At 38.8% G+C, this 42,870-nt stretch carries 33 protein-coding genes and 12 tRNA genes; 22 read left to right on the top strand and 23 right to left on the bottom strand.

Going from position 1 to position 42,870, the window contains the following annotated elements:
• Positions 1-238 precede the first annotated feature (238 nt).
• The gene (locus QMA12_RS19900; protein ID WP_290211204.1) at positions 239-2,899 is read right to left on the bottom strand and encodes a TonB-dependent receptor; all 2,661 of its coding nucleotides are present in this window, start codon (positions 2,897-2,899) and stop codon (positions 239-241) included.
• A gap of 276 nt (positions 2,900-3,175) precedes the next feature.
• On the bottom strand, positions 3,176-5,533 hold the full coding sequence (locus QMA12_RS19895) for a DNA polymerase II (protein ID WP_290211203.1): 2,358 nt from the start codon (positions 5,531-5,533) through the stop codon (positions 3,176-3,178).
• A 60-nt stretch (positions 5,534-5,593) separates the two neighbouring features.
• On the opposite strand from QMA12_RS19895, the gene dinG reads away from it, so the two are divergent.
• The 5 genes from dinG to QMA12_RS19870 all read left to right on the top strand — a co-directional run bounded on the left by dinG (position 5,594) and on the right by QMA12_RS19870 (position 9,557).
• Positions 5,594-7,669: an ATP-dependent DNA helicase DinG gene (dinG, locus tag QMA12_RS19890; RefSeq protein ID WP_290211202.1), complete on the top strand. Its 2,076-nt coding sequence runs from the start codon at positions 5,594-5,596 to the stop codon at positions 7,667-7,669.
• Positions 7,669-8,445 (top strand): TSUP family transporter, encoded by a 777-nt coding sequence (locus QMA12_RS19885; protein WP_087534275.1) that lies wholly within the window; start codon positions 7,669-7,671, stop codon positions 8,443-8,445. Before dinG ends, QMA12_RS19885 begins: the two co-directional genes overlap by 1 nt.
• 1 nt (position 8,446) lies before the next feature.
• Complete coding sequence (locus QMA12_RS19880; protein ID WP_290211201.1) at positions 8,447-9,055, top strand: primosomal replication protein; 609 nt, start codon at positions 8,447-8,449, stop codon at positions 9,053-9,055.
• A gap of 78 nt (positions 9,056-9,133) precedes the next feature.
• Entirely contained in the window at positions 9,134-9,406 is a 273-nt protein-coding gene (locus tag QMA12_RS19875; protein WP_087534277.1) for a late competence development ComFB family protein, read from the top strand.
• Positions 9,399-9,557 carry a DUF2496 domain-containing protein gene (locus QMA12_RS19870; protein WP_087534278.1) on the top strand — a complete coding sequence of 53 codons (159 nt, stop codon included), beginning with the start codon at positions 9,399-9,401 and terminating at the stop codon, positions 9,555-9,557. Before QMA12_RS19875 ends, QMA12_RS19870 begins: the two co-directional genes overlap by 8 nt.
• Before the next feature lie 16 nt (positions 9,558-9,573).
• Here QMA12_RS19870 and QMA12_RS19865 read toward each other — a convergent pair whose 3' ends face one another.
• On the bottom strand, positions 9,574-10,608 hold the full coding sequence (locus tag QMA12_RS19865; protein WP_087534279.1) for an isoaspartyl peptidase/L-asparaginase: 1,035 nt from the start codon (positions 10,606-10,608) through the stop codon (positions 9,574-9,576).
• Between the two features lie 126 nt (positions 10,609-10,734).
• Positions 10,735-11,439: a SapC family protein gene (locus QMA12_RS19860; protein ID WP_087534280.1), complete on the bottom strand. Its 705-nt coding sequence runs from the start codon at positions 11,437-11,439 to the stop codon at positions 10,735-10,737.
• Between the two features lie 353 nt (positions 11,440-11,792).
• On the opposite strand from QMA12_RS19860, the gene QMA12_RS19855 reads away from it, so the two are divergent.
• Entirely contained in the window at positions 11,793-12,473 is a 681-nt protein-coding gene (locus QMA12_RS19855; protein ID WP_290211200.1) for a DUF6445 family protein, read from the top strand.
• Here QMA12_RS19855 and QMA12_RS19850 read toward each other — a convergent pair.
• The 5 genes from QMA12_RS19850 to pgi all read right to left on the bottom strand — a co-directional run bounded on the left by QMA12_RS19850 (position 12,470) and on the right by pgi (position 21,664).
• Complete coding sequence (locus QMA12_RS19850) at positions 12,470-14,026, bottom strand: tryptophan halogenase family protein (RefSeq protein ID WP_290211199.1); 1,557 nt, start codon at positions 14,024-14,026, stop codon at positions 12,470-12,472. The two genes, QMA12_RS19855 and QMA12_RS19850, sit on opposite strands and share 4 nt — an antisense overlap.
• Before the next feature lie 58 nt (positions 14,027-14,084).
• The gene (locus tag QMA12_RS19845; protein ID WP_290211198.1) at positions 14,085-16,706 is read right to left on the bottom strand and encodes a TonB-dependent receptor; all 2,622 of its coding nucleotides are present in this window, start codon (positions 16,704-16,706) and stop codon (positions 14,085-14,087) included.
• A gap of 866 nt (positions 16,707-17,572) precedes the next feature.
• Complete coding sequence (pgl, locus tag QMA12_RS19840) at positions 17,573-18,283, bottom strand: 6-phosphogluconolactonase (protein ID WP_290211197.1); 711 nt, start codon at positions 18,281-18,283, stop codon at positions 17,573-17,575.
• A 2-nt stretch (positions 18,284-18,285) separates the two neighbouring features.
• The gene (gene zwf, locus QMA12_RS19835; RefSeq protein WP_087534285.1) at positions 18,286-19,758 is read right to left on the bottom strand and encodes a glucose-6-phosphate dehydrogenase; all 1,473 of its coding nucleotides are present in this window, start codon (positions 19,756-19,758) and stop codon (positions 18,286-18,288) included.
• A gap of 262 nt (positions 19,759-20,020) precedes the next feature.
• Entirely contained in the window at positions 20,021-21,664 is a 1,644-nt protein-coding gene (pgi, locus tag QMA12_RS19830) for a glucose-6-phosphate isomerase (protein WP_290211196.1), read from the bottom strand.
• 349 nt (positions 21,665-22,013) lie between these two features.
• On the opposite strand from pgi, the gene QMA12_RS19825 reads away from it, so the two are divergent.
• Entirely contained in the window at positions 22,014-23,042 is a 1,029-nt protein-coding gene (locus QMA12_RS19825) for a LacI family DNA-binding transcriptional regulator (protein ID WP_290211195.1), read from the top strand.
• 57 nt (positions 23,043-23,099) lie between these two features.
• Here QMA12_RS19825 and QMA12_RS19820 read toward each other — a convergent pair whose 3' ends face one another.
• From QMA12_RS19820 to QMA12_RS19810, 3 genes are all read right to left on the bottom strand, one after another.
• The gene (locus QMA12_RS19820) at positions 23,100-25,355 is read right to left on the bottom strand and encodes an aminotransferase class V-fold PLP-dependent enzyme (RefSeq protein ID WP_290211194.1); all 2,256 of its coding nucleotides are present in this window, start codon (positions 25,353-25,355) and stop codon (positions 23,100-23,102) included.
• Between the two features lie 114 nt (positions 25,356-25,469).
• Positions 25,470-26,552: an AI-2E family transporter gene (locus QMA12_RS19815; protein ID WP_087534289.1), complete on the bottom strand. Its 1,083-nt coding sequence runs from the start codon at positions 26,550-26,552 to the stop codon at positions 25,470-25,472.
• Complete coding sequence (locus QMA12_RS19810) at positions 26,545-26,763, bottom strand: hypothetical protein (protein ID WP_087534290.1); 219 nt, start codon at positions 26,761-26,763, stop codon at positions 26,545-26,547. The genes QMA12_RS19815 and QMA12_RS19810 overlap by 8 nt, the downstream gene beginning before the upstream one ends.
• A 137-nt stretch (positions 26,764-26,900) precedes the next feature.
• Here QMA12_RS19810 and QMA12_RS19805 point away from each other — a divergent pair, with 137 nt between their 5' ends.
• The 5 genes from QMA12_RS19805 to QMA12_RS19785 are packed head-to-tail and all read left to right on the top strand — an operon-like array spanning position 26,901 to position 30,432.
• Positions 26,901-27,566, top strand: coding sequence for a hypothetical protein (locus QMA12_RS19805; protein ID WP_087534291.1), 666 nt, complete (start codon positions 26,901-26,903; stop codon positions 27,564-27,566).
• Between the two features lies 1 nt (position 27,567).
• Positions 27,568-29,028, top strand: a complete 1,461-nt coding sequence (locus QMA12_RS19800) for a M48 family metalloprotease (protein WP_290211193.1) — start codon at positions 27,568-27,570, stop codon at positions 29,026-29,028.
• A 53-nt stretch (positions 29,029-29,081) separates the two neighbouring features.
• Positions 29,082-29,429 carry an arsenate reductase (glutaredoxin) gene (gene arsC / locus QMA12_RS19795; protein ID WP_087534293.1) on the top strand — a complete coding sequence of 116 codons (348 nt, stop codon included), beginning with the start codon at positions 29,082-29,084 and terminating at the stop codon, positions 29,427-29,429.
• On the top strand, positions 29,429-29,983 hold the full coding sequence (wrbA, locus tag QMA12_RS19790) for an NAD(P)H:quinone oxidoreductase (protein WP_087534294.1): 555 nt from the start codon (positions 29,429-29,431) through the stop codon (positions 29,981-29,983). The genes arsC and wrbA overlap by 1 nt, the downstream gene beginning before the upstream one ends.
• Positions 29,980-30,432 carry a DUF2069 domain-containing protein gene (locus QMA12_RS19785; RefSeq protein WP_290211191.1) on the top strand — a complete coding sequence of 151 codons (453 nt, stop codon included), beginning with the start codon at positions 29,980-29,982 and terminating at the stop codon, positions 30,430-30,432. Before wrbA ends, QMA12_RS19785 begins: the two co-directional genes overlap by 4 nt.
• A 58-nt stretch (positions 30,433-30,490) precedes the next feature.
• Here the strand turns inward: QMA12_RS19785 and QMA12_RS19780 are convergent, their stop codons facing one another.
• Both QMA12_RS19780 and QMA12_RS19775 read right to left on the bottom strand, forming a co-directional pair.
• Positions 30,491-31,828 carry an ankyrin repeat domain-containing protein gene (locus QMA12_RS19780; protein ID WP_290211190.1) on the bottom strand — a complete coding sequence of 446 codons (1,338 nt, stop codon included), beginning with the start codon at positions 31,826-31,828 and terminating at the stop codon, positions 30,491-30,493.
• A gap of 256 nt (positions 31,829-32,084) precedes the next feature.
• Positions 32,085-32,672, bottom strand: coding sequence for an ABC transporter substrate-binding protein (locus QMA12_RS19775; RefSeq protein WP_290211205.1), 588 nt, complete (start codon positions 32,670-32,672; stop codon positions 32,085-32,087).
• 243 nt (positions 32,673-32,915) lie between these two features.
• Between QMA12_RS19775 and QMA12_RS19770 the strand changes: the two genes are divergently transcribed.
• On the top strand, positions 32,916-33,449 hold the full coding sequence (locus QMA12_RS19770) for an acyloxyacyl hydrolase (protein ID WP_087534297.1): 534 nt from the start codon (positions 32,916-32,918) through the stop codon (positions 33,447-33,449).
• 51 nt (positions 33,450-33,500) lie between these two features.
• Positions 33,501-33,650: a DUF2897 family protein gene (locus tag QMA12_RS19765; protein ID WP_087534303.1), complete on the top strand. Its 150-nt coding sequence runs from the start codon at positions 33,501-33,503 to the stop codon at positions 33,648-33,650.
• A 51-nt stretch (positions 33,651-33,701) separates the two neighbouring features.
• On the opposite strand, the gene metE is transcribed toward QMA12_RS19765, so the two are convergent.
• Entirely contained in the window at positions 33,702-35,975 is a 2,274-nt protein-coding gene (gene metE, locus QMA12_RS19760; protein WP_356948034.1) for a 5-methyltetrahydropteroyltriglutamate--homocysteine S-methyltransferase, read from the bottom strand.
• Positions 35,976-36,265: 290 nt separating this feature from the next.
• Between metE and QMA12_RS19755 the strand changes: the two genes are divergently transcribed.
• The 4 genes from QMA12_RS19755 (at position 36,266) to QMA12_RS19740 (ending at position 39,401) form a co-directional block, all read left to right on the top strand.
• The gene (locus QMA12_RS19755; protein ID WP_058558405.1) at positions 36,266-37,153 is read left to right on the top strand and encodes a LysR substrate-binding domain-containing protein; all 888 of its coding nucleotides are present in this window, start codon (positions 36,266-36,268) and stop codon (positions 37,151-37,153) included.
• A gap of 53 nt (positions 37,154-37,206) precedes the next feature.
• Positions 37,207-37,971 carry an ElyC/SanA/YdcF family protein gene (locus QMA12_RS19750; protein ID WP_290211186.1) on the top strand — a complete coding sequence of 255 codons (765 nt, stop codon included), beginning with the start codon at positions 37,207-37,209 and terminating at the stop codon, positions 37,969-37,971.
• Between the two features lie 100 nt (positions 37,972-38,071).
• Positions 38,072-39,100, top strand: a complete 1,029-nt coding sequence (locus tag QMA12_RS19745; RefSeq protein WP_290211185.1) for a DUF3549 family protein — start codon at positions 38,072-38,074, stop codon at positions 39,098-39,100.
• 1 nt (position 39,101) lies between these two features.
• Positions 39,102-39,401, top strand: coding sequence for a DUF3301 domain-containing protein (locus tag QMA12_RS19740; RefSeq protein WP_087534300.1), 300 nt, complete (start codon positions 39,102-39,104; stop codon positions 39,399-39,401).
• Positions 39,402-40,359: 958 nt separating this feature from the next.
• On the opposite strand, the gene QMA12_RS19735 is transcribed toward QMA12_RS19740, so the two are convergent.
• The 8 genes from QMA12_RS19735 to QMA12_RS19700 all read right to left on the bottom strand — a co-directional run bounded on the left by QMA12_RS19735 (position 40,360) and on the right by QMA12_RS19700 (position 41,356).
• A tRNA-OTHER gene (locus QMA12_RS19735) sits at positions 40,360-40,451 on the bottom strand.
• Positions 40,452-40,516: 65 nt separating this feature from the next.
• Positions 40,517-40,592, bottom strand: a tRNA-Val gene (locus QMA12_RS19730).
• Positions 40,593-40,611: 19 nt separating this feature from the next.
• Positions 40,612-40,687, bottom strand: a tRNA-Val gene (locus tag QMA12_RS19725).
• A gap of 38 nt (positions 40,688-40,725) precedes the next feature.
• Positions 40,726-40,801: transfer RNA gene (locus tag QMA12_RS19720), tRNA-Val, on the bottom strand.
• A 16-nt stretch (positions 40,802-40,817) separates the two neighbouring features.
• A tRNA-Val gene (locus QMA12_RS19715) sits at positions 40,818-40,893 on the bottom strand.
• A 34-nt stretch (positions 40,894-40,927) separates the two neighbouring features.
• A tRNA-Val gene (locus QMA12_RS19710) sits at positions 40,928-41,003 on the bottom strand.
• A gap of 50 nt (positions 41,004-41,053) precedes the next feature.
• Positions 41,054-41,129 (bottom strand) — tRNA-Val (locus QMA12_RS19705).
• Positions 41,130-41,280: 151 nt separating this feature from the next.
• Positions 41,281-41,356, bottom strand: a tRNA-Val gene (locus tag QMA12_RS19700).
• Positions 41,357-42,168: 812 nt separating this feature from the next.
• Here QMA12_RS19700 and QMA12_RS19695 point away from each other — a divergent pair.
• The 4 genes from QMA12_RS19695 to QMA12_RS19680 all read left to right on the top strand — a co-directional run bounded on the left by QMA12_RS19695 (position 42,169) and on the right by QMA12_RS19680 (position 42,729).
• Positions 42,169-42,244: transfer RNA gene (locus QMA12_RS19695), tRNA-Ala, on the top strand.
• 40 nt (positions 42,245-42,284) lie between these two features.
• Positions 42,285-42,360: transfer RNA gene (locus tag QMA12_RS19690), tRNA-Glu, on the top strand.
• A gap of 137 nt (positions 42,361-42,497) precedes the next feature.
• Positions 42,498-42,573: transfer RNA gene (locus QMA12_RS19685), tRNA-Glu, on the top strand.
• An 80-nt stretch (positions 42,574-42,653) separates the two neighbouring features.
• A tRNA-Glu gene (locus QMA12_RS19680) sits at positions 42,654-42,729 on the top strand.
• Positions 42,730-42,870 lie beyond the last annotated feature (141 nt).

Below are 42,870 nucleotides of genomic sequence, written 5' to 3'. Positions count from 1 at the left end.
AGTTATGACGATATTGTTGAACAAGTAAGTAGGGCGTGGAATGTATTTCGCTCAGACATTGATAACGTTAAGCGTATCTGTTCGAGAAAATGGATAAATTTGATCACTTAAGAAATAGTATTGGTATAAACACGGGGTGGTTCAATTAGAAAAAGAATAAATATAGATTTTAACAGAGGTATTTGTATGGATATAACTACGGCTAATTACTAGCCGTAGTTATTAGATAAATTAAATATTAGAACTTAAATTTAAATCCTGCAAAATATAGTCTACCTACTTGGCTGTATAAGTTAGCATCATAACTTAGATCAGGCTTTAAGATAGGGTCTTTATCTGCAACATTATTAACACCAGCTGTAAGCTCTAAATTCCAAGGAGTTACATAAGTGTAGTTAATATCAACGATGTTATATGAACTTAACTCACCTACAGCAGTAAATACCGTACCCGTAGCATCAGCTTCAGTTTTTTCTGCAGTTGAAGCAATATGGTTAAAGTTAACATTAACCATATGAGATTCTATATCCCAAGTTAAACCTAAGCTAACACGACGCTCAGGCAGGCTTGCACGGCCAATTTTATCAACATTTGCATAACCAATGATATCAGGCTCTTCATAACTTAGTACTTCAGACCATGCAAAATTTGAACGAAGCTGTCCTGCACCACCCAAATCAAAAACACCATTTAATTTAAAATCTAAACCATCGGTAGAGAAACCTGGAATATTTGCCATTGGCGCTGTTACTAATAATGAACGACCTGCAGGGTTGCCACCACGGTCCACTGAAACTTGATCATAACCAGCTGCATTATCATTAGGATCTTCAGGGTCACCGAGAAGACCTGCTAACTCTAGGTCAAAAACGTCTTGAGCTGATAGAGAGCTAATTTGGTTTGTTATTTCAATGTTATAGTAATCTAAAGACATATCGATATTGTCAGTAATATTATACACAACACCTAAGTTAACACTTTCAGACTCTTCTGGTTGTAAAGAATCAGTACCGATATAGTATGTTGTATGCTGTTCTTCTCGACAATCACCGCGAGAAGTACCCGCAGCATCACAAAGCACTACATCTTTTGCGTAAGCTGCTGACTCTGATGGTGCTTTATACAAGTCTTCAAGTGTTGGAGCTCTGAAACCTTTACCCCATGAAGCACGAAGTACTAGCTCATCAATAGGCTGAAACTTAATTGAAGCTTTAGGTACAAATGAAGAACCAACATCACTAAAATCATCATAACGAGCCGCAAAGTTAAGCTCAACAGTATCTGTTACTGGAACCAAAACTTCTGCGAAAATAGCACTTTCAGTCCGATCACCTGAAGCTGACCCACCCGCAGTACCGATGATGTTTTTAGCTTCATTTTGTGCTTCAGCTTGGTCGTAATAATCAGTTTCACGATAGCTTGTACCAACGTATAGACCTAAATCACCACCTGGTAAAGTTGCTAGTTCATTGAAGCTCACACCTGCAGTAAGTTCACGTAAAGTACTGCCTGAACGGCGGTTGCTGTTTGCGGCGAAACTGCCTAATTGTTCAGAATAAGCAGACTGATCTGGGTCTCGAGGATCCCAACCATCTAAAATTGCATTTTCAACACTTGGACGATGAACATAACCTTGTCCCCACTCGTTCATATCATAACGATTGTAGTGTGCATCAACATGCCAATCGAAAGAGTCGTGCATACCGTTTAAAGAAGCGCTCCAATCAGCCATATTACTTACTTGCCAAGTGTCACGAGCACCTATAGAGTCGAAACGATAGTAACCACGGTCACCAGCATTTACAGCTGTAAGACCTTTTTCTGTATCTTCGGCCATATCAATAGGAAATGCGAACCAACCTGCAGCAGGTGCAAAACGACCAAAGCTTTCATTTCGAGAGTTTAGTGAGCGAAAATTAAAAACAAGATCATCATTTACATCATAATCGAAATTAACAAACACTGAGTCACGCTTAGTTGAAGCTGCATCAGCCGCTAGTGCTGTGTAGTCATAATGACAACCGTCATCTGCTGGGTAGTCTGGTGCATCATTATGATATTTAAAAGCTTCACCATAGGCAGAACAGTCGCCTGTTGTTGTCATTGGATTAAACTCAAATGTTGTCATATCTAAAATATTACGGCCATACCAGCTTTGACCTGTAGTTCCAGCATAAGTGCCAGAACCATCATCTGTTGAGGTCGAAAACCAACGGTCACGTTGAAAAATTATATCTCTTTCATCGTGCTCATAACTAAACACTAAGTTAGAATTTTCTGATTTAATACCTGTAATAATTGAAAAAGAGCTTTCATCACCACCGCCATCTCTGCTAGGTGATCCCATACGCCCTTGAACCTGAACACCTTCAAAGTCTTTTCTAAGAATAATATTAACTACACCAGCAATGGCGTCTGAACCATATACAGCAGATGCGCCATCCCCCATAACCTCGATTCTTTCAACAGCTGCAAAAGGTATAGTGTTTAAATCGGCAGCTCCGCCACCCATTACTGGTGAACCTGGCATTTTTTTACCATTTATAAGAACTAAAGTACGAGACGATCCCAAACCTCTCAAGTTCACTGTCGCTTGGCTTTGAGCTGTATTACCTGAAGATGGTTGAATAGAACCAAAAGAGTTAAAGGTAGAACGATTTAAAACATCAGCAACACTTAACTGCCCTGAATTATCTAATGTCATTCTATCTAAAACAACAACCGGATTAGCCCCTTCCATATCTGTACGTTTTATGCGCGAACCTGTTACTTCAATTCTCTCAACTTTCTCAACACCTTCTTCTTCCGCAGCGATTGTGCTCGCTGAGAATGCAGCTGTTGATGCTGCACCAAAAGCAATCGCTAAGCGAACAGCTTTTGAAACTTTATTATTTAACATTTGATTCTCCCTGGACCACTATATTGTGGTTATTTTTATTTAGCTTTTGTGAACATTTGCAACCTAATAATTGCAAACACACAAAGATACTAAACAAAAAAATCACGACTGCCAACATCTGTTCACGAAAATTTAAACTAATTTGATTAATTTACACTTATTATACATATAAAGGGAACAAAACATGGCTTTTTAGGGACAGTTCAATGTGTTAAAAATGACTATTTGATCACCGCAGACTAATTAATAGGTACTTAGTACCAATTATATCAACAATCAAAACAGGTTAAGCTGATTCTTTTTTGTACTTTCAAAGTCTAATTTTAGTGGTAGAAGTATCATCTGTGCGATGGGCTTTATTTGTTTTTCAACATAAACGGCATAATCTAGTTTATTACCAGATTGGTGCAACCGTGCACCATTAGGAGTATATACATACTCAATGGTTTGGCCTTTATGGACTTCAAAATCGGGGTTTTGCGATTGGTATAATTTTACAGCTTGAACATGTGGGGGGATATTTTTTTGATAATCAGCTAAATGTTGCCCTAGTCGTTTACGGTAAACCAATTTGTTATCAAACTCACCCGCATGTAAACGTTCTATATAACTTTCGATGATGGGTGTTAACATATCAGTTTTAAAGTTTTCATCGAATAACGTTTCAAATAACTCTACTTGAAATTGCTGTGCAAGCTCAGTCCAATCACTGCGCACGGTTTCCATACCTTTGAACACCAGCTTTTTATCGCCATCATTATTAGTTTGACCCGCATAGCGCTTTTTAGAGCCTGTTGCTTTTCCGCGTATGGTGGGCATAAAAAAAGGACTGTAGTGAGTTTCAAACTCAATTTCCAAGTAGCTTGGTAAGTCAAACCGCTCTTTTAAGTTTTGCTCCCATTTGGTATTAATTGTTAATGCCAGTTGATGACCTATGGCATTACATGCTTTTGCTGGCATTTTTTCATCAAGACTCACGAATGTAGAATCAGTATCACCATATATAACGGTATACCCGAGTTCTTCAATCCATTTTCGTGTCGTTTGCATTATTTCGTGGCCACGTAGCGTAATAGAGCTTGATAACCGTGGATCGTAAAAACGACACCCTTTAGAGCCTAAAACACCATAAAGACTGTTCATAATAATTTTTATGGCTTGAGATAGCATTGGCTGATTAGTCTCTTTAGCTACTTGCCTTGATGAAGATAACTCTTTAATTAGTTGTGGTAGGTGGTGTTGACTGCGAGAAAATAATGCCTCATGAAAGCCTGGTATTGCATCGTTTGTATTATCTAACCCTTTGATTAAACCCAATGGGTCAATACAAAAAGTTCGCATTATAGATGGATAGAGACTCTTAAAATCCAGTACGATTACATTTTTATAAAGCCCTGGAGTGGACTCCATAACATACCCGCCGGGGCTTTCAAAGGTTAAGCCATGCTCTCCTAAATTAGGTGCCACATAACCACTTCGATGCAATAAAGGTAAGTACAAATTGGTAAATGCTGCAACTGAGCCCCCCATTCGCTCCAACTCAAGCCCAGTTAACTCCGTTCGTACAACTGCGAACTCTAATAAATTTAACTTTTCAAAAATACGATTAACCAGCACACAATCCTGCCGGTTGTAGGCCGCTAACGCTAGTTTGTCTTCATTATATAGGCGGATAATTTCAGCTAAACGATTATCGCTTTGAATTAATTTTTCTTCGCCTAGTACTTTATGACTGACGTTGGCCAAGGAGAAGCTATCAAAATGGTAGGTGGCATTTTTTAAAGTGTCTATCCCATCGACTACACAACGCCCAGGTATGGTTAATCGAGTAAAGTTACCTTGTTTAACATATAGCGGACTATTCCCACGGCCGATATGAAGTTTAATATTTAATTCTTCAGCCCTTCTAAACAGCACAGTAAAATCAAATTCAATAACATTCCAGCCTATGATGATATCAGGGTCAACATGTTTGATTAGTGTTTGAAATTGTTTTAATAAATCGAGCTCATCATGACACCAGCGAATATTTTGCTCACAATCTGTAGGCTCTCCGATCATGAGTACACAATCAATCTCATCACCTACTAGGCCAATTGAGAACAATACCCCTTCACCACTGCATTCAATATCTAAAGAGAGCGTTTTAAATGAAGGAGTATAATTATTTGCAGCTTTAAGTTGCGCATTATCAATTTGTAAGTAGCCATCTTGCTGAGTCACGTCCCCTGTTACATAGACACTGCCTCGAATAAAACGCTCCATTAAAAAGCGATCAGTATGGCGTATATCAGCTTCATAGATATCTACCAATTGCTCTAGTACTGAACGAGCTTGATATAATGCTTGTGTCGATAGAAAATAACAGCCAGTGCATTGAGCTGAGTCGAAGTGACGCAATGCCACCTTGTTAAAATACGCTAAAATTTGTTGTTCTTGTAATAATGTTTGCGCTTTTTGTACATCAGCAGAGCGAATAAAAAACACGGCTTGCTGATCAGGGATCATTACTTTAATAGGCCCAACATCACTACTAAGCCAATAACACAGGGTGATCCCTTGTTCAGCATTATATTTATTAGGCCCATATTGTTGCCTAGAAAGTATAAAGCCTTGATAGATAGCTTGTGTCAATGTTCGATCCCAATTAATATACAGCACTGTAATTATATACATACTTTAGGTTATTCACCCATGCTTTCTGATCCTTTAAAAGCCACAATTCGAAAAATTCATAAGCATGTGGCTGATAACCTCAATGATTATCGCCCTCGCAGCAGCCAAAACTACTTGGTCGCTGAAATTGCGAAAACCCTTGCAGGTGAATACCATAAAAAACAACGTATTTGTGTGATTGAAGCAGGTACTGGTACAGGTAAGTCCCTCGCCTATTGCTTAGGCGCATTGCCTTTAGCGCTTGCCCAAAAAAAGAAACTTGTTATTTCAACAGCAACCGTTGCATTGCAAGAACAACTGATCAGTAAAGAGCTGCCTTTTTTTAAAACGCATTCAGGCCTCGATTTTAAGTTTGATTTAGTAAAAGGGCGCCAACGCTATATATGTGCGCATAAGCTTCATAATGCTGTAAACGGCGATAGTCAAACACAAATGGAGTTTATGCCCACTCTTACATCGCCATTGAGTACCATGGAAGCAAAGTGTTTGAAACAACTCTATGATGCCTATACAAATAAAAAGTGGCTAGGAGACAGAGATAGTTGGGCTGATACAATTCCCGACCGAGTCTGGGGGTTAATTGCTTGCGATAAACACGCTTGTCAGCGACAAATGAAAGCACACCAAACCTGCCCTTTTCAACTTGCTCGCCAACGTTTAATGCAAATGGATGTATTAGTTATTAATCACTCATTACTGCTAGCAGATTTAGATTTAGGCGGTGGTAAAATCTTACCCGAGCCTGACAATACAATATATGTCATAGATGAAGCACATCACCTTGCCCATATAACCCGTGATTTTTCATCGGCTGCAGCCACAATAAAGGGCACGATTGACTGGCTTGATAAATTAGTAAAATTTAGCGGTAAAATGGCTAAAGTCATAGTAGGCCAAAAAGCGATTGGGCAAAATTTTAAACTGTGTGACAGTGTTAATGACGCCAATAAAGACTTAAAGGTCGTGCGAGATATCTTAGACAACGCCGATTTCAGCTACTCTAAAGATGATACCTACCGTTTTGAACATGGTGAAATACCGGAATCACTACACAATAAAGCAAAAGATATCAGCGAAGCCACTTTAGATGCTCTGCGCTGCTTAAATAAAATGCACGACACAATAGTACAAGATGTCAGTGATGGTGATATTAAACCCTATATTGCAGATCCAATTTTGGCTGAAAGTGGGCACTATATAAATCGCTTAGAACAATTAAATAAATTGTGGTTTAGTTATGCCTCCAAAGGCGAAGGCATTCCGCATGCTCGTTGGATAAAACGGTTAGAGTACAAAAATCATCATGACCACTTACTAAGTGATTGTCCTATTGAAGTGGGGTATTACTTAAAAGACAAACTGTGGCGACAATGCGCAGGCGCCGTTTTATGCTCTGCTACATTGACTGCACTAGGTTCATTTGATCATTTTGCCTATGAGAGTGGTCTTGCTAAAGAGGAAGGCGTTAAGTATTTAAAAGTCCCTTCTCCTTTTGACTACCCGAATCAAGCAACATTGCATATTCCACAATCTGCAATTGAACCAACCCATAAAGATTTTAGCGATCATTTAGCTAAAATCCTTCCTGAGCATTTGAATAAAGAGAAAGCTAACTTAGTGCTATTCGCCTCTTATTGGCAAATGGATCATGTTGTAAAAGCATTACGCACTAAAAGCATCGATATTTTAGTACAGGGTGAAATGTCACGTGAAGCACTGTTAAAACAGCACACAAAAAACATAGATGCGGGTAAAGGTAGTATTTTATTTGGCACTCAAAGTTTATCTGAAGGGCTTGATTTACCCGGAAAATACCTTGAAAATTTAGTGATCACGAAAATCCCTTTTGCTGTACCTACCTCTCCAATTGAAGAAGCTCAAGCTGAGTTTGTGCAAAGTAAAGGCGGTAATCCTTTTTTATCTATTACCGTCCCTGATGCGGCGAAGAAATTAGTACAAAGCTGTGGTAGACTGCTGCGCAAAGAGAATGATCAAGGCCGTATTACAGTGCTTGATCGTCGTTTAGTAACCAAGCGATACGGTAAAGCTATGCTTGATACACTGCCACCCTTTAAAAGACAAATAGATTATTAATGTTTGAACTTGCACTTGATCCAACAACATGGGCGCTCTTATGTGCTGTGGCACTTGCTGCGGGCTTTATTGACGCGATAGCCGGAGGCGGCGGAATGCTGACTGTACCGGCGCTGTTAACTGCGGGCTTACCGCCTCATTTAACATTGGGTACCAATAAACTTGCTGCTAGTTTTGGCTCACTCACCGCCAGTGTTACTTATTTTCGTAAGCAATTATTTAATCCACGATTTTGGGCAGCCTCTATAATTGCAACAGCATTAGGCGCACTTATAGGCACCTTAATAGTTGATTATTTAAGCATAGCGTTTTTAAATAAACTTTTACCCATAGTGATTATTCTCGTCGCTTGCTATAGCCTTTTTGGCAATCTGAGTACTGTAGAAGATGATGCGTTGCCACCAATGAACCGTGCTACAAAAATTAAGCAATGGCTACAGGGTTTTAGTTTAGGTTTTTTTGATGGTTTAGCAGGTCCAGGGACGGGGACATTTTGGACAGCATCAAATAGCTTACTTTATAAAATGAGTTTGCTGCTTAATTGCGGTTTAGCCCGTTCAATGAACTTTGTTTCTAACTTTGTTTCTCTTATCACGTTTGTAGCCCTTGGCCATGTCAATTTTTTACTTGGTATTACTATGGGGTTATTTTTAATGCTTGGTGCTTGGCTGGGCGCTCATTCAGCCATTCGCTTTGGCAGTAAATTTATTCGGCCTGTGTTTAATACTGTCGTTATAATTTTAGCACTTAAGCTAATTTATGAGGCGTATTTGTAATATGCAATCAGCGGCGTTTGATAAACTTTGCCAGCAAGTGGCGACCTTAAAACAACAAGCAATACAGTTCGATAACGCCAAGTTACTCACCAAGAACCGTTATATGCAAGCACAACCAAGCTTGTTTGACAGACGGGTATTTTCTACTAAAAGTATGAGTTTAGCAGACTATGTCACTGAGATTGAAGAAGAGGTAAGCAACCTTCCTCCTGCAGATCACCGTCATGCTTATAATTACGCACTAGAGCGCATTGGCAACCAAGTACAAGCTGTGTTTAATGTTATAAAGTCCACACCGATTTGGGCGAAAGAAAATAAAAACACCTTTAAACCTCGCAACAAACCAAAAGTTTACCAACAAGCCGTTAAAAAAATTATGCAGCCTGTGCATGAGCTCTATGACGAGTTAAAACAAAATCATGAGTTTGAACGCCGTTTAGTGCTTATGATTGAAGAACGTAAATTACAGATGCAAAATGCAGGTCCCGCAAAAGCAAAAGAACTCAATTTAGAAATATTATCTATACACGGGCGATTAGGTCGATGCCGTAAAGCAATTTCAGCCACAGAAGAGAAAATTCAAACCGTCGAAAAACAACAATTGCGCTAGCAAGCTACTCAATCTCGATTTATTTTCATTCCTAGTATAAACTGAAACCATGCGAACATTTCAACAGCAGGTAAGTTTGTGCAATTACATGATGATATACATAACTATTATGAAAAAATAGTTATTGAAGAAATAATAAAACGCCAACTAGACAAACAATATAACGATGACGTAATGGCCGATTTTTGCTGTATTGTACTAAACCAACTGCCACCTCGTTATATACGCTTTGATGTTGATATGGCGTTTTATTTACCTCAACAAGAACGCGAGCATATGGAAGAAAAAGTAAATACTGCAATTGATGTTGCCATAAGTCAAATAGCCAAAAAACAGGTCATTAATGAATAACGATTTAAACCAAGCTCCAACCTATGTAAAGCTCGCAGTTGATTTGATCATGGTATTAGAACAAAGCGATGTAAGTCCAGAAGAAGTACTGCAAGCATTAGAAATTGTGAAAAGTGATTATACTAATAAGCTTGCAGTAGAACGAAAATAGCCCGGCTATTTTTTAATTACTCACCTTTAAATATACCCACATAAGTTGCTTGGTTATTCGACTTACTTGCCCTATACATACCTGATGTATTAAACGGCAGGCTTATATTTCCTGACTTATCAACAATAATAACGCCGCCTGTGCCACCAATTGGTTTGAGTACACCATTAATAACTTCGTCACCAGCTTGCACTATCGTTTTATTTTGATATTTAACACGTGCGCAAATATCTGCGGCAACATTGTATCGAATAAAATACTCACCGTGACCTGTTGCAGACACTGCACACGATTCATTCTCAGCAAATGTACCAGCGCCGATAACAGGTGCATCACCAATGCGACCAAAGCGTTTTGCCGTCATTCCTCCCGTTGAAGTACCTGCTGCTAAATTGCCGTTTTTATCAAGTGCTACAGCACCAACCGTTCCCATTTTGTAATTATTGGGTAAAGCATTATGTGCTGCTTGATAATCTTTACCGGCTGTATTTGCTTTATCTAATTTTTCTTTGGCTTTTAACAACGATTTATAACGGTTATCAGTATCAAACAAGTTATTTTCAACCAGCGGCACACCTTGTTGTTTTGCAAACTCTTCAGCACCTTGGCCACTAAGCATCACATGCACTGATTCTTCCATTACTAAACGAGCTAGATTAATTGGGTTTTCTATATGCTTAACGCCTGCAACCGCCCCTGCTTGACGATCTCGCCCATCCATTATTGACGCATCAAGCTCATGGGAGCCATCATAGGTATAAACAGCACCACGGCCCGCATTAAAATATGGTGAGTTTTCTAAAACATTAATAGCCGCGGTGACGGCATCAAGACTTTCGCCTCCGCCCTCAAGAACCTTATAACCGGTTTCAACAGCTTCTTTTAATTTAGCCCGATAAGCTTTCTCTTGCTCTGGTGTAAACCGGCTTTTCTCTATTGTCCCTGCACCACCATGAATAGCGATAGCAAAAGGTGTTTCAGCACTAAGTGCATAGGGGCTCATAATTACAGTCGATATACTAAACAATGCCGTTAAAAGTAACTTTTTCATAATGCTGGTTTGCCTTGAGTTTTGATTATTCTAATGTGAATAAACTTATCTTTAATTTCAAGCTTTAGCAGATAAAACGCACAAAAAAAGCGCCAAAAGGCGCTTTTTAAATTTTAACTTGCTTAATTACGCTTGTTGCGCTTTTAAACGAGCTAAACGTGCTACTTGGTGAGTAGACGTTAGGAATGAGTAAATTGGCGCTAAATAACCACGTTTACGAAGATCTAAAAACTCTTCATCGCTTAGCTCATTAAGCTTCTTCTCATCAATAAGGTAGATACCATTAATATCTTTTTTCTCACCTTTGATATCTACTGTAAGCGTTTGTGCTACTAGTAGTTCTTTATCTGCTAAGAACTTAGTGAACGCTTCTGTTACTTGAGAAAACTCGATAAATGATACTAAAGCTTCTTTACGGCGCTTTAAATAATCTGTTTCTTCACCGTTTTCAAATAACGCATTACCTTCAGACTCACCAACAAGTGGGCTTGCTTCATCAATCACGATACCGTATTGATCTTCTTGAGGGTGCTTAACAAGGCCAAGTGGGTAGCGAGTTGTTGCCATAGGTGCAAATGCCGCTGTCCATTTACCATCTTGTACAAAAAGGTTTTCGCCTGGCTCTAAGCCAAACATTGCTACTGCTTGAAATTGACCCGTTTCGTTGTTTTTAACGAAAGACATTGGAAATTCATTTGCTACACGGGCAAACTCATGTGCAACAACTGGCACTAGATGCTGAGTTTTTAAAAATTCTACGTTAATGCCATTTTGAATTTTAGTGTTGGCATGTTTTTCGTTGTGTAAAGGCTGTACTTGTTGCTCCGCCATGTTACTGCTCCATTAATTATTTAATTTATATTTTATTGCTGTTAGTGCCCTAAGGCTATAGGTTTTAACAGCAAAAAGGAAGTGAAAATTTTGTTGCATTTTGTACTAGATATCGTTTTAAACAAAAATAGCTTACCTTTAACATTTTTTATAAAGCTATCAGGCAAGTGACTTTAAACTAGATACTAAAGAATATAGAATTAGAGGATATTTGAATACTTAGATGTGTATCAAATTTAAAACTAATTGACAGTAGTTTGTAATATAAAGGTACATATTCATGTTTCTTTTAAAAATGAATAATATCGAACATTAATTGATATCTCTGGCGAAATTAATCGAGGCTCCCTACTTTGAAAGTCCAACTTAAAAAAACTAAAAACGGAAATAACCCTTATGCCATAATTGATCTCCCTGATCATGAATGTGAACTATGGAAAAAAAACGCAAGTTTTTATAAAGGCGACTGGATTAAAGCACTTAATTATTACCCTGGGATATGGTCAAAAGTAACCCCACAATATTTCACCTTTATTGAAACTATATTATCAAAAATTGCCTACCACTTTAGTTTGGAAAACTCAAAAATTGAGTCTTTAAATTCAAATTATGCGATAGCTCAAACACCTAATGAAGAGCTATTGCCTTTGCAAAAAATTCCACATTATGATGGTGTTAAAAATAACCAGTTAGCTGTAGTCCACTATTTATGTAATGAAGAGTTTGGCGGTACAGGCTTGTTTTCACATAGAAAAACACAGCTTGAAAGAATCAACTCTGAAACAGAGAAACACTTCAGTAAAACAGCTAAAGAAGAAGCCCTGCAAGCTGAGTTAAGTGGCTATATAAATACAGATAATCCGTATTACGAGCTTATAGCATATTGTAGGGCTAAGCCTTCGAGACTATTCATTTATCCTGGTAATGTACTTCACTCTGCGATTATTCCATCACAATGTAAGCTTAATAATGAAATAGCAGAAGGCCGATTAACAATTACTTCCTTTATATCTTTTGAGAAAGATATTATCTAAATTTTACCTAAACCATGTTGTTTGATCTTATGGAGTAACTCTCTTTGTTTTTCTAAACTTTTCATTGCTAACTCACTAGCTTGTTGGATCTTGTCAATATGAGTTGTCGTTGCGCTGATCGTTGGGTGCCTCTGTATAATTGCATTTACGTCCACATCAAAATCCATACCGTACATTACATATAAATAATTCTCGAGCTTAAAAAGATCAGTGGTACGTTCAAAATCAAACTGACTAGGAATATGAGTTTGCCAATACTTTAGTTTTTGCAAAAGATCGCCAGGAATGTTGGTCTCTTGACGATTATCTAGCCAAAACTGGGTATCATCACGCTTTGAAATGCAATAATGGAGTTTTATAAAATCTATAATATTTTCCCAAATAGCACCTACCTGTTGATTGTAATCTTTAGCGATATTTTTCATTTCGCTAAAATTGATTGGCAGCTTTGTGGCTAACATCTTAGCAGTCATGTCAAAAACAAGCAGACCCGTAGCTTCAAGAGGCTCAACAAAACCTTGAGATAAACCTATTGAAACACAGTTTTTTAACCACGGTTCTTTTTGGTAACCAGTTTTCATAGGTATTTTTCGCGCATCAACTGAGTCTGCTTCTAAGTAGTCTGCAAGCTCTTTATAAGCATTGTCTTCACTTATATGGTCACTAGAATAAACTAAGCCGACCCCTCTTCTCGTTGTTAAACCGATATCCCAAATCCAACCAGCCTTTTGTGCATGTGCGATGGTATACGGTTTAATCGTTTGTTCGTTTTCTTCATAAGGAACTTGAATTGCAAGTGCGGTATCGCACAATAATACATCTGACTTATCTACAAACGAACCATTCAGTGCTTTGTTTATCAATTTTCCTTCAAAGCCACTACAATCAACGAATAAATCTCCACTCAAAACACCTTCATTTAACAGCTCTAATTCACTGATATATCCATCAGCTGAAAGTTTTACATTGCTAACATGTGCGTGGGTGTGCTGAACAGCTAAATTATCAATCGCATTCTCTTTTAATAATTCAGTAAATTTACTCGCATCCAAATGATACGCATAATTGACAACACCACCATATTCTGGAATTTGAATATTCTTAGGGGCTAGATTTGCCTCACATATGTCATGCTGTATTGAGACACAAGAGGCATAGTGCTCTGGGCACTTAGCTTTGTTTTGCAACCAAAATGCATTTATTGATTTATTCCCTAAGTGAGGATATTCAAATAAGTGGTGATAATAATTATTAGGCTTTTCTGATGGATTATAGGTCCAGTCTACAAACTTGATACTTTGTTTAAAAGTTGTATCGCATTTCATTAAGAGCTGTGTTTCCGAAATCCCAAAACTTTTAAGCGTTTCTCTTATAACGGGCACTGTTCCTTCACCAACCCCAACAGTCGCAACATCTGGAGAGTCAATTAACCTAATTGAAAGATTACCAGCAGCAATACTTTCTTTATAGTGTGATGCTAGGTGGTTTGCAGTCAACCATCCGGCTGTCCCCCCTCCTAAAATAACAATGTCCCTAATACTTTTTTGATTCATAATCTTCTCACAAAAAAGCCCCGAAGACGGGGCTTAATTAATACATCTTAATTTTAATTTAGAAGCGGAAGTCTACACCAATCGCATAGGTAGCTTCACCTTGGTAAGACCAAGCTGGATAACTGTCTTTAAGTGAAATCTTAGTTGCATCGTTATCCGCTGAAGCAGCTCCATATTGGATACTATCTTCTTCAAGTAAGTTTGTAGCTGCAAAACGCAATGTTAAGCTTTCAGTTAAATTATAATTAGCAGTTAAATCAAGCGTACCAAAATCATCATGCCAGCGATTTCCATAAAAACCTGTTTCGCGTATCATATACTCTGAACGCCAGTTATATGCCAAGCGTATAGCAATGTCGTCGTTTTCATAATAACCAACCGCATTTACTGTATGCTCTGAACTATCAGTGAAAACATCAACACCATCAGAGAAATTATCTGGATCAGCAGAACTATCAGCAAAAGTATAGTTAAACATGGTTCCAAAACCGCCCGCTAATGCATGTTGTATCTGGAACTCAATACCTGCAATTTCACCGCCATCGCCATCTACTTGTGTATTAACAGTCCAATCATCACAGTTACAAACAGGGTCTGTTATACCAATTTGTTGATTACGTAACGTTTCAGAAGTTGTAAAGTTACTAACGTCTTTATAAAAAGCAGTAACTGCAACTAAGTTTGAATCACCATAATAGTATTCAATGCCAATATCCGATTGTGTTGCTTTGAAAGGGTTAAGAGCAGGGCTACCTTTAGTAACACTTTGGTTACCCAACTGGGTATCACCGTAACCTGCTAATGATTGTGCAGCAAACATATCCGTGTAGTTAGGACGAGATATAACTTGTGCTACAGAGAAACGTAAAATAGTATCTTGATTAACATCATACGCTAAGTTGAAGCTAGGTAAAAACTCACTGTAATCACCTTTGTCTGTAACTATTGTAGAACTTAGACCATTGTTTTGTGCAATCCCATTTGGATCCACAAATGTTGGGTCCGGTGCAAAGTAATCAGATTCTGCATCTGTAGAGATATAACGAACACCAAAGTTACCACGGAAGTTCTCACCTGAGAAGTTAGCCATCACATAAGCTGATACATTTTCTTCTTCAACTGTACCGTAACCAGACCTATCCTCATGCCAGCTTTGAACAGCCGCTAAGCCATTTTCACGCATCGCACCAATATTAGGTAACGGAATAGTTAAATCTTGCATGCCAGAAGTATCTGTTCCGCCCCAATAGTTAGCAGGGTCTACACTAACATGCTCGCCTTGTACTGCACGACGAGACTCTTTAGTTACCTCATGATTTGACCAACGAACACCTGTTTTAATGCTAGTGAAATAATCACTTTCTAACATAAACGTTAAGTCAGCTTGGAAGTAAGTTTCTTCATCTTCATTAGGAGCAATTTGTGTTGCCCATTCTTGTAAGCCTCTACCAACCCAAACAGTATCAGCATCACCAATATCCCAACCATCTACGGCGATATCGATATTTGTGTACTCACCTGTCGCATCAATAGTGCCATGTACATCTTCAGGCGTACCAATAAATGAAGCATGATTAAGTGTTAAATCAGTACCGCCTTCAGCTTTAGTTGTACCGATTTGTGTTTCTAATTTAAAGCTATCGCCCTCATAATCAAATGAAAGGTCTATAGTTTCAGAATTCATTGACGCGAAGCGAGCAAATGTTTGTAAGAATGTTTGACCTGCTGGGTTTTCAGCATTTGTATTACGGATCAAGCATGCGCCAGCATCGTTAAACTGCGAACAATTTTCAGTATTAGAGAATACAAATAAGCTATTATTATTATTATCTGCACTTAGATCTAAGTTCATATAATGTAGAGCGAAACTCATATTATCAGTCGGTGCATATTGAGCTGTAAAGTCTACAGCAGTACGTTCACGATTTTGTTCAAAATAGTTAGCTGATTCTGCACCAGCCCAAGCGTAAGATGCTTCGTTACCACGACGAACATATGTTGTGTCTTCCCATGCTACAGCAGCTAAAACACCAAATGTTTCCTCATCATTTTTCCAGCTGTAAAGGCCTGAAATTGCAGGGTCTGTTTCACTTGATGCAGTTGAGTACGTACCTTCAGCAGAAACAAACGCTGTTCCAGCATCTAAATCAAGAGGTTTGCGAGTAATGACATCAACAGAACCACCAACACCACCTTCAAGTAAATCCGCTTGAGATGATTTATAAACTTTAATTTCTGAAATCATTTGAGGTGGTAAAAGTGTATAATTGAAACTACGATCTATAGCTTGCTGATCGTACCAACCTGTTGAGGCAACATTTTGTCCGTTTAACGTTGTTAAAGTAAGTTGATTAGACGCACCGCGGATGGATACCTGCTGACCTTGACCAAATTGACGATTTACAGCAACACCAGGAATTCGACCTAAGGCTTCACCCACGTCACTATCTGGAAACTTACCAATGTCTTCTGCAGACACAGCATCAACAACACCGTCAGCAAATCGTTTTGTATTTACAGACTGTTGTAATGAGCGGCGAATACCGCGTACTTCAATTACTTCAACGTCTTCTTGAACTTGATTTTCATCTGCTGCGAATGCAGCACCAGTGAATCCGGCACTCATTACAAGACCGATATTTACTGCTAATAAGCTTTTTTTAAAATTTTTAGCTAACACAGGATTCCCCTTGAATCATTTTGTTGGTTTTATATATCACTTCTGCCCAGTGATGATGACAACGCTGTCATCTAGTAACAAACCATACACTCTAAATTACATTTGTGCTACATCTTTTTAGCTGTTTTATACAATAAAACAGCCAAAAAGAACGCAAAGCATTGATTTAGAAGATTATTAAAAAAGTTCAATTATGATTTGTTACATTTTAACGAGGCGAATATATCATGATATGCTAAAAAATGAGAAAGGAATTGAGCCTATTTAAGGTAAAATTGAATTTTTAGATTCTGTTAAGTGTAAAAATTTCGTTCCACTTAGAGTATAGAAAGAGGCTCGTATGAGCCTTTCTCTATTGTAAAAAGATTTCTCAAAACGAGATTTACTAAATTTAATAATCGCTATTTTAGGGCAAATAAATAGCGAATAGGGAATCCTGTAATAGCAATCATTATTAATGACAGCGTTGTCATTTTGGTATTATAGAGAGCTATACAACCTATGTCTATAGTTATTTTATAGAGTAATTTATTCTCTATAAAATAACTGCTAGCCACTAGCTGTTGAAGCAACCTTCCATCTAAATAATTCTATTTATTAATTGTTTAGCAACACACCTATTAAATTAATCACAAGCATATATGCTTTAGATATTTGATACAAAAAGTAAATTTTAACAAAGTCGTATCATTGAAATGAGGATCACTGGTGTGAGTTGCTTCTACTATTGTTTTTTGATCTGCTGGAGTTAGGATGTGACTGGTTTTTTAGCTGTAGTCTTTACTATAGTAATATAAAAAGGTGCAGGCATAAAGCCTGCACCTTTTTATAAAATTGTTGTCCAATAAAATGTTATAGAAAAACGTTTACGGTGCCCAGTAAACTTCTATATTGATAGTTGGATGATTTAATACAGCTCTAAGAGGCATATCGTTAATATCGCCACCCGCTTTTGCTTTTTTATACACTGCAAGTTTTTCTTCGCCGCTGATCAGTAGCTTAACCACTTTAGATTGCGCTATTGCAGCAAGTGTTAATGTCATTCGTTCAGTGATACTTCCCGTCACGTCACTTTCAATGGCATTAATCGCACACACTAATTGTGATGTCGTTAAACCATGCTCAAGGCCTTCTGCATGTGGAAACAATGAAGCAGTGTGGCCATCAGGACCCATACCTAAAATTGTGACGTCAAAACTTTGCTTGAGTTGTTGGTATGCTTTTTCGCACTCCTCACTACCCTGCTTTGCTGTTTTAGCGGCATTTTTCATGGTAATAAAATTTGCAGCAGCGCCATGGTTTTGCAATAAAGTGCTTTTTATAAATGCTTCATTGCTCTTGTCATGACTTGCATCGACCCAACGCTCATCAACCATTGCCACATCAATATTTTTCCAATCTAATTCTAAATTAGAAAGGTACTTATAGGCAGGTGCTGGTGACGAACCACCTGAGACCATTAAAACAGCTCGGCCATCATTTTTAATTCCTGATACCAGTCTTTGCTCAAGGCTGGTTGATAGCTCAGCGGTTAATTCGTCTTTAGAATCAAAAAACTTTTCAATAATTGTTGCCATGGTTACGCCTTATCGCCAGTGTTAAACCAAACATGGTTGTTTTCAGCAAGTAACTCATCGGCATCGTCGGGGCCCCAACTACCAGCACGATACAATGCCGGCTTTCCTTTTTCTTGCCAACGCTCTACAATTGGATCAATCCATTTCCAAGCTTGACGCACTTCATCACGGTGGATAAATAATGAAGGGTTATTTGCAGCAGCGTCGAGCATTAAACGCTTATAAGCATCAGAGTGGAAACCATTACTGTAAGCCTGAGACAGCTCAATGTTCATTGTAACTGGCTCTAACTGCATTTCAAGGTTATCAAGGCGTTTTGACATCAAGGTAAGTTGAATGGTTTCTTCTGGTTGTAAGCGGATCACAAGGCGATTTGGTTCAATTTTACCCACATTATCGCCATACACATTGTGTGATACTTTTTTATATTCAACCACAATTTCAGCACAACGTTTAGCCATACGCTTACCTGTACGCAGATAAAATGGAACACCTGCCCAACGCCAGTTATCAATATGCGCCCGAATAGCAACAAAGGTCTCTGTTTTACTTGCGCCTTCATTTAATTCTTCAAGGTAACCTGGGACAATTTTCCCGTCTAAATCACCCGGTACATATTGACCACGAATAATATTGTCATCTACATCTGCATCGACTAGAGGACGAAGGGACTCTAATACTTTTAGCTTTTCTGTGCGGATACTATTTGCATTTAGCTTATTCGGTGACTCCATCGCTACTAAGCAAAGAAGTTGTAATAAGTGGTTTTGCACCATATCGCGCAAAGCACCCGCTTTATCGTAAAAACCAGCACGACTTTCAAGACCTACCGTTTCAGATAAACTAATTTGGATATTATCAATTGATTTAGCATCCCACATATTTTCAAATAGTGAATTCGAAAAGCGCAATGCCATTAAGTTTTGAACGGTTTCTTTGCCTAAGTAATGGTCAATTCGGAAAATTTGCTCTTCATTAAAGTATTCAGCAATTTTAGCATTGATCTCTTCAGCTGATTGGCCGCAGTAGCCAATTGGTTTTTCTACAACCACTCGTGAAGTTGATGTGATCAAGCCTTTGGTAGATAAAATCTCACAACAGCTGCCATATACAGCTGGCGGTAATGATAAGTAAAATACACGTGACTTGTCTTGTGCATCTTCTTCTAAAATATTTTTTAGTTTATCCCAATCATCATCAGCTTGTGTTACATTCGTTACAACTGGTACTAAGTGGGTAGCAAACGCTTTCCAATCTTTTGTATTAAACTCGCCTTTGCCTAAAAACTGCTTAAGCGCTTCATGCGCGGTTTCAATATATTCTGCACGTTTACTTTCTTCTCGAACGGTCGGTAAAATGCGCGAACCTTGTGGTAGGTTGCCTTCTTGATATGCGCGATACATTGCAGGAAGTAACTTGCGTAGTGCAAGGTCACCGCCGCCCCCAAAAATTACAATATCAAAAGGATTTAGCATAATTTACTCTCTAAATTTACTATGCCATGTTGTCAACTACGTAAACCGCAGTACAGGCATATATTCTTGTTGTTTAGGTGATATCAGCTTTTAGCATCAATTGAAAAAGCCTGTTGAATTCGCTTGTTCTTGGCTGGTTAAATGAGTCTTAGGGGCTCTGCATATCCTCTCACAAATATACAGGCCCTAAGAACTCCAGCGCTACCCGTTCAAAGGTATTTGGTTTGTAATACACATAAATAACGCATATTACTAAAATTGTTTAAGCGCGACGCGCTTTGTAGTAACTCATCAAACCCTGAGTTGAACTATCGTGAGGGTGATTAACATCATCATCAAGTAGTTCAGCTTCGATTTTAGATGCTAGGCCTTTACCTAACTCTACACCCCATTGGTCAAATGAACATATTTCTAAAATTATGCCTTGGCAAAATATTTTGTGTTCATAAAGCGCGATTAATCGACCGACGGCTTTAGCATCAACAACATCGAGTAAGATTGATGTCGTTGGGCGGTTACCTTTATGAATTTTATGATTTACTAGCTGCTCAATCTCAGAATCAGACTTTCCTTTTGCGGCTAAATCAGTACGAACTTGCTCTTCATCCACACCCATCATCATTGCTTCTGTTTGTGCAAAGAAGTTAGACAACAAAATATCATGATGTTTGCCGACGTTAACTTGTGGCTTAACTGATGCAATAAAATCAGCCGGTACAACAACATTACCTTGGTGCAGGCACTGATAAAACGCATGTTGACCATTAATACCTGTCATACCCCAAATAATCGGGACCGTGGTGTAATTTACAGTTTCACCCGCAAAATTCACATGTTTACCATTACTTTCCATCTCACCTTGTTGTAAATATGCAGGCAACATATGCAAAGCTTGGTCATAAGGTAAAATAGCTTGCGCATCATGCCCTAAAAAGCTGGTATTCCACACACTGAGCAAGGCCATTAATAATGGTACATTTTGCTCATTTGGTGCTGTTTTGAAATGTTCATCAACTTCAAACGCACCTTCAAGGATAGCTTCAAAAGCTTCAAAGCCTAAATAAAGAGCGATTGGTAATCCTATCGCACTCCATAATGAAAAGCGACCACCAACCCAATCCCACATAGTGAATACGTTTTCATCAGCAATACCAAAAGCAGCTGTCTTCTCTAGGTTGGTACTAACAGCAACAAAGTGTTTAGCAATCGCTTGGCTGTCTTGAGCTGACTTTAAAAACCACTCAACCGCTGTTTTAGCGTTAGTCATGGTCTCTGATGTGGTAAATGTTTTTGAGGAAATAACAAATAAAGTCGTTTCTGGGTCAATTTCTTTTAATACTGACGCAATTTGGACACCATCAGCATTGGAAACATAGTGAACTCTTAGTGTATCGTCAGCGTAGCTTTTGAGCGCTTCAGTTGCCATCTGTGGGCCTAAATTTGAGCCACCTACACCGATACTCACAATCGATTTAACCGCTTTGCCTGTGTAACCAAGCCATTGCCCTGAGCGCACTTTCTCAACAAACACTTTAATTTTATCAAGCTCGGCGTTAACCACACAACTCACGTTTTCGCCATCAACAACCAGTGAAGAGCTTTTGCGATTTCGCAATGCAGTATGAAGTACAGCTCGGTCTTCGGTGATATTAATTTTTTCACCGCTAAACATTTTATCTCGCCATCCAGCTATATCACATGCTTGGGCTAAGGCTAGTAACTCTTCCATCACTGAGCTATCAATTAATTGCTTTGAATAATCAAATAAGACACCGGGGATCTGGGTAGAAAATTGCTCGAACCGCGTGCTATCGTTGGCGAATAAATCTTTAAGATGAGCTTTTTTCATCTTCTGTGCACTTAGTTGTAATGCCTGCCAACTAGCTAACTGTGAACGACAACTCATTTTTAATATCCCCTTTTGACTTGCAACAAACTGATTTATAACTATCTTTTATAAATACAGAAGAAAAAATAGCGTAACAACCTACAATCGAGGTTAACGATAAGTTAAAATGACAGCGCTGTCAATCTTCTACTTTTATATTTTATAGATGAGATAATAACGCATATTTACTCATTTGACACCGGTATCATAAAAATTATCTCAATTATTTTACTGCTATTTTAGCGCAACATTAGATACACTAACTGGTCTTGATGAAGAATTAATGACTCGCCTACTCATTTAGGCTAAAACACTGAGCTTCATGAATTCATGGCAACACAAAAACAACAACCTAAAAAGTAACTGTATGAAAGTAACTATAAATGATGTAGCGAAACTCGCTGGGGTTTCGATGAAAACGGTTTCGCGAGTAATCAATAAAGAACCTTCTGTACGCAAAAAAACATATGATGTGGTAATGGAGGCAGTTAACGAGCTTAACTACCAGCCTAACCTAGCTGCACGTAATTTAGCAGGTACATCATCATTTACCGTTGGTCTTGTTTATGACAACCCAAATGCATACTACGTCATTGATATGCAAAATGGCGTATTATCGCGCTGCAAAGATGAAGGCTATGAACTGGTTATACACCCTTGTAATTACGCCGATGACAACATGGAGCAAGATATCAAAACCATGATCAAACGCTCCCGCTTAGCCGGATTAGTGCTCACACCTCCACTTTCAGAGCAAAGTAGCATTACTAATATGTTGGATGAATTAAATATACACTATGTCCGTGTGCTATCAGGTCGACCGACTGATGAAGATCAAGATACTTGTATTTATGTAAATGATTACAAAGCAGCCTACGAAATCACAACTCACTTACTTACACTCGGCCATAAAAACATTGGCTTTATTTGTGGTGATAAAGAGCATAAATCAACCAGTGAGCGTTTAGAAGGATATAAAGCTGCACTTGAAGATCATAATAGCCAAGCAAACAGTGACTTCATATATGACGGGAAATATTCGTTTGAATCAGGTGTTGAAGGTGCTAAAGCGTTATTAGCCGATAATAATAAATTGGCAATCACGGCTATTTTAGGCGGCAACGATGAAATGGCTGCAGGCGCTCTGTTTGCTTCGCGTTTAATGGGCATACAAATACCCGAGCAATTATCAATTACCGGCTTTGAGAACTCGCCGTTCTCCCGTCAAACTTGGCCAAAACTAACAACAGCTCACCAAGAAAATGATGTTATCTCTCAACATGCTGCCCGTTTGCTATTTACTAAAACACGAGGTGCTCGTAACCAAGATAAAGAGATTATTACCACATTTACGCCCTCTATTGTAGTCAGAGACAGCTCCGGCCCTAAGCTTTAATACTAATATGTAATATGGCGCTCTACTGAGCGCCATTTTTTTTCGCATCAAAAGCTATTATAACAACGCCATTCCACCATCTAAATTATATACCTGTTCAAAACCAAGTTGTGTAAGATTTGCAGCTGCTTGCTTAGAGCGATTACCACTTCGGCACAATAGAACATAACGTCGAGACTTGTCTAATTGGCCATCGGCACACGCATTAGCCATTCTACTTAATGGAATGTTTATAACGCGGTGTTTATCTATATTAAATAAGTGTGGTAACGCAGTTACGCCATGCTCATAAGGCTCGCGTGTATCAATTAAATAAGCGTTCGCATCATTTAATAACGCCTTTGCATGAACGATATCCACTTGCGAAGCTGAGAAACTATCTAATTTAGCTGCATACCCACAAAGACTTGCAAACTTGCCAGTGCTTTGAGTGTCATGTGCGCTTTTTTGATCAGCAAATTCAACAACTGAGATCTGATTGTTTAATAAAGCGAACAACAGCGGTGTTTGTATAATTTGGGTTTGCCAGTTTATTGCGAAACATTGCTGATAATCATGGCCAGAACAGATGATACTCTCTTCTGCCAAAGCGTTATTTAGTTTAACTAGAGATTCAGCCATTTGCACGGCACTGCCGCCTTTTAAACTAGTATTACCAAGGCCCGCAGGTAAAAGTAAATCACCACAAAAGCAATAAAGCACTTTTGACGTTTTATTACAGCGTAACATGTAACTAAAGCTATCAATGCTATGCCCTGGAGTAGCAATCCGCTCTACCCTAGTCTGCCCTAATTCAATTACTGATGAGGCAGCTGGCCAGCCTAATTGATCTGACCCACAAAAGTTTAAATGTGCTGAAAGAGCGGCTTTAAATAGCTCAACAGATGACATACGATCTTGATGTGCATGAGTGTCTAAAATGGCAACAACTTGAAGCTTTTGTGTAGTGACTATTTTTTCTAATCGCGGTAATAACTCTGCAATTGGATCTATTATTACTGCTTGGTGTTGGCTCGTAACATACAACCAGCAACATGCCCCTTGGTGACGGTACTGTGTTAAACCAAGTGCACAAGCTTCTTGCTGCGGTGATTCAGAATCTGACACGATTAAACAGTTTGCTTGCAAAATAGATTTAAGGGAGCGAATGCGCTCGCAAGCAAAATTAATATCCGTTTGCGTGGTGGCTGGTCCAAATGATAATCGTAAGGCATTTTCACTTTGCCAGTTAGACTTCCCCATTGCATCTAAAACAAAGCTTCTACTGGCTCCTGAACTACACGCTGAGCCACCGCTAATGCGTATGCCTGCTGCATCAAATAAGTCCATCACTTCTTTACTACTCAACTCATTAACAGAGAAGTTAAGCGTAGTGGGAACACTGTTTTCAAATTTATGATTGAATGTCAATTGACCAAATGTGTACTGTAGTGCATTGTGTAATTTTTCTCGATAATCATGCAATACGCTGAGTGGCTTAAACGTGTCATCTGTCTCATCTAGTAACAAATTAAACAGCTTATTAAGACCTGCGATCCCCGGTAAATTTTCAGTGCCAGAGCGCATACCGCTTTCTTGACCTCCCCCGGCAATAAACGGGGTATATGCACTGCCCTGACGAATATATAAAACACCAATACCTTTAGGTGCGTATAATTTGTGCCCAGAAAACGGCGCATAGTCTATCGTTGTTGTACTGAGCTCTAATGCTGTTTTACCTAACGCTTGAACGCAATCAACCATCCATGCAACGTCCGTGTTTTTTGCACGAATGACTGCCTCTATTGCGGTTAAGTCTTGATAGACACCCGTTTCATTATTCACCGCCATGGTACAAATCATCAATGCTTTGTCGGCATGTTGTGCAATAAAATCTAAATCTAAAATACCCTCACTTGAAACGGGTATGGCAAGAACTTGCGCATTGATCCCTAAGACTTCATTCCAATGAATTAATGTATTTGGCACTGCTTTATGCTCAGTTGCCCCATAAAGTAAAACCGGTTTATCAATCGAGTGATTTTTTGCGGCTATTAGTGTAGAAACAACAGCCGTTTGAATACCTTCTGTCGCACCAGAGGTAAATAAAATATCACCATCATGCGCACCAATCACTGCTCGCGCTCGATTACGAGTTTGTTCTAATAAATGTTTGGCTTGAATACCAGTAATGTGCGAAGACGATGGATTACCAAAGCAAATTTGCATCGTATGAGAAACAACCTCTGCAATGCAAGGCAACACGGGCGTTGTTGCGTTTGCATCAAGGTAAATTTGTGATGTTGAATCAGTTGAAAGTAAAAGATCAGACATTAAAAAACGCACCATATTACTAAAAGATATATCTTATAACACATTCTACATAAATTTTATGTGCTGCGTAATAATCAATTCATCTCTATGGTGCGCTATCTATACCATTTAAGACTAAAGCTGTTGATTATGCTCAATCAGTTGCTCTTCTTGCTTGCTCGACCATGCATTAATTAGTGCCTTTACGAGTGAAGCGAGAGGGATCGCAAAAAACACGCCCCAGAACCCCCAAAGCCCACCAAAAAATAGCACCGCAACAATAATAAATACCGGGTTTAAGTCTACCGCTTCAGAAAACAACAACGGTACCAATACATTGCCATCAAGCGCTTGAATAATGCCGTATACAATTAAAATGGTCCAAAACTGTGTTTCTACGCCAAACTGGAACAACGCCACTGCTGCAACGGGGATTGTAACTAAAGCAGCACCTACAAAAGGGATCAGTACAGAAAAACCAACGAGCACACCAAGCAGTGCTGCATAACGAAGATCTAGGACTGTAAAAGCAATAAACGATGCCGAACCCACAATTAAAATTTCAAACACTTTGCCACGAATATAATTCATAATTTGCTGATTCATTTCGTGCCAAACCTGTAAAATCAAGCGACGCTGTTTAGGTATCAATTTTTCTGCGCTCGTTATTAATTCGAGTTTGTCCTTTAGCATAAAAAATACTAACAAAGGCACTAAAATCAAATAAATAAGCCAAGCAGCTACATCTTTAAGTGAGGTCAATGATGCAGAGAGCACGACTTGACCAAATTCAATTACTTTATTTTCAACATTAGCAACTACAGACTGCACTTGCTCTGCAGTAATGAGGCTTGGATAATCATCCGGTAATTGCAATAAAAATGCTTTACCTTGCTCTATCATGTGTGGAGATTCTTGTACTAGATTACTAGTCTGTTGCCACAAAACTGGACCCATCCCAATAATTAATGTCAGCATTACACTTGTAAACACCAGCATAACAAGAATTGTTGCGGTAAAGCGGCGTAACCCTAAACGCTCAAGATGAACAACAGGCCAATCTAATAAATAAGCAATCACTAACGCAACTAATACTGGCACGATCAATGAGCCAAAGAAGTAAAACAACGCCATAAGCGCAATTAATAAAAAAAGTAAGGTAACTGAGTGAGGATCTGAAAACTTTCGTTCGTACCAGATTTTTACATATTCAAACACGTAATGGCTCCACAAATAACAGCCCTAGCTGCGGCTCTAATTTGTATTGATAATGATGTTTTTGCAAAAAACGTTCTATATCTGACGTAGATTGCTCTATTGAAAAAATAAATTTAATCGGCCGCATGTTACAGTTTGCCTGTTTTAAGCCTAACTTAAATTGAATAAATTGCTGCGGACAATTATATGTTCGTAAATCGAATTCTAACATAACTCGCATTCTCCCAAGATAAAATGCACAAAAAGTCTCATTACGCTGGTCTGTTGCTGAGTGTATTTGAAATTTTTCTTAAAACCCGCAGCGCAATAGTTTATCCTTAGTAAATAAACTGTAGTAAGGATATATTCATGCCCGGGACGCATAATAAAGCGCTACTACCAAGTAATCCAACTTTAAAAGAGATTAACTGGTATAAAAAGCAAATAAATTGGGGTGAATTACCACCATTTTATCATATGGTTGCGTCTTCAGTTAGTGAATCTGAGGGCATCTTAGAGCATGGCTTTGATAACGCCGTTAAGCGCTTAATAGATAAACGCAATTGGAACTTAGACATACTCGAAGGCTTTGAAAATTCACTCGGTGAAATCCATTGTGATAAAAAACCGCGCATAGCTTTGCATCAAATTTTTACTGACCGAGGTTTTGAACTATGGGCGCTTCCCTACGCTAAGGAAGTTACAATAGATCAATATGTAAAAGATAACCGCTTTATGGAGTTTAAAGTATGGGATCCTGTCACCATGAAAAGCCTGATCCGAATAAATCAATTACATAAGTTTATCGGGTTTTATTTTGAACGTGGTGATAAGGCCGATAAAGCTTTGATCCTCCACGCTCACAAAACAGTACATAAAATTATTACTTTTTTACAAAGAGAATTGAACGTAGTAAAGCTCGATGGTGTCACAATAAAAGATTTCTACCAATTGTGTGAAAAAGACAGCCGTGCATGCAGTGATGAAATTGATATAGCAAAACTGATGCTTGGCGACACAATCAACAAGGAATAAAATGCGATTAAAATCAGCCTTTATCACCGCAATTAGTGCGTTGTTTACGATAAGCGTACTTAGCAGTGAGCCTTTAAAGGCACAAACTAACTTCAAACTACCAGATTTAGGTACTTCTGCATTACAAGCTTTACCACTTGAAAAAGAACAAGCGATTGGTGAAGTAATGATGATGCAAATTCGAGGTTCATCCCCCGTTATTAACGATCCTGTACTTGATGAATATTTAACAACCCTTGGTCGAAAGTTAGTGGCTAACGCTAATGATGTACGCTTTCCTTTTTCTTTTTTCTGGATCAATAACCCTGAGATCAATGCCTTTGCTTTTTACGGTGGTCATGTAGGTGTACATACAGGGTTAATGGCACAATCAGATAATGAAAGTCAATTTGCGTCCGTACTAGGCCATGAAATTGCTCACGTCACACAGCGCCACCTAGCTCGTAGAATTCAACAGCAGCAAGATAATAGCGCACTCACAATTGCGGGGATGATAGCCGGTATTTTAGCCAGCGTTGTATCGCCTGACGCAGGTATTGCTATTATTTCGGCAAACCAAACTCAAGCCGCCTTTAGCCAACTAACGCATAGTCGCTCAGCTGAACAAGAAGCGGATCGGATTGGTATGCAAACACTTAACAATGCTGGTTTTGACCCCTATGCATCGAGCGAATTTTTAACCAAACTTGCTGCTCAACTTCGCTACAAATATAAACCTCCAGCGTTCTTACTTACTCACCCACTCCCTGAATCTAGGGTATCCGATGTACGTTTGCGCGCACAACAATATGATAAACGTCAGTACCCGACTAGTTTAGAGTTTAATTTGGCAAAAAGCCGTGTGATTGCCCGCTATCATCATAAACCTAAAGATGCTGAAAATTTATTTAGAAAACTCATTAAAGACAATAATTTTTACAATACCACTGCACTTAAATATGGATTGGGAATTAGTTTACTTGATCAAAAAAAATTAGATGATGCAGCAGAGATATTAGAAGAATTACTTGCGTCGGATCCGAAAAACCTCTTTTACATTGATACTCATACCGATTTACTTATTGCCCAAAAAAAGGCTGACGAAGCAGTTAATTTTTTAGCGAAGCTGCACGACAATCGACCTAATAACCAAGTAATTACCTTAAACTACGCTAATGCGGCTTTAGAAGCAGAACAGTACCCTGTAGCAGAGCAGCTGCTAAAATCTTTTTTACTTGAAAAGCCAGATCATAACTTGGCGAAACAATTACTCGCTGATACCTACAAAAAACAAAATAACTTGGCTGCGTATCACGAAGCAAATGCTGATGTACTAGCCCAGTATGGTGCGTATTTAAAAGCGGCTGACGAAGTGCAAAAAGCGTTAAATTTTGTCGAGCCGCAAGAGCTGGTTAAACAACAGAGATTAAAAGCGTTACTAACACAATATAGGCAAATGCAAAAAGAACTCGCGAGACTTTAAGTCTCGCGTCAGTTGCCCTAAAATAGCCCCACTTTAGTTAAAGGATATTTATTATGTCAGTCTCTATTTATCATAATCCACGTTGTTCTAAATCTCGTGAAACACTTGCATTACTTGAAGAAAAGTCAATAACTCCAGACGTTATCGAGTACTTAAAAACGCCATTAAATGAAGCTCAACTAAAAACACTTATAGACCAATTAGGGTTTAATTCTGCTCGTCAGATGATGCGTACCAAAGAAGACATATACAAAGAGCTCAATTTAAAAGAGCAAACAAACGAAGATGCGCTTATCAAAGCAATGGTGCAAAATCCTAAATTAATTGAACGTCCTATTGTGGTTAACAACAATAAAGCAGCCATTGGTCGTCCTCCTGAAAATGTATTAAGCGTACTTTAATGCAACCAACTATTATTGTTCTTTACCACTCGAGCCACGGCTCTGTTGCAGCTATGGCACATGAAATTGCCGATGCCATTGAATTACAAGGCGGTACCGCCTTACTACGTACTTTTGTCGTTAAAAACCCTGAAGATATTGTTATCAGTAAAGAAGAACTAATAAGCTGTCATGGACTGGCCTTTGGTACTCCAACCCGGTTTGGCATGATGGCTTCGCAAGCGAAAACATTTTGGGAGACCACCAGTGATTTATGGCTAAAGGGTCAGCTGATTGATAAACCCGCTTGCGTGTTTTCATCGTCAAGTAGTATGCATGGTGGAAATGAAGCTACGTTATTGAATTTATCATTGCCACTTTTACACCATGGAATGATGTTGATGGGTGTCCCTTATGAAGTTCCTGAGTTGCTCGCAACACAATCCGGCGGTACCCCCTACGGTGCCAGCCATGTAGCTGGCTCAAGTAACAACGCCCAACTGAGTAAAGACGAAATCAAAATTTGCCAAAGTGTTGGCCAAAGACTGGTTAAAATCACGAGAAAATTACAATGACAACTGAAAAAACTACCAGCATAGCTAAGAAGCCACTGACGATTCGATTTCAGCGTATAGCATTGTTTGGCTACTTTGGGCTTTTAATATTGATGCCAATATGGCTTTATTTAATAGCACCACGTGAAGGCCACAGTAATGGCTTTATTTTTGCTGTTTATATTCTACCTTTACTCCTACCTTTAAAAGGCATTTTACAAGACAAGCCTTATACGTATGCATGGGCAAACTTTATTGTCATGTTTTATTTCATCCATGGCTTTACATTATTATGGGTTGCTCAAGGTCAGCTTATCTGGGTATTACTGGAATTACTATTCGCAAGTGCCATGTTTATAGGGTGTACTTACTATGCTCGTCATCGAGGCCAAGAGTTAGGGCTTAAGATACGTAAGCTAAAAGAAGAGCTTGCAGAAGAGAAAGCCGCACATGAACACAACAAAGATTAATCCTAATTCCAAACAAAAAACGCGCTAAATAGCGCGTTTTTTTTGCACCTCTGCGAAGTTAAACTAATTCGCTTAAAGTTGCTAATGCAACAATACTGGCAAGCCCCAACTGAGCTATCAAGCTTAAAAAAGAGAAACAGCGCAACACAAATAGACCCCAAGGGTGTTTGATATGGGGATACAGCGCGCAGCGTTTTAAGCTCATTGCAAAAAAGAAGCAAATAATCGATAACATGGTAAGGCTTAATGTTAATTCACTTTTTATAGCAAGCGTTTCATCGAAAAAGAAAAACAACTGTAATGGTAATAATAAAGTGACAATGGCGTGTAATCCATGCACTTTTTTAATTCGTGCAAACTGCCCATCAGGTGAAAGCTCTTTTATACCAAAGTCTCGCTCTAAACATTTGACTAATTGCGTTGCTTTTATACTCACAGCTAAGCGGTAACAACTCAGCCCTTCGTTATTGCGTACTCGAAAGTCATACCCTGATTTAAGTAATAGCACCATGAGCGGTTCATTTTTGGCGATAACGGCATAATGCAATGCAGTATTTCCTAACTTATCCGCGAGTGTTTTATCTTGCTTATCGAGCAAGGTTTGAACTAAGTTTACATAACCTTTTTCTACCGCCCACATAAATGCGGTTTTGTCATTCTCGTCACTTAAGGTGCCTGTCGCACCTTGCTCAATAAAGCGCATAGCCATTGTTTGCTTTGCTGTATCAAAGCTTAAATGCGCCAATAAGGCTTGTTCTAATAAAAGCGCAGAATCTACATTAGGAGATACTTGGGTTAGCAAGGTGAAATAATCTTTGCCGCTTGCTACTTTTTCAGCGGCTAGCTCGCTTAAGCGCTCAATATCATTTACTGACTGAGGAATGAATTGACTAAAACGCTCTCTAAAATCAACTTCTTCCCATATTGCTAATGCATCCTCAGCACTAATTTTACTCCCTGTATTGAGTGCATGCTCAATAACCGTAAAATAGCGTTTAGTAAACAAATGGCCAATCAGTGAAAGCGGTGTATCAATAGCTGCCTGCGCTGCTATGCTGGCGTACTTTTCTAACCGCTGACACATTAATAGTACTAGGCTTTCAGGAGTATAGTCATTGTCGTAATAGTAATTTTTTGCTGCACTTATATAATGCTGTGCATCTTCATCGTATTCACTAATATGTTGAAAGAAACATTCTTCAAACGGTTCGAGTGGAGTTAACCATGTGAGGTAATAAATTGGGGGTAATACGGTGGTGCAAACACCATCATCTTCTTCAGTGGAGCGACAAGCAGGCCACGCTTCTAAAGCGTCTAGAATAAATGCCCCATTCTGCTCAATAAGTCCTTTGACTAATAGCGGGTATTCTTTAGGCCAAATTAGTACATTTTCCATTAAATCAACACAACTCCAGTGTCTAAAATGCTCGGGGGATAAGTGAGTGCTAAGTTATAACAAGCTAAAACTGACACTGCGCTTAATACTCTTTAATACTTGTGCACAATAGAGTAATCGACTCAAATACACGAGGCTTATTCTAACATACCTTGATCCACGCGCTAGACTAAAGAGTGTGATTTTAAAAGAATAATAGAAAACGACAAACTAGTAACGTAGCTTGTCGTTTTAGGTTGGAGACTTACTTAAAAAGTTATTTTTTACCCAATTCTGTTGTCACTTGCGCCAACCCAACTGCTGAAATTCGCTGGATGACTTCTTTTTGTTTTGCACTTAGTAATGAGATCCCTTCAGCGACAATATCGTACACTTTCCAGCTACCATCTTTACTTTGACGTAACTTAAAATGTAAATCAATTGTTGGCGCGCTGGTGTCTATGATCTGTGTTTTGACCGTAGCGAAATCACCAGAAATCACATTTGTATCATCTTCAAATTTAATTTTTTGTCCAGTGTATTTCATTAACGCACCGGCATAAGTTGCACTCAAGTAATGTTCAACTGAAGAAATAAACGCACTCGCCTGCGCACGATCAATTCCTTTAATATGTTTACCTAGTAATTTATATGAGACAAACTTCACATCCATATGAGGCATCAAATATTTATCTACAACAGCAGTCATTTCACTTTTACTTGCCGTTCCTTGATTATTTACTTTACTGATCTCACTAAACAACTGATCTCCCACTTGAGTTAAGAGCTGTACAGGTGATTGTTGGGCATTAGCAAAAAGGGAACTACTAAAAAATAATGTAATAATAAATAGATAGTGCTTCATTGAAATCATTGTGTGTCTCCTCTATGTGTGAGTGGGTAATTTACCTGTTTTGTATGCTTACAAAAAGAATCTAAATGGCACATTATTAATGGCAAATTCGCACCAATCAAAATATCTCTTCATAATCAGGTTGTTACTTCTTCAAATATCTAATTGCAGAGGGAAAGTGTTTTTTAGTCGCTTGAATTCATACTAATCATACCCCTATTTTGTAAATATCAATTACATCTATGGACGCTTCTAATGACTTACAAACAAGTATTTAGATATATTTTTATGGTATTAACTTTTATAGCTAGTACTAACAGCTTTGCACTATCAAATCATGGTTATGCCCTCGATTACGTCCAAGGCGAAGGAGACGTTAAAGGGCTAAAACTAGCCTACCAATACCATGCTCCACAACTTCAATCTATTTTGAAAAATAGCCATGTTTATTTAGAATCTAGTATCAACATTTGGGAATACGGTGCTGAAAATAAACATCAAACTAACTTGGTGTTAGCGATATCGCCAGTACTCCAATATCCTATAGGGCACATCAAAAACATACCTATATCTATAGAAGCAGGAATTGGATTTTCTCTTATTGACGATACTTACTTTGCAAGCAAAAATGTAAGTACACACTACCAGTTCGAAGACAGAATTGGCTTTGTTGCCGAGTTTGGCGATGTGACTACAGCTTTACGCTACCTGCATTACTCAAACGCAGGTTTTAAACGCCCTAATCCTGGACTCGATTTTATTTCCTTATCATTGTCTAAACGTTTTTAAGAATAATAATATTTGCTATACTCGGCGCTACAGTCGCTCATTGAGAACAAAATGCAAGTTTGGCATATACTCATTATTATTTTGGTGCTTGCCATCATAATAGGAAATGTTTTACTGATAAAACATTCGGCAAAAATGGAATTAAAAAAACCGAACGATAAAGAAAGCGCAAGCTCAAAGAAGGAAAAAAGCCCTAACTAAATTTGTTAAGGCTTTATATCGTAGGCAATGCCTTTTACGAATGAATATTGGTTATTGCAATTCTTTCCGTAACTCTTTAGTCGCTTTAACCATATTATCAATGGCTTGGCGCGTTTCTTCCCAACCACGGGTTTTTAAACCGCAGTCTGGATTCACCCATAAACGTTCAACTGGTATTTTACGTGCAGCTTTATGAATTAGCGCTTTTATCCATGCGATATCAGGTACATTTGGAGTATGAATATCATAGACTCCAGGTCCAATGTCATTTGGGTAATCAAAATTTTCAAATGCGGCCAACAATTCCATATTAGAACGAGATGTTTCAATGGTGATCACATCCGCATCCATATCTGCAATCGCGGCTATAATGTCATTAAACTCCGCATAACACATATGAGTATGAATTTGAGTTTCATCTTTTACGCCACTGGCTGAGACTCTGAATGCATAAGCTGCCCATTCCAAATACGCTTGCCACTGACTTTCTTTTAATGGCATACCTTCACGAAATGCAGGTTCATCTATTTGAATAATATCAATACCTGCATTTTGCAAATCAACAACTTCATCACGCAATGCCAGTGCAATTTGATTGGCAATCGTTGCTTTATCTAAATCATCACGTATAAATGACCAAAACAAAATAGTGATCGGCCCTGTTAGCATACCTTTCATTTTTTTACTGGTCAGTGACTGCGCATAGTATGACCACGCAACCGTCATGGCTTTTTCCCGTGACACATCCCCCCAAATCACTGGAGGCTTAACACAACGAGAACCATAACTTTGTACCCAACCAAACTGGGTAAAAGCAAACCCTTCGAGTAATTCACCAAAATATTCAACCATATCATTACGCTCAGCTTCACCGTGTACTAATACATCTAAATCCAAAGCCTCTTGTTCTTCTACTGCATAACGAATTTCTGCTGCCATTTGATTTTGATAGTCATCGGCCGATAACCTACCCCTTTTAAAGTCACGACGAGCTTTGCGGATTGCTTGTGTTTGCGGGAATGAGCCTATCGTAGTAGTGGGCAGTAATGGTAAATTCAGTGCTGCGCGTTGCTTTTTCATACGTTGAGAAAATACACTCTGACGTTTGCCATCATGTACTGTTAACGCACTTACTCGTTGCTGTACCACAGCATTATTGACACGAGTAGATGTTAAACGTGCTTTTACAGGAGCTGAATATGCAATGAGTTCGCTATTGTCATTATTTTCTAAAGCAACGTTTAATAATGACAACTCTCGGCCTTTTTGTTTTGCAAATGCAAGCCATGAGCGTAATTCATCATCAAGCTTTTCTTCCTGATCTAAATCGACAGGCGTATGTAATAGCGAACAAGATGGTGCCAACCATAAATTATTACCGCGCCTTGCTGCTATATCTTTCACATTATTAAAAACAGTAACTAGATCTGCACGCCAAACATTACGTCCATTTATAACACCCAATGATAAAACTTGATTTAAATTCAACAAGTTATCTAACTCAGCGATATCAACCGTGGTGGCAACACAATCAAAATGCACACCATCGACAGGGTAAGCTGCAATGTCATCATAATAAACAGTGACTGTGTCAAAGTAGCTAGCAAGTAACAATTTCACCCCTTGCCCCGCAAGAGCATTAAAACTGATCCTTAATGCATTGCGATAATTATCCGCCAGCTCAAGACCAAGAATAGGCTCATCGATTTGTACCCACTTAACACCTTGCTGTGCTAGCTTTGCTAATACTTGTTGATAAACAGGCAATAACCTTTGCAGTAGAGTTAATTTATCAAATTCTTGGCCAGCACATTTAGCTAAATAAAGGTAAGTTACAGGACCGATTAATACAGCTTTTGCATTATGACCTAAAGCGTGTGCTTGAGAAACATGCTCAAATAACTCAGTCCATGTTAATTTAAACTGCTGATCAAAACTCAGCTCCGGCACGATATAATGATAGTTAGTGTTAAACCACTTCGTCATTTCGCTCGCTGCGCAGGAACATCCTGTTGGTGCTCGACCACGACCAATACGAAAGACTGTATCAAGATCAACGTTGCCATTAGCGGTTTGATGACGTTTAGGGATCGCACCTAGTAATAAAGAGGTGGATAACACATGATCATACCAAGCAAAATCACCAACAGGTACTAAATCAACGCCACCATCCGCTTGAATAGCCCAGTTTTCTGCTCGGATAATTTTACCTTGTTCAAGTAACTCTGTTTGGTTAATTTCACCTGCCCAATACGATTCTATTGCAAATTTTAGTTCTCGTTTCTTACCTATACGAGGAAAACCTAAGTTATGTAATTGTGCCATGCTATAAATACTCATTTAGATGTTTAGATGGCCAAAAAATACATTTATTCTTCATATCATACAATTGATGCTTCCTCAGTTTAAACTTGAGGTAAATTCATGAAAATATTTATCAAAATAACAAAAAACACAATGACAACGCTGTCAAAAAATATAGTATAGTAACATTGTAAATATCACGTAAAAAAAGCTACTAGGCATAGCCATCCAGACGTTGAAACATCTCAATTAAAAGCGTAGTATGTCTAAAATCTGAGTGAACCTCACTTTTCCCATGAGAATTATTAAAGATGATTGATGTAAAACACTTGAAGACCATTGCCACATTAAAAGAAACCGGTTCTTTGGTGAATACCGCCCGTGAGCTTTTTTTAACTCAGTCCGCTTTATCTCACCAGATCAAAGATTTAGAGAATAAGCTAGATTGTCAGTTATTCGAACGCAAAACCCAACCTGTGCGTTTTACGCCGCAAGGTATGTTGCTGTTAGAATTAGCAAATGAAGTACTGCCAAGAGTTGAGGCAACCAAGTGCCGTTTAAAAGAAAGCTTAAATCAGCCAATTTCACAGCTGCGCTTAAGTGTAGAATGCCACGCTTGCTTTCATTGGTTACTGCCAACCATTAAAGAATTTAATAATTTTTGGCCCGATATTAAAGTCGATTACGAACGTGGCTTTAGCTATGATGCCATTCCAGATTTACTCAATGAAGAGCTAGATTTAGTCTTAACTTCGGATATACGTGAACCTGATAAACTTGAATACGCACACCTTTTTGACTTCAAGTTAAAGTTAATTGTCGCACCAGATCACGAACTTGCTAAAAAAGCATACGTTACAGCGCTAGACTTAAAAAACGAAACTATTATTTCTTATCCAATTCCTCGTGAGCGTCAGGATATATTTAAGCATTTCATCCAAAATGCACGATTTGATGGCACACTCAAAAATGTTGACCAAGGGCTATTAATTTTCCAATTAGTAAGCGCAGGGATGGGTGTTGCAGCATTACCCGATTGGCTGGTAACCCCCTATGAAAGCCAAGGGTTAATAAAATCAATCCCCCTAGGCGCACTTGGGCTTACTCGTCCAATGTATTTGGCGATGAAGAAGAATATGAAAGACAACCCCGTTTATCGTCATTTTTTAAATACCTGTAAACTAAATAACGGTCGATAATCTCAAGTATTCACAGTAGCATAGACACAAATTTAGTTAATAATGCTACTGTGATGTTTGAACTTAAAAAAATTATCGGCGCAATGCTGATGCCCCTCCCTTTATTAGGTATTGCTTGTGTTGTTTGCCTATGCATGACTTTTCGCAGCAATAAAGTACTTTCACTTATTGGCTTACTAGCGATAAGCTGCCTACTTTTGATCAGCACACCTTTTTTTGCCCAAAAAATTATTTCACCCGATACACAATTACATTATGCTTTTGACGTTAATAAACACACAACCCTTGATAAAATTGTGGTACTTGGATGTGACATTAACCCAAACCCACACTTAACAGCCAACAGTCAGCTCGGTAATTGCGCCAAAAGCCGCTTAGTTGAAGGACTACGTTTAGCATACAAGTACCCAAATTCACAGCTTATTGTATCTGGTGGAGGTATAGGTAAAGTCACAAATAGTAGTTTAATGCGTCAAACTGCTATCAGCTTAGGTGTCAATGCAACTCGCATTAAGCAAAATCCATCTGCAATGGATACTGCAGATGAAGCCAAATTATTAGCACCTGCACTCGTAGATTTCAAGGTTGCGTTAGTAACCTCAGCGAACCACATGACCCGAGCCAAAAGTTTATTTAACGCCCAAGGTATAGAAATTATTCCTGCAGCAACTGATTACTATGACTTTTCAGCATGGCCGATACATAAACAGTTTATTCCCAGTGCTGGTGTATTAAAAGCGGTTACCAGTCAGTGGCATGAAGTAATTGGTAAAGCATGGATTTCATTACGGCGCTGGCTTGACCCTGAAGCACTGTAGCTAAAGTTATACTCTTATGTAGAAATATTTGTGCTGTTCCCTCAAAAGCTGCTATGAAGTATAATTTGCTTTATATAGTGGTATAAATTTTGAGAACATAATGACTGAGCAGTTAGCAACTTTAGGCCAGCTCCTTGATGGAGCTGGTACACAATGGCGTGCGTTTGATATTGGCAGGCACATTACAAAGTTTGAGAAAAAACAGTTTAACGCCATTGAGCAAGCACAAATCCCCTACCCATACCCACTTGCTGGCCATGCTTGGATTGCTATCCAATTTTGGGACAGTGTAGCCAGTAAAGAACCATATGTATGGTTTTTAAAGTTCCCTGTAGATGAACAAAGTAAGCTTGTGTGTGCAAGCCGTGATCATTTTGCCAATATGGTTATTGAAGCGTTAGGCAATGATCTCACTGGTGAGCAAGCTGATGGCAAACTTGATAACAACCCTTATGTTTTTACCCCTAACGCTAATAAACTAGCGGCATTCAACGCACAACTAAAAGTACTCCTTAGGCAACCTGCCTCTGAGTATTATGAATACTCACAGCTTTATTTCAGTGGAAAACTCGGTTTTGATAATTGGCAAAGTGTGGCTGTGCAAGGTATTGCTGACTTTGCGTTACGTTTGGATGACGATGCAAATCTATCAAACTTGCAAAAAGCATGGCCGTATTTACCCCCTGAAGTATTACAGCCCCTAAGTGCTATGCTTGAGCATGTTCAAATCCCAGCAAGTCTATCTGAGCAGCTTTTAGAGCACGCTGAAACAGCTATTGAGCATAAAGATACTCTTTCATTGATTTGCGCGCTGAGGGCCATGTCAAAGTCCCAAGCAAAAGGTTTAACCGCCAAGCTTGTAGACGAAGTTTTAGTATCAGAAATCGCAACTGATTCAGACGTCTTACTTACAATTGCCGGGCGCTGCTTTACGCTACTAGAAGACCCTGAACGCTTACATCTTTTTATGGATAATTGCGCTCACCATCAAGTAATTGATGAGCTTTTCCCAAGTATTTTTGCTGACTTAGTTGCAATCCCGAGTATTCGCCCGCATCTATTAGGTTTATTACGAAAAGAAAACCGCAGCGAAAAGCTCGCTCGCGCAATTGGAAGGTTATTCTCTTAACATGGCAAGCTTATGGACATTCATTATTATTGGCAGTGTAATTTATCTGTTTTGGCTTAATCGAAAAATAGCTGAAGCAGCAAACGCACACGCTAAGCGTCAAACCGACCAACTACAGGTTCAATTAATGAGTGTCGCCTGCACTAAACGTCGTTTTGGACTTTTGAAAAATGGCAAGCCGGGTGTAAAAAGTGAGTTCATGTTTGAATTTTCCAGTGATGGCCAAAGCGCATACCAAGGGGCTTTGTTTATGGAAAACGAAATGCTGAAAAGCGTTGTCGTGCCACCGCATAAGATCTAGTTAGAAAGTTAGAAAGTTAGAAAGTTAGAAAGTTAGAAAGTTAGAAAGTTAGAAAGTTATTTTAGATAAATCTTAATTAAAAGCAACGCCAGAAACTAAGGCGTAACTTATAGTTACGCCCCAATCTGACTTCATCCATAATCAGGCATCCATACCTACGCCGAAGCGACCTTTTTTATCTTTCCCCTGAACGGGTATACATCCCAAATACACCCTCACATCGCATCTATGCGATATCCTACACGTCCTAGTGTTATCCTCTAGCCATCTTTGACTGTCCTGCGCCTCCAGGCACTCCTATTACTTCCTGTAATATAATCCCTTGGTTATTCCTTTTCATTAGCTCCGCTAATGCTCTGCATCCTGGCAGTTTCCTATACCTTCCTTGTCATCCATGAAATCTTATCCATTTGGCATCTTGCCTAGCTTCTTGCTAATTTGCCATATTCCACTTCCTTGGCAGCAGCTCAATCATTGAGTCTGTATCGTCTTGATGAAATAAAGTTTACGTTAATACTGACTTAGAGATAGTGATAAATAGTAATTATTTTCATGTAATATTTTTGCAAAAAAAGAAAAGAATCATAAAACCAACAACTTACAGATTTAATATTAATATATAATTGAATTATAAGTGATAATGCGTACAGCAATGTACGATATATCGCACACTGTAATTTCCAATATACCGTTTAAGCTATAACTCCAATGTATTCAATGAAAACATAGCGGCTTTTGTAAATTCAGCAGAGGTACCATCTTTCTTAAGATATAAAAAGTTTGCTATGTAGAATGTCTGATCAGAGACGAAGATAGCCCTTTGCATAAAGGCGCAGGTCACTCTCGTTATTTGATAAAGATGCTCTCTTTTCTTACAACTGAGTTAATTACCCGGATAGGCTTTTTACGATAAATAGTCAGAAGAATTAAGATTAGATGCTGTAGAAGTGTTTATATGTGGTGGGTGATACTGGACTTGAACCAGTGACCCTCGCCATTATTTGTAAAGGGAGGCGATGCTCTCTTTTCTTACAACTGAGTTAATTACCCGGATAGGCTTTTTACGATAAATAGTCAGAGGAATTAAGATTAGATGCTGTAGAAGTGTTTATATGTGGTGGGTGATACTGGACTTGAACCAGTGACCCTCGCCTTGTAAGGGCGATGCTCTCCCAACTGAGCTAATCACCCACATATAATTTTGATTAAATGGTGGGTCGTACTGGACTTGAACCAGTGACCCTCGCCTTGTAAGGGCGATGCTCTCCCAACTGAGCTAACGACCCCAAATAATCAGTTTTCTTTGCAGTTACCATTTTATAAATGGTGGGTCGTACTGGACTTGAACCAGTGACCCTCGCCTTGTAAGGGCGATGCTCTCCCAACTGAGCTAACGACCCGCAAAGAATATCTAAATGGTGGGTGATACTGGACTTGAACCAGTGACCCTCGCCTTGTAAGGGCGATGCTCTCCCAACTGAGCTAATCACCCATTTAGATTTTTGTAATATACACCATTTAAAAAATGGTGGGTCGTACTGGACTTGAACCAGTGACCCTCGCCTTGTAAGGGCGATGCTCTCCCAACTGAGCTAACGACCCATATTACGATCTTAAAAAATGACTATTAACATAATAACAGGCTTTATATGTGGTGGGTGATACTGGACTTGAACCAGTGACCCTCGCCTTGTAAGGGCGATGCTCTCCCAACTGAGCTAATCACCCACATATAAATTAAAACGCTACTATTAAAATAAAATAGCACTGGACTTTAACCAGTGAACCTCACCGTTACTTATAAATAGCGGTGATGCTCTCTTTTCTCTACTGATATAACGACCATGTAGAGTATAGATGTGGACCACTTTCTAATAAGTGGTGGGTGATACTGGACTTGAACCAGTGACCCTCGCCTTGTAAGGGCGATGCTCTCCCAACTGAGCTAATCACCCACATCTAAAAACAACACATTGCTGCGTTGTTGTGGGGCGCTATTATAGATAGAGTTGTAAATGTGTCAACACTTGAATGAGTAAAAATGGTTTAGATGTGGTTTTTATAATCAACAAGATGGCAGAAAGCACACTTTATAGCCATATTGCTGAGATTTTGTCTCGTTACTTTTAATTTTAAACAAAACACAATGTGTCAGTGAGTGATGTAGCAATAGAATTATATAAACTTCACTGGTTTTAACAAAATCAGAATCTAATAACCTTATCGCTATAGTTGGGTAAAAACTTTATGGCGATTTCTAAATTAAAAGAGCAACCTATTTCCAAGCTTTCTTATCACTCTCACGTTTATATTTAATAGCCTCTGTTAGCAAGCTATCTCATAATGAATTAAACACCTTCCATTTTACAAAGCACAGGAAAACTTTTAATCCAATTAATAAATAGCCTCCTCCCTTTACTTGGCATAACCCTGTTATTCACCAGCATTTAACTCTTTTGAATTGATACTTTATAAAACAAATCACAGAAAGTTAATTTTCCATATAAATGTATACCTTCTATAAACGCATTAAATTGACAAATTGCGAGTTTAACCAGATCCAGAACCTCATGTATAAACAAAAACAACTATTCAGTTCAAAAAACAAACCGCAGAGTGTATAGATTATCCAGTTTGTTGAAAAATAGGGCATTTGAATAAAGTTACTGAAAAAAATGTTGACATTATTTAGGTGGCTGCATAGAATGCGCCCCGCACTCAGCGATACACAGCCCGATTTACCAAGCAGTGTAAAGCAAAATAAGTTGGGGCTATAGCTCAGCTGGGAGAGCGCTTCGCTGGCAGCGAAGAGGTCTGCGGTTCGATCCCGCATAGCTCCACCAAACTTATTTTTGTGTTTGTCCTAGGGTAGCAGTTTTCTGTGTCCCCATCGTCTAGAGGCCTAGGACACCGCCCTTTCACGGCGGTAACAGGGGTTCGAATCCCCTTGGGGACGCCAATCTGATTTATCAGTTTCGGTTCTACCGAGAAAATAGCGAAGCAAATACAGCTCGAGTCTTTATTTGCATTTATTCGTATTACCTTAACTCATGATTGGAGTATAAACAATCAATCGTCCTAGTGACACATTTTTGTGTCCCCATCGTCTAGAGGCCTAGGACACCGCCCTTTCACGGCGGTAACAGGGGTTCGAATCCCCTTGGGGACGCCACTTATTATAAGTGTGTGTTATGAAAACTACTCGCCTGAAACGAGTCTAACTATTCAGTTGTCCTAGTGACACATTTCTGTGTCCCCATCGTCTAGAGGCCTAGGACACCGCCCTTTCACGGCGGTAACAGGGGTTCGAATCCCCTTGGGGACGCCACTTATTATAAGTGTTGTGTTATGAAAACTACTCGCCTGAAACGAGTCTAACTATTCAGTTGTCCTAGTGACACATTTCTGTGTCCCCATCGTCTAGAGGCCTAGGACACCGCCCTTTCACGGCGGTAACAGGGGTTCGAAT

Source organism: Pseudoalteromonas sp. APC 3893, assembly GCF_030408095.1.
In the GTDB taxonomy this organism is placed as follows: Bacteria; Pseudomonadota; Gammaproteobacteria; order Enterobacterales; family Alteromonadaceae; genus Pseudoalteromonas.
Note: the sequence above shows the minus strand (reverse complement) of the source record. Positions and strands in the feature narration are given on the sequence as shown.

Excerpts from the sequence above, each read along its gene's own strand:
- QMA12_RS19900 (WP_290211204.1), bottom strand. The coding sequence starts at position 2,899 with ATGTTAAATAATAAAGTTTCAAAAGCTGTTCGCTTAGCGATTGCTTTT.
- dinG (WP_290211202.1), top strand. The coding sequence starts at position 5,594 with ATGCTTTCTGATCCTTTAAAAGCCACAATTCGAAAAATTCATAAGCAT.
- QMA12_RS19885 (WP_087534275.1), top strand. The coding sequence starts at position 7,669 with ATGTTTGAACTTGCACTTGATCCAACAACATGGGCGCTCTTATGTGCT.
- QMA12_RS19880 (WP_290211201.1), top strand. The coding sequence starts at position 8,447 with ATGCAATCAGCGGCGTTTGATAAACTTTGCCAGCAAGTGGCGACCTTA.
- QMA12_RS19870 (WP_087534278.1), top strand. The coding sequence starts at position 9,399 with ATGAATAACGATTTAAACCAAGCTCCAACCTATGTAAAGCTCGCAGTT.
- QMA12_RS19865 (WP_087534279.1), bottom strand. The coding sequence starts at position 10,608 with ATGAAAAAGTTACTTTTAACGGCATTGTTTAGTATATCGACTGTAATT.
- QMA12_RS19860 (WP_087534280.1), bottom strand. The coding sequence starts at position 11,439 with ATGGCGGAGCAACAAGTACAGCCTTTACACAACGAAAAACATGCCAAC.
- QMA12_RS19850 (WP_290211199.1), bottom strand. The coding sequence starts at position 14,026 with ATGAATCAAAAAAGTATTAGGGACATTGTTATTTTAGGAGGGGGGACA.
- pgl (WP_290211197.1), bottom strand. The coding sequence starts at position 18,283 with ATGGCAACAATTATTGAAAAGTTTTTTGATTCTAAAGACGAATTAACC.
- zwf (WP_087534285.1), bottom strand. The coding sequence starts at position 19,758 with ATGCTAAATCCTTTTGATATTGTAATTTTTGGGGGCGGCGGTGACCTT.
- pgi (WP_290211196.1), bottom strand. The coding sequence starts at position 21,664 with ATGAGTTGTCGTTCACAGTTAGCTAGTTGGCAGGCATTACAACTAAGT.
- QMA12_RS19825 (WP_290211195.1), top strand. The coding sequence starts at position 22,014 with ATGAAAGTAACTATAAATGATGTAGCGAAACTCGCTGGGGTTTCGATG.
- QMA12_RS19820 (WP_290211194.1), bottom strand. The coding sequence starts at position 25,355 with ATGTCTGATCTTTTACTTTCAACTGATTCAACATCACAAATTTACCTT.
- QMA12_RS19810 (WP_087534290.1), bottom strand. The coding sequence starts at position 26,763 with ATGTTAGAATTCGATTTACGAACATATAATTGTCCGCAGCAATTTATT.
- QMA12_RS19805 (WP_087534291.1), top strand. The coding sequence starts at position 26,901 with ATGCCCGGGACGCATAATAAAGCGCTACTACCAAGTAATCCAACTTTA.
- QMA12_RS19800 (WP_290211193.1), top strand. The coding sequence starts at position 27,568 with ATGCGATTAAAATCAGCCTTTATCACCGCAATTAGTGCGTTGTTTACG.
- arsC (WP_087534293.1), top strand. The coding sequence starts at position 29,082 with ATGTCAGTCTCTATTTATCATAATCCACGTTGTTCTAAATCTCGTGAA.
- wrbA (WP_087534294.1), top strand. The coding sequence starts at position 29,429 with ATGCAACCAACTATTATTGTTCTTTACCACTCGAGCCACGGCTCTGTT.
- QMA12_RS19785 (WP_290211191.1), top strand. The coding sequence starts at position 29,980 with ATGACAACTGAAAAAACTACCAGCATAGCTAAGAAGCCACTGACGATT.
- QMA12_RS19780 (WP_290211190.1), bottom strand. The coding sequence starts at position 31,828 with ATGGAAAATGTACTAATTTGGCCTAAAGAATACCCGCTATTAGTCAAA.
- QMA12_RS19775 (WP_290211205.1), bottom strand. The coding sequence starts at position 32,672 with ATGAAGCACTATCTATTTATTATTACATTATTTTTTAGTAGTTCCCTT.
- QMA12_RS19770 (WP_087534297.1), top strand. The coding sequence starts at position 32,916 with ATGACTTACAAACAAGTATTTAGATATATTTTTATGGTATTAACTTTT.
- QMA12_RS19765 (WP_087534303.1), top strand. The coding sequence starts at position 33,501 with ATGCAAGTTTGGCATATACTCATTATTATTTTGGTGCTTGCCATCATA.
- metE (WP_356948034.1), bottom strand. The coding sequence starts at position 35,975 with ATGGCACAATTACATAACTTAGGTTTTCCTCGTATAGGTAAGAAACGA.
- QMA12_RS19755 (WP_058558405.1), top strand. The coding sequence starts at position 36,266 with ATGATTGATGTAAAACACTTGAAGACCATTGCCACATTAAAAGAAACC.
- QMA12_RS19750 (WP_290211186.1), top strand. The coding sequence starts at position 37,207 with ATGTTTGAACTTAAAAAAATTATCGGCGCAATGCTGATGCCCCTCCCT.
- QMA12_RS19745 (WP_290211185.1), top strand. The coding sequence starts at position 38,072 with ATGACTGAGCAGTTAGCAACTTTAGGCCAGCTCCTTGATGGAGCTGGT.
- QMA12_RS19740 (WP_087534300.1), top strand. The coding sequence starts at position 39,102 with ATGGCAAGCTTATGGACATTCATTATTATTGGCAGTGTAATTTATCTG.